The following is a 57671-nucleotide window of genomic DNA, read 5'->3' as shown; positions in this document are numbered from 1 at the left end:
GTGCTCGCCGGGCCCATCGGGCCGTTCACCGGGCCGGAGGAACTCGTCGCCGCACCGAATGCGGATCGTTACGCCGACGTCCGGTACTGGCGCGAGGAGGTCGCTCCCTACGTCGACGGTGACCGGGTGCGGTGGATCGGGAACGTGGAGGGCGTGGAGCGTGATCACCTCGTCGCGACCGCGCGGGCGACGCTGTTCCCGGTCTGCTGGGACGAACCGGGCGGTACCGCAGTCACCGAGTCGCTGGCGCTCGGCACGCCGGTGGTCGGTTACCGCCGTGGCTGTCTGCCCGAACTCGTCGAGCCCGGCACGGGCCTACTCGCCGAGTACGGGGACGAGACCGCGCTGGCACAGCTGGTCGACTGCGTCGACGATCTCGATCCCGCCCAGTGCCGCGCAACGGCCGAACGGCGGTTCGCTCCGGACGTCATGGCCGCGGCCTATCTCGAGCTGTACGAGCGATGCATTGCCGGTTCGACGGCGGGCGCACGCCCGGCATATGCCTGAGCGCTGTCTCAACCCGTCGGCGTCGGAACCTCCAACAGCTCTCTGCGGAGCACGACGGCGGTCACGTCATCGCGTTCGAGATCGACGTTCGCGCCCGCACAGAGCGCGTCGACGAGTGCCTGGGGATCGGCGCCACAATCCTGTGCGCACCGTGCGACGGCGTCGCTGAGTTGCTGGACCGAGCCACCCCACATGTCCAGGACTCCGTCGCTCACCAGCAGGATCGCGTCCCCGGGATTCAGCGCGCCTTGCCTTTCGTGCCAGCCGCTTTCCAGCCCCATCGGAAGGTCGGCAGACGCGACGCGCTCCACGCGGTTGGATCCGCTGCGGACGACGAAGTGCAGTCCGTGGCCGGCGTCGGCGAATCGGAAGTCACCCGTGGCGAGGTCGATCAGCACGTAGGTCAGGGTGACGAACGCGCTGGTGCGTTGCAGGTCGCGGTCGATGACGTCGGCAGCACGGCTCACCGCCGTGGACGGACTGACGTCCAGGTCGTTGGCGCGCAGGGCCGCCCTCGTCGCCGCGGCCAGCATTCCGGCGCCCATGCCCTTGCCCATGACGTCGCCGAGACTGAGGACCGCGTGCGGCGCCTGCACGCGGATGTCGTAGAAATCTCCGCCGACCTGGCGGGCGGGAACCGACACCGCCCCTGAACTCCAGCCGGGCGTGCTCGGGAACTTCCCGGGCAACAGGGCCCGCTGCACCTCGGCTGCGCGCATGAGTTCGGCCTGTTCGAGGCGGCGTGCCCGCACCGCTTCGGTGATGTCGTAGAACTGCAGGGCCACGGTGTGGCCGGCCGACTCGACGCTGATGAGAGACATGCTGACATTGAGGATGCGGTCGGCGGCGGTGGTCAGGGTGAGGCGGGCGTTGCCCTCGGTCAGCGCGTCCATCTCCGCCGAGAGCACGCGGATCGCATCCTCCCCCAACAGGGCCTTCAGTGAGGTGGAGGACTCACCGAGTCCGGGGAGGATGGCCTCCGCGGACGCGTTGGTCTGCGTCACCTGCCATCCCGTCGCCTCGCGGGTGGCAATCACCATGCCGGCGACGGAGGTCTCGAAGATCGTCCTGAACAGTTCCTCCCGTTCGGCCAGCCGCAGAGCGGTGCGCTGCTCGAGCCCCACGGCCAACGAGAGCAGAAGGAACACCACCATGATCGACAGCAGGAAGGTCTGCAGCACGACGACGCCGGTGTCCTCGCCCAGGCGATCGAAGGCGAACGGGCCGCGGTTCACTGCACTGCCGGTGTAGGCGATGATCGCGACGCCCAGCATCAGCCAGATCAGTTGTCGGGTCGACAGCCGCACCGCCGCCCACAGCAGGGGAATGAAGGGGAGGAAGGACAGCGGCATCCCTGGGGTGAAGGTGAAAACGAACGCAGTCACGCCGAGCACCAACGCGATCTCGGCGACGATCTCCGGCAGCCGTGCCTGACGCGCGCGGCCGGGAAGCTTCATGAACAGCGGCGCCAGCAGCAGCATGCCCGCCGCGTGCTTCGGCACCGCCGTCACCAGTCGCGTCCAGGCCTGCGACGAGTCGGCCAGTAGATAGGTGGCGGTGGACCCGACCAGGTCGTAGACGACCGCGGCCGCCAGGATGGCGATCAGCAGGCGGCCCAGGTCTCGCGGGTTGCCCAGCGCGGGCGTGGTGTCCGACCGGCCACGCAGCAATATCGCCCCGATCGCCATCTCGATTCCGCCTGCCATCGACAAGGCGACGGCCAGCTCGAGAGGCCGTCCCGCCCACAGCAGGAGCGGGAACGTGATGGCGGCGACCGCGGTTGCGATCACCCAGGTGTAGCGAAGCGGGATGCGTAGGCCCAGTCCGAGTGCGATACCTGCCGCGGGCCACCATGCCGTCGACACCAGTGCCGTCGGTTGGGTCACCAGCGACAGCCAGCCGGCGATCAGCACTGCGACGAGGGATCCGACGATGAACACCGTGGTCGATGCCTGCCGGCTCAGCCGCGGCCCTGCCTGCGTACTCGGGTGAGCGACCATTCGCTCACTATTCCCGACGGACGCGCAGCAAACTGACGAAAGAGAAAGTTAGACGAGGAGTCGGTGAGCCGTGGAGCCGATGACGGGAATCGAACCCGCGTATTCAGCTTGGGAAGTATCTTCGACGCCCGAACGCGTGAGCGATAAGCGCCGGTCGGAGGAGTGCTATCCGTCGATGTCTGACCTGATCAGCGAAAGTTTCGGTACGGGTCTCGGACGCCTCCGGTACGACCCCCGTTCGCCCTCGGTTCGGCTGCGTCTACGGGACCGATACGGGACCATCGAACACGGCCTCAATCAGACGCCTGGCTTCTTGCCCGTCCGACTGAGGAGCGGCACCCTGTAGGCGCGCATCGCAGTGGCAACGTCCTTCAAACCTTCCGTGCTGCCGGTCTTGAGCACGACGAAAGCCAAGAACACGAGGTACGCGAGGAAACACAGCCCGGCAATGACGGGTACTGCGGCCATCGCCAGCCCCACCCACATGGCGACCTCCACGCGCCTCTCAGCCCCTCAGTCGCCGTCGACAGGCAACGGCGCAGGGGCCTCTTTGGCAGCGGGCTTCAACAGCTGCTCCATTTTCGCTGCCACCTCGGCCATGTCCGCCATTAAGGCGTAGATAGCGGGCGGCATTGCCTTCGGCGTCCTTATGACAAATTCGATCTCGCCACCGTCTATCGGCCATGTCTGGCGTAGCGCGACCGGGATTTCTGGCCCGCGTTCGGCCTCGGCCATCAGGCGACGCTGGATCTGCTGTCCCTCCCACACTTGTTCCAGTGCCGACGGGCTCTCCGAGGACATCGGGGCGGATGGCGATCCGGTAGTGACTGGCTCGTCCTCAGACTGTTCAGCGCCTTTGAATGCTTTGTCGCGTGGCGAGAGCACGAGTCTCGTGCCGTCATAGCGGCCTAGGCCTGCATATACGACGCTATCTGTAAAGGACTCGATGAACTTGTCCGCCTGATCGGTGGAGACGCCGTGACGCATGACGACCACATTGCGGAGCCGTTGCTCTTCGAGCGGAGTTTCCTTTGCGCTGTCGGCATAGAGCATGCCAAAGACGCGGCAGGACTCGAACGCCGCCAAAAGCAGTTGCGACGACGGCGATTCCAAAACCAGCTGCTGTGCTAACTCGCTGAGCGTCACACGGCTGCTGTCACCGCGTGCGATGAGGCCCCAGTCGCGCAACGCGGCCAGCTTTGTACGGAACGCGCCGCTGTTCGCAGTCTGATGACCTAGATAGGCAGCGGCGGCATCGTGGCTGTGATCGGCACCGTGCTGCCCGATAGCGACGATGGCCTCTACCGACTCCCTCAGCGAAAGCTGCGGGAACCCTGTTCCGCGTTTCTTCGGCTGCGCGTTGGAGGAACCTGCGGGTTCACTCATACTGATTCTCCCGTCGATGGACAGGATATCAGTCTACAAACAAACTAATGAACTCGCAATACTTACTCGACTACCGCGCTACGGACACCCGGACACATGCCTTCACCTGCGTTCCGCCGAAGCGGACGGTGTGCGAAAGGCGGAAGCAGGGCTGCCGGTCACGAGGCAGAGGATGGCAGACCCTGCCCCGTGACCGGGCCGATTGAGGGTGCCTCAGCCGACGCGCTCGCCGGGGTAGCCGCGCGGCGGGTCACCCGGACGCCAGCGGGCCTCTCGCACCCGCACACTGAAATCGTCGCTGCGGGCGAGTTCGACCGGTGGGCACTTCGCCCGATACACACCGCCCTCGCGAATCGGCGCGGTCTCCTTGCCGGGAGCGACCGGCCCCGGCCCAAGACCGAACTCAGACTTGTCGCGGTAGTCCTTCTCAGGGTCGCGCGAGAGGCGGTAGTTGTCGAGCATGTCCGGCCCCTACGTCTGGATGGCGGGCGCGGTGTATGAGCCGTTCGTCGTCACCTGCATGACGACGGCTGCGCCTCGGTGCCGAACGCCGACGCCGAACCCGCGCGCATAGAAGCTGTCCGTCAGGGGATACGGGCCACGACCCGGGATATGGCGCAGCCCCTGATACGCCGGATTGATGTGCTCGCGGAAACCGATGGGGTTGCGGTCCGAGTCGAGCCCGCCCGTCGCCGCAACGATTACGTACCCGGACGGCACGTAGTGCGACTCGATGAGCCAGGCGTCGCCGTAGCTGCCGAGTACCTGGAGCCCTTCGAACTCGCTCGGCGCGACCGCGCCAACGAGGTGCTCAGTGGTGAAGTAGGCCGGGGCGGCCTGCGACGGCACGAAGTCGAACTTGGGCACCTTGCCGGCGGCGTACTCGACGCCCGCCCGCCAGAACGTCATGTCCTCAATCTCGTTCGGGTGGGCGAGGATGATCAACTGTCCGCCTTGGTTGCCGAACCGACCGTAGCCGTGTTCGGTGATGTGGCGGATCATATCCTCGATGTCCTGCGAGTCGATATGCGTCGAACCGGACGTCAAGTAGTGAGTGTGGTTGCCGTCAAACGACTTTCCGAGGTGCGCGGGCGGGACCATCGAGTCGCCCGACCACAACCCGTAGCAGGTATGCTGCCACTCGTTGAATCGCGGCGCGGGGTCGAGCAGGCGGCGCAAGATCGTGCCGCTGACGAGACGGTTGTCGGCCTCGAAGATGCGCGTGATTTGCGCCTCGACCTGCTCGGCGGTAGCACTGCGGAGGAACTTCCACGAAGCCGACAGGCGCTTGTCGTAATCCTGGAAATTGTAGCCGAGGCGCAGGTAGTCGGCGGGCTCGCGCAAAGCGGTCGGAATGCCCATTTCCGTTGCAATCTCGAAGGATTCGCCCGCGACGCTCTGTGGATGACGTCAGCGACCGCCGTCGTCGGACACGAAAGCAGCCGCACGATCGTGGAGCGGTGCTCGTTGTAGACGCCCAGGGCCGCTTGGATCTCGTTCCAAATGTCGTTGAGGTTGACGCCATCGCTCGTTTCGTTGACGAGCACGTCGCCCGCGACGCTTACGCCCTTGCGTCGCCCCTCACCGCCCCAGATGTGCAGCGTTTCCACAGTATTTGACATCTTGCAATCCGTTCGTCGAGTAGCCGTTTCGCCCGAGGGTAGCCCCGAGACGAGGGAAGGCGCTCGAATAGCGTTACAGCACAGAGCTATTGGTACGAACTGCAGTCGTCTTAAGTCGGCTTAGGTACGGAATCGAACGTAAACTAGACGTACCGACGAAAAGGCGAAGCGAAATGGCGAGAGTGGAAGTACCCGTGCGTGTGCCGGACCCGCCAGCGCACCTGGACGTGTCCCCAGTCCCGGACAAGACGATCGCTGATGCGGTGGCCTGGTACGCGACTATCGGCGTCCCGGTTACCGAGCGATGGATAAAGACGGTAACCGACCGGCGAGAGCTGTCCTGTCGAATCGTCGCGGGACGGCGCATGTACGCGACCGAGGAACTGTGGCGATTCATCGTCACCCGGCCCACCCGTACAGCCGGGGCGGCTCGCTACAAGAATACGAAAGGCAATCGAACGGCATGAGCATTAACGATTCTGAACTGATCGCGAAGTACGGCATGGACCTACCGCCCGACCCGAACAACCCCATCATGGACGCGATACAGGTGGTCGGGCGAACCCGCACCCTGGTAACCCGCGAGACAGACGACACGGCTTGGCTTTTCGATCCGTCCTGGAGTCCCGCCATGTGGGCACTCGCCGACAGCACGATGCGTGACATGAGGCGACGGTTCGGCGATCGCATCGAGGCGGCGGCGGATAGTGACACGTTCCTGTACTACCCGTGCATCCCGAACCTCTACGTCTACGACGACGCCATGGAGCGCTTCTCGTACATGATCACGACCCGCGTGCCAATGCCTCATGCGGTTGGAGAGCGAGGCTGCGACGTACAGCTTGCGCCCGAGGGGTGCAGCGGGCGCGCCGTGTATCTGCCGCTTGAGCGGGGCCAGTTCATCGTGGTCTTTGGCATTTGTCGGTCCTGCGACGCCTGGGTGCGGGAGACAGCCGAGGTTCGGTTTCGATCGAACGTCATCGGCGCGCAGGTACACCTTCCACCGGGCGCGCGTATCGACCCCGGCTCACCGGTCCCGCCGACGCCGTAGACGGCGGCGCGAGGGCCGCTCATCGCGGCCGAGAGGCGATGCGGGCCGTTCGGCGAGGGATCGGACGGGTAGGGCGAGGCATCCGTCTAAGAGCCGGACGAGACCCACATGAATCCTCAAAGAACAACTCAGACAGCTCTTAAATATCTGCGGTTCCCTGACCGTGGTGTCCGCAGGATCGGCCTGCGACGCGCGTTGGAAAGGGAACACATGACGACGACCGATGACGGCGGTAGTCGCCGCCAATGATGTGGGAACGAGATGGCGACCCTATGCGTAGCCGGTTCACGACAGGCGGGGGTTACCTTGCCTACGAGTTCGTAGATCAGGAGCGACAAGCACAGCTACTCGCGGAGCTTCGACAGATCATCGACCGTGAGCTGACCTACGTGCCCGGAGAATGCTTTGTTCAAATCAACCTGGAGGTCAAGGTGCCGTAGCAATCAAAGCTGTTACGCCGCAGTAATTCTCGATCGTCGCGTACGTCGGCGCGAGCGCGGCGGTTCCGCTACGATAGAACTACGACGCGGCGACGAGCCGCCGGGATAACTGAATAACCCGTCTTTTGTGACGAGCATCTACGAGTGCGGTCTGGAATATGACCCAAAAGGGTAGTAGGGGCTCTGATCTAAGCGAGGTAGATGTAGTCGCAGAGCTTCGGCAGGGCGTCCTCGGAGAGACAAACCCAATCTGTACGAACGACGTGCAGACCGAGTTTGCCTCTCCAAGGGCGCTTTTGGCATCTTCGGAGAGCACCACCCGAAGGAACTGCGAGATGGACGACGACGAGAAGCCGACCCTGAACGAGCAGGAACTGTACGAGTACCTGCACTATGACGAGGGCCTGCCAGTAACCCGGCGCGCGATCAAGTACGCGGTGCTACGCCGCGAGATTCAGCCGACCCGCCTTGGCGGCGGCAACTTCTACAGCAAGCGCGACGGCCTCGAATGGGTCAAGTCGCGTAAGCAGACTGGCGTCTATCGTGCGCCCGAAAACCGGGCGGCGGTGGGTGAGTGAGGGCCGGAACGCCTGTTGCCCGGTCAGCCGATTAGGCCAACCGGGCAACAGAACAACCCACCGAGGAAAGGGACGTGCATGCTGAGGAACGTGAACGACCCGCGACCCGTAGGACGCGACGATGAGTCTACCGAACGACCCGACGCCGAAAGTCGCTACGCAACAACGAGAATGATCGGACCAGCGGCAACAGCGCATCTGAGCTACCGGACGTAACCGATCTGACTAACGCAGAGGCCGCGCAGATGTATGCGAAGGCGGGCTTCCACATCGTGCCGATCAAACCCGGCACGAAGAACCCCGGCAGCTACCTGGGGCAGGGTTGACCGGCCAGGGCGACCGACGACCTTTCGATTGTGCGCGAATGGTGGGAGCGATGGCCCGATGCGGGGATCGCGTCACACGTCGGCGGGTGCGGGCTTGTCGTCGTTGACGTTGATGTGCCCGAGAACGTCCCGGACTGGCTATCGACGTTGCTTCAGTCGGCAGTGTTCCGACGCACCACAACGGACCCCGACAACAAGCGCGGCCACTACTTCTATCGCCTTCGGCCAGGCGAGGTATTCGGCTGCGGGCTTGGCCGACTCAAGCCGCCGAAGGGCGAGCGCTGGGGTGAGGTGAAGTGCTACGGCGGGGCGGTCGTCCTCGGACCCACTCAGCACCCGCGCGACGGCGGGCACTACGCGACCGCGCCGGGCGGCGCGTTGTCGTTCCTCCCCGCTGAGATCGCGCAAGGGTTGAACGCGCCTGACGTGAACCGTGTGGGACCCGTCGATGCTGGCGAGCTAGCGGCGAGGGTGAAGGCGTTCCTCGGGACGCACACCGACAACGACTCGCCGCAGGCCCTGGAGCCGATCTGCAAGTCATTCGACACGACGCCGAGTAATCGACACTCCAGCATGTGGGATGCGCTGTGCTGGGCGATGCGGGAGGCCAAGGCGGGTCGATTCTCCGCGACGGATGCGGTGGATGCCCTACGGGAGCGGTGGACTGACGCGATAGGTGGTCAGTACCGGGGTCGTGATCCTGACGAGTTCGACCGGATGTTGCGGGACGCCGTTGCTGCAGCCGATGCGGACGGCACGTGTGAGGAGCTTGCGGCACGGGCGCACGGGTTCACTGACGCAGAGACCTGTCGCGTAGCGCTGGACGTTATTGACAGCTGGGCGCCAACGATAATGAATGCGCCGAACGACGCGAGCGATCGGAGCCCGTCATGGGCACCGGTGGACGTGCGAGCCGCGCGCGATAGTCGATCAGTCTTGCTACCAACCATTCTGACGCGGGCGGATGGGCCGTGCTTGTTCTACCGAGGCCGCATCCATTCCGTTCACGGCGAGACTGAGTCGGGCAAGTCATGGCTCGTTCAGTGCGCGACGGCGGAATGCCTCCTGATCGGAGAGCCGGTGCTGTACCTGGACTTTGAGGATGAGGCCGGGGCGGTTGCGGAGCGGTTGATTCGGTTGGGCGTGCCTGTCGATGTCGTCGAGAACCCGGCTCTGTTCGTGTACGTCCACCCTGAGACGCCGCCGACGACTGAACGCGAGAGACAGGCGTTCGATGCGTTACTCAATGGCACCTACAGCCTCGCGGTGGTTGACGGCGTGACGGACTCGATGGCTCTGTTCGGCCTATCGGGGATGGACGCTGACGACGTAGCGCGATGGCATCGCGAGCTACCGAAGGCAGTCGCGCACCGCACGGGCGCGGCAGTGGCTTGCGTGGATCATGTCGCCAAGGACTCCCAGACCCGTGGACGGTTCGCGCTCGGCAGCCAGCACAAGATTGCTGGGTTGAGCGGCGCGGCGTACGTCGTGGAGATGGAGCAGCCGTTTGCAGTTGGCCAAGCGGGCCGCGCGAGCGTCCGCGTCGGCAAGGACAGGCCGGGGCGGGTGCGGGGCTTAGGTACTCGGTGGCGGAAGTCTGATCGCACCCAACACGTCGCGGACCTTCTGTTGGATTCGACCGACACTGACCGGACGGTGTGGGCGTTGGACCCGCCCTCGCGTGGTGGCGTGTCGACCGACACGGACGGCAAGCCGAGCAAGGGAGCTTTTCGACCGACGTGGTTCATGGAGCAGGTCAGTCGCTACTGGGAGGAGACCGACGACCCGGCCAAACGCACGAACAGCAAGACAGTCGATGCGATGTGCGCCGAACGCAAGGAGCAGGGCAAGACCCAGCACCGAAACATGTGGCGTGAGGCCATCAAAGTTCTTGAAGCCGAGGGGTTCGCCGGCAGCGAGGATGGCCCGCGCGACAGCTTGGTCTACTCGGTAGTGAAACCGTATCGGCAGCATGATGATCCGCTGAGCGATGAGTATGCCGAGGCGGGTGGACAGGACGTCGACAACTGGAAAGTTCAGCTGAAGAACGACCACGAAGGTGGCGAGGGATGACCGCGCCGACCGCGCCGACGACCGCGCCGAACCGCGCGGACGGCGCGGAGGGAAGCGACTACGCGACGACCGCGCCGACCGCGCCGAGCCCTATAGGGCGCGGAGGCGTAGTCGGCGCGGTCGCGAGGATGACGGCGGGGTCGAACCTACAAAAGAGAACTCGGCGCGGTCGCGCCCCGGCTAGGAAGCCGGTCGCAGGGCCGCCGCAGCGTGGAGCCCAAAAGGCGACCGCAGGAGGTGGCGACCTATGGAGGATGGAAAAGCGCCGATTAGGCAGCCTCACACCCCCGGAACTGCCTCGAAAACCATCGAAGACGCAAAACCGTTGCATAGCAACGACTCTGAAAACCTATGTTAAACAGAGAGATTGGAGGACAAATCGTGCCTAGCGAAGATGTGTACTCGGATGATTGGTGGCTCGATCGCAACGATCAAAACCGTTGCGTAGCAGTACGAAAGAATGGTGAGCGCTGCCTCAAGCCAGCCAACCGCGGCATGACGGTCTGTCGAACACATGGTGGCGCGGCACCCCAGGTCCAGCGCAAAGCCAAGCAACGTCTTGAGCTTGCGGCTGACCGGATGGCCCGCGAACTGCTCGGCATGGCGACGGGTGCTGAATCAGAAGCAGTGAAGCTCAACGCGATTCGCGACGCCTTGGACCGGGCGGGCCTTGGCGCCAAAACCGAGGTCTCAGTGGAACTTAAGCCATACGAACGGCTGATGGGCGATCTATCCGGCGTCGCCTCCATATCCCGTGCCGAGCACCGGGCGATGAACGGTCGCCCATTCGTCGAGCCCGCCGCCCTGGCCCCGCCGATCGACGCAGAGGTAGTCGAACCCGCCGACGAGGACGGCCCCGCCCGCCCCGCCGAGCCGCCCGCGAGCGAGATGCGGGACGCCCGCGAGGGCGAGGACGGCGGCGACGATATGCCGCGCGGTAGCGGGCTGATGACCTTGGAAGAGGCTGCGGAGACCGTACGACATGAGCATGGCTACAGAAGTTAAAATGCCAGTTCAGCGCAAAATAGAAGTTTGCTGCTGGCGTACAGTCGAGGCGTAAGGCGGAACCGAACGGTTACGCCCCAACCCAGGGAGACGAACATGGAATCGAAGCTGTACTTCGGCTACTCGCGCGTTAGTACCGACGAGCAAGCGGACAGCCGCAACGGGCTCGAAGCGCAGCGATCGGCCGTCGACGCCGAGGCCGCGCGGCGTGGCTGGACGGTGGAGCACCTCGCGGACGAGGGCGCAAGCGGCAAGTACATCAACGCCAATCTGCAGGAAGCGTTGCAGTTGCTCGCGTCGGGCCAGGGCGACGGGCTGATCGTGGCGAAGCTCGATCGCTTGGCTCGATCAATCGTCCATGCCGCCAACATTATCGACGCGGCGCAGGCGCAAGGCTGGTCGCTGGTCGTGCTCGATATCAACCTGGACCTGTCGACAGCTGCTGGTCGCATGATGGCGCGGACCGTCGTCAACTTCGCCGAGTACGAGCGCGAGCTCATCAGCGAACGCACCAAGGCGGGCCTCGCCGCCAAGAAGGCACGCGGCGAGCGCATCGGTCGGCCGCGACTCGCGACGGCTGGCGTCGTGCGGCGCATCGTGCTCGACCGCAACGCGGGCCTGAGCTTCGGCCGCATCGCCCGCGCCTTGGAGGCCGAGGCGATCCTGTCGCCCGCTGGCAGGCCGACCTGGCAGCAGTCCACGGTTCGCCGCATCTACCAGAGTGCCACGGCTACAAGCGAATTGGAGGCAGCTTCATGAAGGCGACGTACTACCCGCCACGCAGCCGTGTGGTCGTGTTGCTACCGCGCGACCCGCACACGGGCAAGCGCGGCATGGTCGACAGCACGCGAAACGTCGGCGGCGACATGGAGCACCGCGTGCGGTTCGCGGACGGCGCCACTGCGACCTACTACGCCGAGGAACTGCTTGGCGCTGAAGGCACCCCCGGCCGGAAACAGGGGTAGGGGTGTTTTGGGAGGGCTGCCCTCCCCGCGTAGCGTGCACGAATTTTCCATCAGTATTGAGCAAGGAGCGAGGATCACATGGCCGGGATACAGAAGCGCGTACGCTTGAGCGGCACAACGACTTACGTCGTGCGGTGGTACGCCGCAGACGGCACCGAGCGGAGCAAGGGTGGGTTCCGTACCCGCAAGGACGCCAAGGCGTTCGCGGCGAAGGCCGACGCCGAGACGCTGACGGGCATGGACTTCGACCCCGGCAAAGGCAAGATGCTGTTCCGGGACGCGGCGGCGATCTGGTTGGAGTCGAGAAGGGCCGACACCCGCAACAACGCTGAGAACCACCGCTACGCGCTCGCCCCGGCCGCAACCCGACGCGGCGACGGCAAGACGCTTGGCATTGACGCCGTATTCGGCGGCTACCCGCTCAACAAGATCACCCGCGAGTACATCCAGGCGTGGGTCAACCGGCTCACCGAGGCGGGCAAGAAGCCGTCCACCGTCCGGCATGCGTTCCGGACTGTCCGCATGGTCTTGGAGCAGGCCGTCGTGGATGGCCGGCTGCCCAAGAGCCCCGCCGAGTACATCAAGCTGCCTACCGAGACTGGAACCAACGGGGGCCAGGTCGGCGTAGTCGTGGACCGGGCGCAGTTCCTCACGCCCGCACAGGTTTCCGCCGTCGTCGCGGCGACGCCCTGGCCCTACAACGTCCTGGTTCACGTCGCGGCCTGGGCAGGGTTGCGCGCGGCGGAACTCGGCGGGCTCACCATCGCGAACGTCGAACTGCCAGAACCGCCGTTGAACCCGAACGTCCCGACCAAGCCGGGCACCTTGCGCGTCGAGCAGGCAGCACGCGCAAAGGGTGCGGCCATCGAGTACGGCCCGCTCAAGACCAAGCAGAGCTATCGGCGCGTGCCGCTCACCGCCGAGACGACCGACTTGCTGCGGGACTACCTCGCGGAGCATCCGCGCTCGAACGAGCCGACAGCCCCGCTGTTCCCCGGTACGACGTTGACGCGTCCCCGGACTACCGGAGTACCGACGACGACCGCCGCACCGGGAGCGGCGAATGCGGGCGGTGAAGAGGTGCCGCCGAAGGCCACCGCGAAGGCCCGCGCGCGACGACAGGCGGACGCCTTGGCCGCACTCACCGTGGAGGACGCGGAGAAGCGGTTGGTGCTGGACTGGTCGACGCCGCTGCGCCACGCGACGTTCTATAAGGCCGTCTACCGACCTGCGGTGCTGCGCGCCAACCGGCTGACGCCATCCGCGAAGCTCGACCCCGACCAGTCGTTCCACTCGCTCCGCCACACGTACGCGAGCCTCTGTCTCGCGGCGGGCATCCGGCCCATCGACATCGCCGAACTCATGGGCCATCGAGACGTCAAGACGACGCTGACCGTCTACGCCCACCTGATCAACACCGACGACCACACCGGGAACATGACCGCCCTGGGCGCTCTTGCCGCCCCGGCCCAGGATCCCAGCTACAGCAATGTGATTCCGCTACACGGTTGAGCATTGGGAGGTTAAAGCCGAGGTCGCGGGCGTAGGGTCTGTCGGCATGACCTGGTTTGTCTGCACGATCTCCAAGGGTGAACCCGAGAACTGGGACCTCTGCAAGTCGACCGAGTTGTGGGGCATTCCTGGGAAGTCGAAGTTGGGATTTACTGCAAAGGAAGGGGACCACCTTCTCTTCTGGCTGGGCGGCCGTGGCTACGCAGGGATCGGCACGGTGACGGGTGAAGCTCGGGTTGCTAAGCGAAGCAGTGAAATTCCGTGGGCGGGCGGCCTCGCACGGTGGTCTTACCTCATCCCCATCCGCTTCGATCTAGAGGTCAAACAGCCTCTGTTCATCGGGTTCGTTCGGAGCCACCAGCACGAGACCGATTTCACCTTGGACAAGTTCCAGCGCGGCTTCGCGCCGGTTCCCGACGAGCCAGCCGAGATGATCGCCGAACGCCTTCGGTCACGCAGCGTCGACGAGCGTGCGATTGGGACGTCTCAGTCGTAGCTGCGCCAGGGTTGAATTCGAACACATGTTCGAGTACTCTGACTGCAACTAACTCTGCCGGAAACGGCGAGTCGTACACAGCGCGCGGCCTATCGGCAGCGGTAGGTTCCTAGCACGTGGTGCCAGCGAGTCGGCGTGGCAGACCAACGAGAGGATCGGCATCGGTGGCGAAGGTCGGAGTAAACGGGGCTATTGCAGAGACGCTCTCGCTTATCGAAGTGAAGGCCGCGCCTGCGCGGCCCTCACCGGCAGTATTGCGATATCCGGGATCGAAGTGGTCGCTTGCGGGCGCGATCATTCAGCACTTTGGACCGCACTACCACTACGTTGAGCCGTTCTTCGGGAGTGGTGCGGTGTTCTTCTCGAAGGACCCATCACCGCACGAGGTCATCAACGACACGAATGGCTCAGTCGTCAATTTGTTCCGCGCGCTTCGCGACCATACTGAAGATCTCTGCTGGGCACTGGAAGCAACACCGTGGTCACGTGATGAATACGTCGACTCGGACGTTCCGACCGGCGACCCGGTGGAGGACGCGCGACGATTCGTGGTGCGGTGCTGGCAAGCGCATGCGAGCGACCTCGCGAAGAAAACCGGTTGGAAGAGTCGCGGAGTCAAACAGCGGGCAGGCGGGATGAGCCACCGCTGGCAGAAGGTCCCAGACCAACTACGAGTACTTGCCTGGCGGCTCAGCGACGCGGAGATTGATCACCGCCCAGCAATCGAAGTCATCAAACGGCACGCGGGCGCAGACTGCCTGATCTACGCGGACCCGCCTTACGTCCATAGCTCGCGGACGCAGACGATGTATGGGTTCGAGATGACGGACGACGAGCACGTTGAGTTGCTCGACACTCTTCGCGCGCACCCGGGGCCGGTAGTCCTAAGTGCCTACGCGACAGACCTTTACGCTGGGATGCTGTCCGATTGGACTACTTACGAATTGAAGCCGCCCAAAGTCGAGAAGGGTGCCGCACGCACAGAAGTTTTGTGGGTGAAACCCGCCTAAGTATCGCCGAAGCCTTCGGGCCAGAGCTCTGGGAAGTACTCCTGAGCGCGCTGGGAGGGAGATCCGACAGGCGGCTTCTCCAAGGTGAAAGCCGCTGACATCCAATCCGCCCAGTGAAGTGGTGGGTAGTACTTCAGCTGGCCGCCCGAGTTCATATAGCACTGCCATAAGCGATGGCGTCGGCCATTGTCGTCGATGTAGCCGTTGAGCGACGCGCCTTCAATGAGCCATTCGACCTCGCCCTTGGGATTCGCCACTTTGAGGGTCAGTGGGAAGGAAATCAGCTGGAACTGCGTCCAAGGATTGTTATGCGCGAGAATGACGTATTTGCTTTGCGGTACGTCGATGCCTTCTGACTCGGCGAGGTGCCAGCCGGTCACCTGGTCCACGATTTCGGGGCCGGCCAACATCGGTTCTGTTACCCAATTGATCTGCTTATCGAGTAGGTTCTGCCGAAATTTTGCTGCCGAATTGGCAAGCTCCATGAAGCTGCACTTATTGCGTTCCGGCTGGATCTTCGACATCTTGGCGGACAGCCCGTACGGCAGCGGCGACGCCGGGACGATTACGTCGAAAATGCCCTTGTTCTCCGTTGTGACGCCGTTGGTAACGGCAGCCAGCGCGCGCTCGAAGTCGCGAAAGCCCGGCATGGTTTCCCCGGTGCTCTTCAGCACAACCTGGCCGCTGCCGTCTCTGTAGGTGCTGAGGATGAGTCTCAGCGCCGTCATCTCTTCTGCGTTAAGCCCACGATCACGAAGCGGTAGGCCGTCGTCTGCCATCTGGTAAACCCCCATCCGCGCGGCGTCGGAGAGGCGGCGTCGCGGCATGGCGAGTATGCCAGGCCATTCATAGCTATCGCCACGGTGGCAGGCGCTGCCCTTCGGTCTACGGGACCGATACGGGACCGCGAGCCGATCGCGCCGAGGTCAAACGGACGAACGCCCTGGAAGATGTGGAGCCGATGACGGGAATCGAACCCGCGTATTCAGCTTGGGAAGCTGATGTTCTGCCATTGAACTACATCGGCTTGGGACGTCCGTGGCGCTCCATCCTGCAGTGAGCATACAGTCGCCCGGTCGGACGCTGCTGTCGCGTCGGGAAGGATGAACCTCGGTGTCGACACCTCGCAGCACCCGACGCTGGGAGCTGCTCTTCTGCGCGTTCGCGGGCCACGCCACGTTCGCACCCGACGACCCGACGCTCTCGGACAGGCTGCACGGCACGACCGGCGTCGGCGAGGCGTGGCGGTGCCTGCGCTGCGGCGACTTCGCACTCGGGCCGGCCCTCGCCACGGGCCCGACGAGCGCGGCGCCGAAGATTTTGCGCGGCAAGGCGCTACGGCAGGTGGTGATCGTCCGGGTGCTGGCGGTCGAGCGCCTCATCCGCGCACTGCTGCTCGCACTGGCCGCGTGGGGCGTCTGGAAGTTCCGCGACGAGCAGCTGTCGCTGCAGGCGGTATTCGACCGTGATCTGCCGCTGCTACGACAGTCCGGCTTCCGTGTCGACGAGATGAGCCTCGTCCACACCGTCGAGAAAGCGCTTGCTGCACCACCTTCGACGCTCGCGCTGCTGGTCGCCGCGCTCGGCGCGTACGCCGTTCTCGAGTTGATCGAGGCGGCCGGGCTGTGGCTACTCAAGCGGTGGGGCGAGTACTTCGCCGTCGTCGCCACTTCGGTGTTCCTGCCGCTGGAGGTCTACGACCTAGCCAATGGCGTCACGATCACCCGCGTCCTGACCTTTGCCGTCAACGTCGCCGCCGTGGTCTACCTGCTGGTGTCGAAGCGATTGTTCGGCCTCCGTGGCGGGCGCGCGGCCTACGAAGCCGAACGGCGCGGAGAGCAACTCCTCGACCTCGAGCGCGCCGCTGCGACAAGGCCGACGTAGCGGCTTCCTCCGTTCGGCTGCCGAATGGCGCCCGGCACCGCACCATTGCGTCGGCAAGTAATTCGACGAATGGGTGACGCTTGGTGCTCGAGACGCCCGACGGGTCCGACGCAGGCCCCGACGTGGGCCGGTCCTACCGTTCCCGTCGCGAGCAGTGGCAGGCCGAGTATGTGCGCAACCTGCGCGTAAGCGACGTCGTCGTGCTCGGTGCCGCATTTGCGACCGCCGACGGGATTCGGTTCGGCCTATTTGGCAGCGCCCGCGAACTCGCCTGGTCCGCTCTTTCCGGCATCGACTACTCCGTCGTCGGTGTCGTGCTCGCGGGACTTTGGTTGACACTGCTTGCGGTCGTCGGCAGTCGCTCGCGCCGCATTCTCGGTCACGGCACGGAGGAGTACCGCCGGGTCGTCTCGTCGGCGCTGGTGCTGTTCAGCCTGGTCGCCTTCCTTTCCCTGGTCTTCAACATCGACCCGGCCAACGGCTACATCGCGATCGCGCTGCCCGTCGGCTTGCTCGGCCTGCTCGCCAACCGCGGAATGTGGCGCTCGTATGCCGCCCGGCAACGGGTCAAGGGTCGCTATCAGACGTCATTGCTGGTCGTTGGGCGTGAATCGGCCGCCATCGACATCGCCAACAAGTTCGTCCTCGATGCCCGGCTCGGCTACGAAGTCGTCGGCCTCTGCACGCCCACGGCTCCGTCTGTGGACGCAACGCTGGTCGGCTCTCGTCACGTACCGTTCGTCGGCACCGACCGCGCCGTCCTCGACGCGGTACAGGCCAGTGGGGCCGACACGGTGGCACTCTCGCCCACTGACCACCTGAACCCGTTGGCGATTCGACGGCTCATATGGGACCTGGAGGCCTTTGGCATCGACCTCATCGTCGCCGCGGGACTCATGGACGTCGCGGCAGAACGAATCAGGAGTCAGCCGGTCGCGGGAATGGCCATGCTGCTCATCGACGAGCCGCAGTACGACCAGGCCAACGCGTGGGGAAAGCGCGTCTTCGACGTCGCCTTCGCGGCCACGGCGCTGCTGTGCGCCGCCCCGCTGCTGGCGATTGCCTTTGTCTTGATCAAGGTCACCAGCCGCGGTCCGGCCTTCTACGTGGCTGAGCGAGTCGGCATGGGCGGCAACGTCTTCGGCATGCTCAAGTTCCGCAGCATGGTCGTCGGCGCCGACGCGCAGCTGCCCGGCATGCTGGCGGCGGCCGGGCACGATGGGCTGTACTTCAAGGTCAAGGACGACCCGCGCGTCACCCGGGTCGGGCGAATCCTGCGGAAGTTCAGCATCGACGAGCTACCGCAGTTCCTGAACGTGCTCGCTGGCGACATGAGCGTCGTCGGTCCGCGCCCGCAGTCCCCGGAAGAGGTCACGACCTACGACGACCTGGTCCGGCGTCGGCTGCTGGTCCGCCCGGGTCTGACGGGCCTGTGGCAGGTGAGCGGTCGATCCGACGTCCCTGCGGAGGACGCGACCCGGTTCGATCTGTCCTACGTCGAGAACTGGTCGATGGCCCAAGACCTGGTCATCATCGGCCGCACCGTGGCGGTGGTGCTGCGCGGACGCGGCGCATACTGACAGGGTTAGGCTTCGTCGCGTGCTGCTCTCCGATCGCGACATCCGCGCCGAGATCACCGCCGGCCGGCTGGGCATCGACCCGTTCGACGACGGCATGATCCAGCCCTCCAGCGTCGACGTCCGGTTGGACAACCTGTTCCGCGTCTTCAACAACACGCGCTACACCCACATCGACCCGGCGCTGCGCCAGGACGACCTCACCACGCTCGTCGAGCCCAAGGAAGACGAACCGTTCGTGCTGCACCCGGGGGAGTTCGTCCTGGGATCCACGCTCGAACGGTGCACGCTGCCCGACGATCTCGCGGGCCGCCTCGAGGGCAAGTCGTCGCTGGGGCGTCTCGGCCTGCTCACTCACTCGACGGCGGGGTTCATCGACCCGGGGTTCAGCGGCCACATCACCCTCGAGCTGTCGAACGTCGCCAACCTGCCGATCACGCTCTGGCCGGGCATGAAGATCGGCCAGCTGTGCCTGCTGCGCCTGTCCAGCCCCGCCGAGCACCCGTACGGCAGCTCGAAGGTCGGGTCGAAGTATCAGGGCCAGCGCGGGCCGACGCCGTCGAAGTCCTACCTGAACTTCGTCAAGCACTGACCGACCCGACGAGTCTGGGCCTCGTGCACGTGAAGCGCCCCGTTTGCGTACGTAAGGCCCATACTCGCGGGTGAACCTGCGGTAACACGCCGGAAACACATTCGCCGCGCCGTCGAAACCCGCGGGCGACATTCTCGCCGAATGCAAGAACTCGATCCCGCAGCGACGGCATGGTTGCTGGTCGCCACCGCCATGGTCCTGTTAATGACGCCCGGCCTGGCGATCTTCTACGGCGGCATGGTGCGCACCACCGGCGTGCTGAACATGATCATGATGAGCTTCATCTCGATCCCCCTGGTGACGGTCGCGTGGCTGCTGTTCGGCTACACCCTGGCCTTCACCGGCGACGGAGCCGGCGGATTGATCGGCACGCTCGAGCACATGGGCCTGGCCGGGATCGCCCCCGACGACCTGCACGGCAGCGTGCCGGAGCTGCTGTTCGCGACGTTCCAGCTGACCTTCGCGATCATCACCGCGGCGCTCATCTCCGGTGCGATCGCCGACCGCGCCAAGTTCGCCGCGTGGGTGTTGTTCGTGCCGATCTGGACGGTCGCCGTCTACGCCGTCGTCGCGCACTGGGTCTGGGCGCCGGGCGGCTGGCTGTTCAAGCTCGGCGCACTCGACTACGCCGGCGGGCTGGTCGTCGAAATCGTCTCGGGTGCATCGGCATTGGCGCTAGCCCTGGTCCTCGGGCCGCGCATCGGGTTCAAGAAGGACGCGATGCGACCGCACAACCTGCCGTTCGTGCTGCTGGGCGTCGGGTTGCTGTGGTTCGGTTGGTTCGGCTTCAACGCGGGCTCGGCGCTCGCCGCCAACGGCACCGCGTCGGCGATCTTCCTCAACACCCTCGTAGCCGGATGCCTCGGCATGCTCGGCTGGCTGGGCGTCGAGCAGGTCCGCGACGGGCGACCGACGACGTTCGGCGCCGCGTCCGGCGTGGTGGCCGGGCTCGTCGCGATCACCCCGTCGTGCGGAACGGTCAACACTCTCGGCGCCGTCGTCGTCGGCCTCCTCGCCGGCATCGTCTGCTCGTTCGCGATCGGGCTGAAGTTCCGCTTCGGCTACGACGACTCGCTCGACGTCGTCGGCGTGCACTTCGTCGGCGGCGTGGTCGGTGTGCTGCTGATCGGCTTGCTCGCCACGTCGGTGATGACCGGCGGACCCGAGGGGCTGCTCTACGGCGGAGGGGTCACTCAGCTCGGCAAGCAGGCGCTGGGAGCAGTGGTGGTCGCGGCGTACGCGTTCGGAGTCTCCTACGGCCTCGCGAAGCTGATCGACCGTCTCATCGGCTTCCGTGTCAGCGCCGACGACGAGACCACCGGCGTCGACTTCACCCAGCACGCGGAGACGGCCTACGCCGAGGGTGTGCACGGCCACCTGCCGTCGCGTCGACCCGGCACGCTGGGTGACTTGGGCGCCCCTCGGCGGGAAGCTGCCGACGAGAACTGAGGTGCCGCTCGACGCTCCATCCGAGTAGCCTCGAATGCGGGTCGTCGACGGGTGCGCAGCTAACGGTGTCGTGTGTAACGACGCTGCTGGTCGCGGCGATGAAACATCTAGTCGGCGGCTCGCCGGTGAGGGGTCGTCAGGGCGACTCACGAAGCGCAGCAAACACTTTGGAGGAGTCAGTGGACATCGTACTGGGTGTGTCGTTGACACCTAAGACGGTCCGCATGGTGCTGGTCGAAGGCGAAAAGGGTGACGGTGCCATCGTCGACCACGACACGTTCGACGTGTCGGGTGGCGAGGGCTCAGCAACCGCGAACGTGACCGATGAATTGGTCTCCGCGGTGCTCGGAACCCAGGAGAGCGCGACCGAGGGCGGCCATGTACTGAAGGCGATCGGCGTCACCTGGAGTGACCGCACCGAGGCCGCCGCACTGCGCGACGGGCTGACCGCGCGCGGCATCACCGACGTGATGCTGGTGTCCGAACTGCACGCCGCGGGCGCACTCGCGCAAGCCGCTGGTCGCGCCGTCGGGTACGAGAGCACCGGCCTGCTGTTCATCGACCGCGACACCGCGACGCTGTCGGTGGTGCGCAGCGACGACGGCTCGATCGTCAAGGTCCTCAGCCGCAGCCTGCACAGCACCGACGCACTCGCTGTGCTCGCCGAAATGGTCGCCGCGGTGGAGCGCCAGGACACGTCGCCCCAGGGCATGTTCGTCGTGGGCGCCGGGGTCGACATCGCGTCGGTCAAGGCGCACCTGGCCGATCTCGTCTCCATCCCCGTCAACGCGCCCGATGAATCGGGTCTCGCCCTCGCGCGCGGCGCCGCACTCGCGGCCGCCAACGCGCCCGCCTTCGACGCCACCACCGCCGGTCTGGCCTACGCGCTGGACCCCGACGGCGCCACTGCAGGCAACGAGTCCGTCGGACTGGCGAACGCCAGCACGCAGATGGCCCCGGTCGGCGGGGTTGCCGCCGTCGCCGCCGCGTCCCCGTACCAGGCCTACTCCGACGTCGATCCCGCCTACGACGACCTCGAGGTCGACGCCCCCCGCGTCGAGGAGGGCCGCAAGCCGTTCCTGCTCGTCGGCAGTGCGCTGACGTCGATCTTCGTGCTCGGCGTCGTCGCCCTGGTGATCTCGCTGGCCGTAAGCATCAGGCCGACCGCCGATCAGCGGCCCAGCCCGGGCCAGGCCGCGATTATCCCCAGCGTCGTGCCGCCCGCGGCACCGCCGCCCGCGCCGGAGGCGGCCAAGCCAGCTGCGCCTGCGCCGCCGCCTGCCGAGACGATCAAGGCGCCGGTCCCCGTGGTGCAGCAGGCACCGGCCGCGCCCCCGCGCACGGTGTTCGTCGAACCGCCACAGGCCCCGGCACCTGCGCCTGCCGCACCGCCACCCGCACCCGCAGCACCCCCGCCCGCGCCGCCCGTCGTCGCGCCGGTGGTTCCGCCGGTCGCGGTGCCGCCCGTCTGGCAGCCGCCGGTGTGGCAGCCGCCCGTGCAGCAGCGCCCGATCTGGCAGCCGCCGTGGCAGCAGCAGTGGCCGCAGCGTCCGCCGCGGGACTACGACGACTATCAGCCGCAGCGCCCGCCGTGGCAGCCCCCGTGGCAGCCGCCGCAGCAGACCCAGGATCCCGAGCCGCCGGTGTGGCAGCCGCCCTGGCAGCCGCAGCGACCGTCGCGCGACGAGCCGGAGTTCGAGTGGCCGTCGCAGGACAACGGCAACAACAACCGAAATGGCAACGACAACGGTTCGGGCCGTGGTTCGTCGGAGGGCTCCGGCGGATCGCAGGCGCCCGGGGCGAACTGCTTCCTGATCTTCTGCTCGTAGGCCGCTCCCACCGGGGAGTCCACCTCCATTCGTCACCGAACGTTGGTCTGCCGATCAGTGTCGCGTAGCGGCTAGCTCACGGCGCTGGCATATCCAAGGTGCATGCGATGCACAGTGTTCGGCACGGGCTACCTCGGCGCGACACACGCCGCCGGCATGGCCGAACTCGGTCACGAGGTGATCGGCGTCGACGTCGACCCCGGCAAGATCGCAAAGCTCGCGTCCGGCGACATCCCGTTCTACGAACCCGGGCTGCGCAAGATGCTGCGGGAGAACCTCGAGGCGGGCCGGCTTCGGTTCACCACCGACTACGACGCCGCGGTCGAGTTCGCCGACGTGCACTTCCTCGGTGTCGGCACGCCGCAGAAGAAGGGTGAGTACGGCGCCGACCTGCGGCACGTCCACGCGGTCATCGATACGCTGGTCCCGCGACTGCGCCGCTCGTCGGTGATCGTCGGCAAGTCGACCGTGCCGGTCGGGACGGCCGCCGACCTGACGGTGCGTGCCCGCGCGATCGCGCCCGAGGGCGTCGACGTCGAGATCGCATGGAACCCGGAGTTCCTCCGCGAGGGATACGCCGTGCACGACACACTGCACCCCGACCGCATCGTCTTTGGCGTACAACCAGATTCGCACCGCGCCGAGAAACTGCTGCGCGAGCTGTACGCGCCTATCCTGGCCGACGAGGTGCCGTTCCTGGTCACCGACCTGCAGACCGCGGAACTGGTGAAGGTCTCGGCCAATGCGTTCCTCGCCACCAAGATCTCGTTCATCAACGCGATCTCCGAGGTGTGCGAGGCCGTGGACGCCGACGTCACGCTGCTGGCCGATGCGCTGGGGTACGACCCCCGCATCGGGCGCCGATTTCTCAACGCCGGACTGGGATTTGGCGGGGGCTGCCTACCGAAGGACATCCGGGCGTTCATGGCCCGGGCCGGCGAACTGGGCGCCAACCACGCCCTGACCTTCCTGCGCGAGGTGGACGGCATCAACATGCGCCGCCGCACCCGCATGGTCGAACTCACCACGAAGGCGTGCGGGGGATCGCTGCTCGGCGCCAACGTCGGCGTGCTGGGAGCGGCGTTCAAGCCCGAGTCCGACGACGTCCGCGACTCACCCGCCCTCAACGTGGCGGGCCTGCTGCAGCTCAACGGCGCGACCGTCAACGTGTACGACCCGCAGGCGATGGACAACTCCCGGCGGGTGTTCCCGACGCTGAACTACTCGACCTCGGCGCTCGAGGCTTGCGAGCGCGCCGACGCGGTCCTGGTCCTCACCGAGTGGCAGGAGTTCGTCGACCTCGATCCGCAGGAGCTGGCGGCCACGGTGCGCGCGAAGGTGGTCGTCGACGGCCGCAACTGCCTGGACGTCGCGAAGTGGCAGGCCGCGGGTTGGCGGGTGCACGCGCTCGGGCGGCGGATCGCCGAAGTCGAGGCGCACTAGCGCGACGCCGTCCGGAGGCGCTCGTTGCGGGCGTCGATGGCCTCCGGCGTCGGCGGCGCGAGGAGGTCGCCACCGGGTGCGGCCGTGGCTTGCGCCCGCAGTACGTGCGGCCGTTGCAACCGTTCGTACTGGGCGAAGGCGCGCTCGACGTCGTCGGGGTGCTCGCGCAGCGCCTCGGCCAGGAACCAGGCCCCGGTCAGCGCCAGACTGGTGCCCCGTCCCGAGAGCGGGGAAGCGCAGTACGCGGCGTCGCCGACGAGGACGGCCCTGCCGCGGTGCCACGCGTCCATGTCGATCTGGCTGACCGAATCGAAGTACAGTTCGGCATCGGCGAGCGCGGCCTCGAGCAGCTCGCCGACCCGCCAGTCCCGTTGTCCGGCAAAGACATCGGTCAGGATCCTCTTCTGCGCGTCGAGGTCGCGGTAGTCGTAGTCGATCCACGGTGATCGAAAGAGGAAGACCGCCAACGCCTTGTCCTGGTATCCGGTGATTCCGGACATCAGGCCCGGGAGGTTGAACATCGAATTGCGGCCGTCTCTGCGGGCCCGAGGGGGCAGGGCGGCGATTGCGGTGTAGAAGCCGAGGTGCCGGAGGAATAGGTGCTCCGGGCCGAAGACGAGGCGGCGGGTGGCGGAGTGCATCCCGTCGGCGCCCACCACCAGATCGAAGCGATCGCTCGTCCCGGACGAGAAGCGTACGTCGACACCCGCACCGTCGTCGTGCAGTTCGACGATCGACTCACCGAAGATCAGAGGCGTCGCCGCGGGCAGCGCCGCACGCAGGATGGTGACGAGGTCCTCGCGGGGTATTTCGACGTCGCCCGCGGTGTCGTTGACCTCGTCGGCGGCCAGCTCGGCGAGGATGCGGTCGGACGCGTCGACGAACTCGATGCGTTCACTCATGCCGATGCGGCGCGCCCGAATCTGGCCCAGCACGCCCATCTCCTCGGCCACGCCGATCGACTCACCGCGGATGTCGATCGGAGACCCGTTGACGCGCAGGTGATCCGACCGCTCGACGAGGGTCACATCGTGCCCTCCGGCGACGAGGTCGATGCCGGCGCTCAGCCCGGCAACACCACCTCCTGACACGAGAATCCGCATGACTGCCTCCTTGGCCTAGAAATAAGATACGGTCTGTACCCAAGAACTAGATCTACCACATAGGAGACATTTTGTCCCTTACGGAGTCGAAGGAGCCTCAACGGCGGCGCGGCAAGGCACTCGAAGAGGCGCTGCTGGATGCGGCATGGGCCGAGGTGAACGACGTGGGATACGACGCCTTCACCATCGATGCCGTCGCGGCGCGAGCCGGCACCAGCCGTGCGGTGCTCTACCGCCGCTGGCCCAACAAGCAGGAACTCATGCGTGCCGCAATCGAACACATGGTGGCCACGGACCCCGTGCCCGAACCGGACACCGGCACCCTGCGCGGCGACGTCCTCGCGATCCTTCGGGGGGCCAATCACCGGCGCGTGCACCTGGCGATTCAGTTCGTCGGTCACCTGGGTCCGTACCACCGGGCGACCGGGTCGAGTCTGGGTGACGTGGCCATGGCCACGCAGGCGGAGGGTGAATCGCTGCTGGAGCGCGCGCTCGCCAAGGCCGTCGCTCGCGGTGAGATCGACGAAGGTCGGGTCTCACCCCGCATCGCGCGCCTGCCTGGTGACCTGTTCCGCTACGAGGTCATGTTCACTCTGCAACCGGTGAGCGATGAGGCAATCGTCGAGATCGTCGACACGATCTTTCTGCCGCTCGTCCTGCGTGGCGCCGGGAGCTAGGTCGTACCGTGGCCGTGTGACGGTATACGCACTCAACCTGTTCGACGTCGCCGACCGAGACGAGTACACGGCCTACTCCAAGCGATCGGTCGCCGAGGTCGCGCGCCACGGCGGCCGCGTGGTGGCCCTCGGCAAGTTCCGCGAGTCGATCCTCGACGACGGCGTGGCGCCCAGGCAGGTGATGATCCTGGTCGAGTGGGATGACAAGGACGCCTTCGACGGCTACCGGAACGACGCCACGCTCGCCGACCTGCACGCACACCGCGAGAACGGTTCCTCGTCCTACGTGTGGCACCTGTTCGATCGGTTGGATGATCTCCGCCCCGTACTTAAGCTCGATTCATGACGGGGCTCGATTCATGACGGCGAGGCAGCGGCTGCACTGGTTCGCCCTGCACGGGGTGATCCGCGGACTGGCGTCGTTCGGAGCGCGGCGCGGGGAACCGCAGGGCCGACTCATCGCCGATCCGACCGTGCGCGCCGACCCCGGCGGCTTCGCCGACGAGCTGCGCGCACGCGGGCGGCTGGTCCGCGGGCGCGCCGCCTGGCTGACGCCCGATCACGCACTGGCGCACCAGCTGCTGCGGTCCGACGACTTCGCCGTCACGGCGATCGGCAAGACCCTGCCCGGCCCGCTCGGCTGGGTCGAACAGAAGACCATGGTCAAGGGCAGGCTGCACCCGCTGCTGCCACCGTCCATGCTGTCCGTCGAGCCGCCCGAGCACACCCGCTACCGCAAGACGGTGTCATCGGTGTTCACCACCAGAGCCGTTGCGGCACTTCGCGATCGGGTACAGCAGGCGGCGACGACGCTGATGGACGACATCGATGCCGATGGTGGCGGCACCGTCGACATCGTCGAACGCTACTGCTCACAGCTGCCGGTGACGGTCATCGGCGACATCATCGGAGTGCCCGACCACGACCGGCCGCGCATCCTGGAGTACGGCGAACTCGCGGCGCCCAGCCTCGACATCGGATTGTCGTGGGAGCAGTACCAGCGCGTTGAAGCGGGACTCGACGGATTCAACACCTGGCTCACCGAGCACATCGGGCGGTTGCGCGCGAATCCCGGCGACGACCTGATGAGCCAGCTGATCGACGCCAGCGACGACGGTGCACGGCTCGACGACGAGGAGCTGCTGGCGACGGCGGGACTGGTGCTGGCCGCCGGGTTCGAGACGACGGTCAACCTGCTCGGCAACGGCATCCGGATCCTGCTCGAGCATCCCGATCAGCTCCGGCTGCTGCTGGCCGAACCCGATCGCTGGCCGATGGCGGTGGAGGAGATCCTGCGACTCGAATCCCCGGTGCAGCTCAGCGCGCGCTTGGCCAAGACAGACACCGAGGTTGCGGGCCGCACGGTCAAGGAAGGCGAACTCGTCATCCTCTATCTGGCCGGCGCGAATCGGGACCCCGAGGTGTTCAGCGATCCGCACCGCTTCGACATCACCCGCGAGAACGCGGGCAAGCACCTGTCGTTCTCCGGGGGCAGGCACTTCTGCCTCGGCGCGGCGCTGGCCCGAGCCGAGGGCGAAGTGGGGCTGCGCACGTTCTTCGAGCGCTACCCAGAGGCGTCGCTGGCGGGTGCGGGCAGTCGTCGCGATACGCGCGTGCTTCGGGGGTGGGCGACGTTGCCGATCAGCCTTGGGCAGGCGCGTGCGGCGGTACGTTCCTAGGGTGGACTTTCGAGCAGCCCTGATCGAGGAGACCCAGGCCTTCGGCGACGTGTTGCGCGGTGCCCCCGCGTCCTGGGACGACGTGTCCGTGCCGACCTGCCCCGGCTGGAGTCTCAACCAGCTGTTGAAACACGTCGGCCGCGGCAACCGATGGTGCGCGCAGATCATCGACGAGCGCCGCAACGAGCCGTTGGACCCGCGCGAGGTCCGCGACGGCAAGCCGCCCGAGGATCACGACGGTGCCATCGACTGGCTCAACGCCGGCGCTCAGAAGGTGCTCGACGCCGTCGACCACGTCGGTGGCGGTGCCAGGGTGTGGACGTTCGTCGGGTCGAAGCCGGCGGGATGGTGGGTCCGGCGGCGGGTGCACGAGGTCACGGTGCATCGCGCCGACGCGGAACTGGCCCTGGGACAGGACTTTCGGCTGTCCCCGGAGTTGGCGGCCGACGCCGTGTCCGAGTGGATCGACCTGGCCACCTCCCGAGCCGACCGGCACGCGCCGCCGCTGCGGCGGGGTACGACGCTGCACCTGCACGCCACCGACGACGGTCTGGGCCCGACCGGCGAGTGGACCATCGTGCACGACGAGGACGGCGTCAACTGGTCGCACGACCACGCCAAGGGTGAGGCCGCCGTGCGCGGTCGGGCAGTCGACCTCTTGCTCGGCATCACCAGACGGCGGGACCTGAGCGACGGTGGCCTCGAGGTGTTCGGGGACCAGGCCGTATGGGACGAGTGGTTGGCCCGCACGCCGTTCTAGGCGGCGCTGAGGTCAGGCGCGCTGCGGCGTAGCGAGGATCGCGGCGATGCCCGTGGTCAGTGGCACCGACAGCGCCAGCGCGATGCCGCCGACCGCCGATCGCGCGATCTCGATGGCCACGCTCTCGCTGGTCAGCACGTCGCCCAGCGACCGGTTCGCCACGCTGAACAACAGCAGCAGCGGCAGTGCGCTGCCCGCGTATGCCAGGACCAGGGTGTAGACGGTGCTGGCGATGTGATCGCGGCCGACGCGCATGGCGCCGGTGAAGATGGTGCGCCGGTTGGCGCCCGTCTCGGCGAGTTCGAAGGCCGTCGACGCCTGGGTGACCGTGACGTCGTTCAGCACGCCGAGCGAGCCGATGATGAACCCGGCCAACAGGAGTCCGGTGATCGATACGCCGCCCAGATAGGCGGCCACCTCGTTGTTCTGATCCTCCGAGAGGCCGGTGAGATGCGCGAGTTCGATTGCGCCCCAGGACAGGACCCCCGCGAGGAGCAGCGAGGCGAGGGTTCCGAGCAGCGCGGCGCTGGTGCGCAGGCTCACGCCGTGCGCGAGATAGATGACGGCGTAGAGGATGACCGACGACGCGACCAGTGACACCGGCACCGCGGGTGCACCGTCGCGCAACGCGGGCAGCAGGAAGACGACCAGCACGGCGAAGGCCACGACGATGCCCACCATCGCCCGCAGTCCCCGCCAACGGGCGACGGCCACGACCACCACCGCGAACACCGCGGCCAGTGCGACGAGCGCCCACGACCGTTCGAAGTCGTAGAACGAGTAGGTGGTCGCACCGTTCTGATCGACCTGCCTGCTGAGCCGCAGATCGTCGCCGACGAGCAGCTGCGGCTGCCCCGGCCCGCCGCTGAACTCGAGCACGGTGTTGGCGCCCTTGTTGGGGCCGGAGTCGATCTCGACGAGCGATTGGACGCACTGCCCGCCGCCGGGCGGGGCCATCGTCGGGTCGGACGTGAGCACGGCGCCCGCAGACGGGCTGCCGCAGTCCGCCAGCCCGCTCGAGAGGACGTGGCCCGCCTCGGTGGTGACGGCGCCGCCCGCCGCGTTCTGGAAGGGCAGGGGGATGTCGACCTTCTGCTGGCTGGGCCACAGCAGGGCCGCGCCGACGATGGTGGTCAGTCCGATCGCGATCAGCAGGCCGACGACGATCCTGGCCGCCAGCGGTCCCAGCGGAGCCGGCCCGGATGGAAGCGAGTGCGAGTGCGAATGGGCCACCCGGTCAGGGTAGAGGTGGTGGTTGGGCGCAGGGCGAGAGCCGTCACCGGTCGTCGGGCCTCGGGTGGAGGTCCGAATCGCGGTGGAGGGGGTTGACCTCGGGCGGGGCGCCACCAACCGACCAGGCCAAACGCCCGTCATCGGTCACGGTGGTGGTGGCATGGCCGCGCGTGACCAAAGCGTGGTCGCGTGGGCAGGCGAAGTAGAGGCAATCGGCGTCGGTGCGGCCGTCGGGGTCCCAGTCCGGCGCGTGGTGGACTTCGCAGTAATAGCCAGCGGCGGTGCAGCCGGGCCGGGTGCATCCCTGATCTCGGGCGTGGCACACGATGCGCTGGTCGACGGTGGCGATGCGGGTGCTGCGCGCCAGATATAGCGGCCGGTCGGAGTGACCGTCGAACACGCACAGGTAGTGAATGCTGTTGGCAGCCATGCGGATGAGGTCGCGCATCGGCAGCATCGAACCGCCGCCGGTGCGGGCAGGCCGTGGCATCGGGACGTCGGGGTCGGTCATCGCATGAGCGGCTTGCTCGAGGTCGGCGACCGTGGTGGTCGCGATGACGGTGACCGGGATGCCGCGGTGGGTGCCGAGTGCGCCGGATTTCAGGCCGGCGCGCAGTCCCAGTTTCAGGGCGTCATGCATGCGTTGGGAGTCGGTGCGGCCGTCGGTGGCGGCGTCGACGACGGTGGCGTCGGTGCCGGGCACATGGTGGCCGGGGCGGACCGCAGCCCCCGTTGCTTCGAGCAGGGCACGGGTTTCGGGGTCGACGTTCCCGCTGAGCTTGCTCATACCGTCGGGGCCCTGTCGACCGAGCTTCAGGCAGCGGCGTCTAGCGCGGTCCTGGTCGTTGAAGATGCCGTCGGGATTGATGGTGTCGGCGATGCGCTTGCCGACCTCCGCGACGAAGGCCGAGTCTTGTTGGCGGGCGTGCTCGACGAGGGTGCTTTCGACGGCGGCCATCTCGGCCGCGGCGATCTGGGGTAGTGCGTCGATGGCGTCGCACACCTTGGCGATGTGGTCCTCGCCGACGGCGCCGGCCTCGATGGCCTCGGCCAGTGCGGGTAGTTCTGCGGGAATGGTGTCGCCGGTGAGTGACCGACGCGGGCTCACGCGGGCGGCCACCTTGAACCGGCGAGACACTTCCTTGGGTACGAGGCGCAGTCGACGGGCGAGTGTGTCGCGCAGTCGCACTCCGGGGCTGCCGGGAAGACGGTCGTCGCCGTCGGGTGGGTCGGCCATTTCGGCGAACATGCGATAGGACAGGCCGCGGTTGAGCCGGTTGTGGTACTCGAGGCGTTCGGTGATCTCTACGCGAAAGGCGTTGCCCACCATGTCCGTCGACGTCTCCCGAAGCCGATCCATCGCTGCGTCGATCGCGTCGAGGTCCGCCCGAACCCGATCCCGCGCCGCGTCGGCGAACAAGAACGGGCGAGCTGCGGTCATGCCCCCACTTTACTCGAACACGTGTTCGAATGCCCGGGTGATCGCGAATCCTGTGGATGAATCGGTGACTGTGGATGGATCCGCACCATGGCGTGTGCGCGACATAGCCTTTGGGATGGGCCGCGAGATTCGTGGGCCGCTCGAAAGGAGCCGCGAGTGCGCGATCTCGACGATGAAAACACACCGCTGAGGCCGCAATTCGACCTCCTGCTCTCGGAAGGAGTCGGCCCGTTCCTCGGCTCGATGGGCTTCACCCAGCACGGGACGAAGTTCGTCAGATACCGCGGGCCCATCTACGACGTAATCGGGTTTCAGAACGACTGGCACAACGACGTGTACTCGTGGCACGGGTTCTTCGTCAACGTCGGCGTCGGCTCCCGCGAGGTCGACGAGGTGTGGCCGGGCCCATGCCCGCAGCCCCCGATTGGCTTCCTGTTCGACCGCCGCTGGGAGTCGGTGGTGCCAGACCTGCCCTATGAACCCCGATTCGACCGCGACACCAATATGAAGGAGTTCGCAGCTGCACTTCGAGAAGGCCTCGAAATGGTGGTCGCCGTCATCGAAGGATTCGATTGCACGGCAACGCTCGTGGAGTATGCGACGACGAACAACCTCCTCATCGCCTACGAGAGGACGTGCTGTTATCTCGCCGCCGTAGAGGACGTCGAGGCACTGGCCGGCTACGTCGGTGTACTCCGAGACCACTTCGGCCACCAGGAACGCTGGGCGAACTTCAATCGCGAGATCAGCTGGGTGTCTGGAGCGTGCGCGCAGACGTTGGTCGAAAGGGGTGTCCTGGACCCGGTGGCTCGTTGACTACTGGCGGTAGGACGCCAAGAAGTTGCCGAGCCGCTCGATGGCGTTGGCGAGATCGCGTGCCCATGGCAGCGTCACGATGCGCAGGTGGTCGGGGGCGGGCCAGTTGAACCCGGTGCCCTGCACGACCAGGATCTTCTCCTGCAGCAGGAGGTCGAGGACCAGTTGCTCGTCGTCGTGGATGTCGTGGACTTCGGGGTCCAGGCGAGGGAACGCGTACAGCGCGCCCCCGGGTTTCACGCAGGACACCCCTGGGATCTCGTTGAGCTTGTTCCAGGCGACGTCGCGCTGTTCGAGCAGCCGACCGCCAGGCAACACCAGGTCGTCGATGCTCTGATGACCGCCGAGCGCCACCTGAATGGCGTACTGCGCGGGCACGTTCGGGCACAGCCGCATGTTCGACAGCAGGTTGATGCCCTCGAGGAAGCTCGACGCGTGCTCCTTGGGTCCGGTGATCACCAGCCACCCGGACCGGTAGCCAGCCACCCGGTAGGCCTTCGAGAGACCGTTGAACGTCAGCGTCAGCAGATCGGGGGCGAGCGTGGCCAGGCTGATGTGCTTGGCGTCCTCGTAGAGGATCTTGTCGTAGATCTCGTCGGCGAGCAGCAGGAGCTGGTGCTTGCGGGCGAGTTCCACCATCTGCTCGAGGACTTCGCGGCCGTACACCGCGCCGGTCGGGTTGTTCGGGTTGATCACGACGAGCGCCTTCGTGCGTTCGGTGATCTTCGACTCGAGGTCGGCGATGTCGGGCTGCCACCCCTGGGTCTCGTCGCACAGGTAGTGCACCGGGGTTCCGCCGGCCAGCGAGGTCGACGCCGTCCACAGCGGATAGTCGGGCGCGGGAATGAGCACCTGGTCGCCGTTGTCGAGCAGCGCCTGCAGCGTCATCGTGATCAGCTCGGAGACACCGTTGCCGAGGAACACGTCGTCGATGTCGAAACGCGGGAAGCCGTCGACCAATTCGTAGCGGGTGAACACCGCGCGGCGGGCGCTCACGATGCCCTTCGAGTCCGAGTACCCCTGCGCGTTCGGCAGCGCCTGGATCATGTCGCGCATGATCACGTCCGGCGCCTCGAAGCCGAACGGCGCCGGGTTGCCGATGTTCAGCTTGAGGATCCGGTGCCCTTCGGCCTCCAGTCGTGACGCGTGTTCGTGTACTGGACCGCGGATCTCGTACAGGACATCCTGCAGCTTGGACGACTGCGTGAACGTGCGCTGCCGTGGCTGGTTCCCCGTGTGCCACGGAAGCTGTTGAATACCCACGTCCCTCATCGTCCCATCGCGGTCCAGTGAATTTGCCTGCGCGACTACTTCTTGCCGGGGCGACGTACGCCAGGAGCCAGCCCGAGGCCCTTCACCGGCACCGACGGCTTGGCCGGTTCCGGCTGTGACTCTTCGGCTTTCGGCTCGGGTGCTGACTCCGGCTTAGGCGCAGACTCGGGCTCGGGTGCCGGCGCGGCATCCGAAGCAGGCTCCGGCTCGGGTGCCGAAGCAGGCGCGGGAGCCGACGCCGCGGGAGCGGCAGCCTTCTTCTGGCCCGGCTTCTTGATGCCACCGGCGAGGCCGAGTCCGCCCTTGGCGGCAGCCGGCTTCGGCTCCGCAGGTGCCTCCGGGGCCGCCGCCGCGGCGGGTGCCTCGGCAGGAGCCTCGGCGGGTGCAGCAGGAGCAGCGCTGGCGGCGGGTGCCGGAGCGGCCTTCTTGGCGCCTGGCTTCTTGATCCCACCGGCCAGACCCAGTCCGCCCTTGGCGGCGGCGGGCTTCGGCTCTGCGGTCTCGGTGGCCGGGGCTTGAGGTGCCGCCTCGGCGGGTGTCTCCGCGGGAGCCGACGTCGTCGTGGGTGCGGATGCCGCTGCGGGAGCGGCCTTCTTGGCGCCCGGCTTCTTCACGCCACCGGCGAGGCCGAGTCCGCCCTTGGCGGGTGCCGGCTTCGCGTCGGCCGCCTCGGCGGGAGCCGATGCCTCCGCGGGTGCGGATGCCGCTGCGGGAGCGGCCTTCTTGGCACCGGGCTTCTTGACGCCACCGGCAAGACCGAGTCCGCCCTTTGCGGGCGCGGCGGTCTCGGCAGGAGCAGCAGCGGGAGCAGACGCCTTGGCGCCGGGCTTCTTGATGCCGCCGGCCAGGCCCATGCCGCCCTTCGCGGGCTTGGCGGGTGCGGAGGTGTCGGCCGACGTCCCGACTTCGGACTCGGACACCGGCGTCGCCTCGGCGGCCGGCACGTCACCGGGTTCGTCCTCGATCTCGGACGCCTTGATCTCGGCGGGCGCGGACGCAGCGGCCTTGGCGTTGCGCTCGTCGGCACGCTCGGCGTACCACTTGGCCGCAGCGCCCTTCTCGGGCAGCGTGACCGTGTCCTTGTCGAGTGCGGCGAGCAGCAGCTGCGCCACGTCGAGCACCTCGACCTCTTGCTTGCCGATCGCCTCGGCGCGGTCACCCACGCCGTCGGTCATCATGACGCGGCAGAAGGGGCAGCCCGTCGCGATCTTCGTGGCGTCGGTGTTGAGGGCTTCCTCGACGCGTTCGTGGTTCACGCGCTTGCCGATGTGCTCTTCCATCCACATCCGCGCGCCACCGGCACCGCAGCACAGACCACGGTCGGCGTGCCGCGGCATCTCGGTGAGCGTGGCACCCGAGGCGCCGATCAGCTCGCGAGGTGCGGAGTATTCCTTGTTGTGGCGGCCCAGGTAGCACGGGTCGTGGTAGGTGACGTCCTGGCTGACCGGGCTGACGGGCACGAGCTTCTTGTCGCGCACCAGGCGGTTCAGCAGCTGGGTGTGGTGCAGCACCGTGTAATTGGTGCCGAGCTGCTGGTACTCGCGGCCAATGGTGTTGAAGCAGTGCGGGCAGGTGACGACGATCTTGCGGTCGACGGTCTCGACGCCCTCGAACAGCTCGTCGATGGTCGCAACGTTCTGCTGCGCGAGCTGCTGGAACAGGAACTCGTTGCCGGACCGGCGCGCGGAGTCACCGTTGCAGGACTCCGCGGAGCCCAGCACCAGGAACTTCACGTCGGCGGCGGCGAGCAACTCGGCCACGGCCTTGGTGGTCTTCTTGGCGCGGTCCTCGAAGGCGCCGGCGCAGCCGACGTAGAAGAGGTACTCGAAGCCGTCGAAGGAGTCGACGTCCTCGCCGTAGACCGGGACGTCGAAGTCGACCTCGTTGATCCAGGCGGTCCGCTCGCGGGCGCTCTGGCCCCACGGGTTGCCCTTGGTCTCGAGGTTCTTGAACAGGCCGCTGAGTTCGGCGGGGAACTCCGAGGCGACCATCACCTGGTAGCGACGCATGTCGACGATGTGGTCGATGTGCTCGATGTCGACGGGGCACTGCTCGACGCAGGCGCCGCAGGTGGTGCAGGACCACAGCACGTCGGGGTCGATGACGCCGCCCTCTTCGAGGGTGCCGACCAGCGGGCGGGTCGCCTGCTCGGGGCCGGAGCCCAGGACGCGTTCGAAGCCGGATTCCGGGACGTGAGCGTGCTCGTCGTGCTTCTTCTCGCCCTTGACGTCCTCGCCGAGACCGCCGGAGGGGGTGTTCTCCAGCGGGCTCTCCTGGTCACCGAGGATGTACGGCGCCTTGGCGAACAGGTGGTCGCGCAGGTTCATGATGACGAGCTTGGGCGACAACGGCTTTCCGGTGTTCCACGCCGGGCACTGCGACTGGCAGCGGCCGCACTCGGTACACGTGGTGAAGTCCAGATAGGCCTTCCAGGTGAAGTCCTCTATCTTTCCTCGACCGAACTGCGCGTCCTCGTCGGGATCCTCGAAGTCGATGTACTTGCCGCCGGACTCCATCGGCAGCAGCGGGCCCAGGGCGTTGGGCAGGCGCTTGAACGTGACGTTGATCGGTGCCAGGCCGATGTGCAGGTGCTTGGAGTGCAGCACGATCAGCAGGAAGACCAGCATGACGCCGATGTGCAGCAGCAGCGCGCCGCGCTCGACGTACTCGTTGGTGTGCTCGCCGAGCGGTGACAGCAGCCAGCCCATGGCGTGGGAGAAGAAGGCGCCCTTGCCGTAGGGCAGGTTGCCGGTGGCGACGGCGGCGCCACGGAAGATCGCGTACGTCCAGACGACGTTGAAGATCATGAAGAGGATCAGCCACGCGCCACCGGTGTGCGAGCCGTAGAAGCGCGAATCCCGGCCGTACTCCTTGGGTTCGGACCTCAGGCGGATGACGGCGAAGGTCGCGATGCCGAGGAAGACGGCGACGGCGAAGAAGTCCTGCAGGAAGCCGAGGATCTCCCAGTGCCCGACGATCGGGATGGCGAACTTCGGGTAGAAGAGGACGCCGTAGGCCTCGAGGTAGACGGTGGCGAGGACGAAGAAGCCCCACATCGTGAAGAAGTGGGCGATGCCGGGGATCGACCAGCGCAGCAGTCGGGTCTGGGCGAAGACCTCCTTGAACTGCGTGGTGATGCGCGTCTTCAGGTCGTCCTTGCGGGCGCCCTCGTCAAGCGTCGGCTGGCCGGACCTGATCAGCTTCGTCAGCCACAGCACGCGCTTGACGGCGAGACCCGCCACGACGAGCGTCATGATGACGCCGATGATCATCGTGACGAGGGTGAGCGTGTCCACCGATTGCCTCCCGAGATGAAGCTACCTACCAGTAACTTATTGTGCATTACTGACGGGTAACTTAGGGCTTATGCCTGCTCATAGTTACATCCTGGGAACAATCGACGCTATGAAGGCTGACCTAACTAACTAGGTTCAGACACTGATCGGGGCAGGGATTGCCGTCCGGTTGCTGGTAGTCGCGCCGAGACGCACCCGGCTGCCACCGGAAGAGTGGTCATCGTCACACGCGGGAGATGAGTGAGATCAGCTGGGAGTCCCCAGGATCGCTCGCAACATCGACATCAGCTCCGAACGCGATTCGGCGCCCAACCTGCGCCGGATCCGCGCGACGTGGTGCTCGACGGTCTTCGCCGAGATGAGCAGCTGACTGCCGATGTCGCGGTAGGGCATCCCCTGCAGGACGAGTTCGGCAACCTCGCGCTCGCGATCGGACAGCCTGCTCCAGTTGGGCATCGACGAGTCCGGGGCAGCAGCGGAACCGGCGGGCGCGGTCGCCGACGCAGGCGCCGACGCGGCGGGAGGGGCCGGCTCCGCGCTCGCGGTACTCGTCACCTTCAGGTCGCGCGCCAGCTGGAGCATCGCCGCCGAGATCCGGCCGTCGGGCGTCTGCAGCGCGGCCTGGCTGGCGAGTCGGGTGGCGTCCCACCCCAGTCCGAACTGAGCCAGTGACCTCGCCGCGGCCGTGACCTCGTCGACCTCCACGTGGTTGGCCAGCACCCGCAGCCAGGTGCGGCCGGCGTTGGCGAGCGATCGGGCGAACGTGCTGTGCGCGGCCGCGGCGGTCAGCGCCTGTCCGTGCGGGGCCACGGCGTCCGGCGAGTTCGCGAGGATGCCCGCGTGCACGCCCGCCCAGTGCAGGGGGAGTGACCACGCGATCGGGTTGCCGAGCCGGCCGAGCAGGTCGAAGGCCTCGTCGACGGTGTGGGTTAGCCGATCGACCTGGTGCAGTCGCGCCGCGGCGATCCACAGTTCGCCCAGCGGCAGCAGGGAGTACAGGTCGATGGAGTACTCGGTGAGCACCTCCATGGCCGCGTACCAGTGCTTCTGAACGGCGCCGCTGTCGCCGTTGCGGCGCGCGATCGCGGTCTGCAGCGCCGACGCCCACAACGCGTCGCGGCGATGCAGCGGCGCATTCGTGGCCGTCACGGCGGCGACGTCGGTACCCGCGGCCGCCAACTGACCGTCGAGCATCCGGATCCAGCCCAGCAGCAGCCGGTGCCGGTGGGCGAAGAACGCGGTTGCCTCGTCACCGGGTACGGCCAGCGCCCGTCCGACGACGCTGCGGGCGCGCACCGGGTCGCCGGCGTGCAGCGCGGTCAGCGCGACCACGGCTGCCGCACTGTCCGGAGTGACGCCCGGCGCCGACGGCCTGGCCGAAATCGACTGTGAGAGACGAGCCATCGCGGTTGGGTATGTCGAGTCGAGCGACGCGATCAACCCCTCGGCCAGGTGGCGGGCCGCGCGCGCATCGGAGGTGGGCGGTCCCTGCGCTTCGGCCGCCAGCGCCGCGCGAGCGGCCTGCGGGTCGCCGACGCCGATGGCAACGACGGCGTTCGCCGAGGCGATCACGGCGTCGGGGTGCGGGCCCAGCCACGCGAACAACTCGGCGGCCTGCGCGGCGCTCCCGTCGTGCACCGCCACGCTGGCCGCAATGCGCACCGCGGCGGCCTTCTCGCCGGCATCCTCGGACGTCAGCAGTTCGTCGGCGATCCGGCCCGCCGTGGCGCAGTCACCGCTGGCCGCAAGCGCATCGGCCAGCCGGGAGTCGCGAGCGCCGGGGTCGACCTCGGCAGCCGCCCGGTACAACCGCGCCGTGCGTGCCGGGTGAGCGCGGTTGCGATCGGCCAGCGCGGTCAGCGCGTCGGCCAGCAGCGGGTCGCGCAGGCCGTGATCGGCCATCCGGAGCGCGAGGTCGACGGTCAGCGTCGACGAGTCGAGCTGCGTCCGAAGCAATCTCGTCTCGATCTCGTGGTGCCGGGTGGCGCCGACGATCTGGGCGAGACACCGATGCAGGGTGCGCAAGAAGATCGGGTTGTGCGACGGTGCGATCAGGCCGGTGGCACGCGCCCGGTCGACCAGTCGGTGCACCGGGGCGCTCTCGAGATCGAGGGCGCCCGCCACGTCGTCCGGCCCCAGTTCCGGGCTCAGCGAGCAGATCAGCAGCGTGTCCACGACAGCGTCGTCGGCGCGGCGCAGTCGCTCGATCAGGGCCGCGCGCGTGGCCGCAGAGATCGCGGATCCCGGTGACTCGGCGTCGGGTGCCGCGGCTGCGGTGACGGCGGCTCGGACGAGGAACGGCACGCCCGCGGTCGCCGTCGCCACCGACCGGACCATCTCCAGCGGCGGCGGCGAGCCGATGACTTCGCTTGCGAGACGGGCGATCTCGGGTGGGGTCAGCGGACCCAACGTCACCACCGGCGACTGCCTCGCCGCGGCGGCCGACAGTTCCGTGAGGCCGCGATGCTGGGATTGCGGTTCCGCGGCGACGATGACGGTCGTGGCCGGGTCGGTCATCAGGTCGGCCAGGTGCTGCAGTTCGGCGTCGTCGAGTAGGTGAGCGTCGTCGACCACGATGGCGGCTCCCGGCGGGTCGCCGTCGCGTGGCGCGCGGGCGATGACGGCGATGCCCGCAGCACGCAGGGCCGCTCGAACGCCGCCCAGTACCAACGACTTACCCGACCCGATCCCACCCGACACCAGTGCCTTCGTGGGCTCGGTGGGTGACGCCGTCAGCGTCGCGACGACGTCCTGTGCGGTCATGGGAACAGCGGCAGCACGGGGACTTCGGCGACCGGCGGCGGCGCAGGTGCCACCTCCGGAACGGTTTCGACGACCGGGATGGTCGGTGCCGGCTGCGCGTCGGGCGTATCGGGAACGACCGGGACCGTGGTGGTGGGCGGTGGCGCGACCGTGGTGGTGGGCGGCGGGACGGTGGTGGTCGGCGGCGGTGTGGTGGTCGTCGGCGGCACGGTGGTCGTGGTCGTCGGGGGAGTTGTCGTCGTCGTGGTCGTGGTGGTCGTCGTCGTGGTGGTCGTGGTGGTGGTCGGCGACGTCGTGGTGGTCGTGGTGGTGGGCGGCGCCGACGACGACGACGGGTTCGTGGTTCCCGGGGCCGGGGGAGTCGTCGTCAACGGCCGGTTGCGGTAGGTCTCGGCCTCCGAGGACGGCACGACGGTGGTGGTGACCAGGCCGTCGTCACCGGTGCTGGTGATGGTGACGTTCTCGGTCACCGGCGTCGAGTCGGTCGACGTGCTGGTCAGCGTCACCGCAAGCCCTCCGACGGCCAGCAGCGCGGCTGCCGCGGCAGCCCCGAACAGCAGCGGGGGCCGCTTGTACCAGGGCAGCGGCCCCGGTTCGTCGTCGTCGTAGGGCTCGTCGCGCGCCGCGAAGTCGACCGGCGGCCGGGCGTCGGTCGCGCTGCCGTAGTCGTACTCGCCACCGGCGTAGGGCAGTGGATCGTCGGATTCGACGCCCTGGGACCAGGCCAGTGAGTCGGCGGCCGACGTGTCGGCGGCGCTCGGTGCGGCCTGGGTCGGGAAGGCGGCACCCGCTGCGGCACCGGCCGCAACTCCCGCCGCCCCGGCACCCGCTACCCAGCCCATGGTCGGTGCGAGACCGGTCGCGTCGTCCGCCACGGGCGCGAGCCCGGTGGCATCGTCGCTCAGTCCGCCGCCCAGCCCGCCGGCAGACAGCACGGCCGCACCTGCAGCACCGACCACCTGCGGCTGCGGCGTGGTCACGACGGGCGCGCGCAGCCGTTCCGACAGCCGCTGGGTCACCAGCGGGATCGAGGCGCCGCCGCCGACGGTCGCGACCGCCGTGATGGCCGCCATCGGAATCCTGAACTGCTGCAACGACTGTTCGATCGCACCCATCAGACCGTTGAGCGGCTGATCGATGAGGCGTTCGAGTTCGGGGCGGGTGACCCGTACGTCGGACGAGAAACCGGGCAACGCGACCGGGATGACGGCCGCGGTGTCGGCGGACAACCTCTCCTTGGCCTGCCTGCAGTCGTCGCGCAATTTGGTCAGCGAGCCGACCGCCGCGGTGCCCGCGGGATCCGGGTTGCTCGCGTCGGCGACGCCGGAGATCACGTGGTTGAGCAGTGACTGGTCGACGAGATCGCCGGAGAAGTCCGGGTAGCGGATGGTGTCGCCGATGACGGCCATGCCCGCGCGCGCATCGGCCAGCGTCACGCTGGTGCCGTTCGCGCCGAAGTCGCACAGCACGACGACGCCGTCGGCCGGCAGGCCAGGCGCGACGCGGAGCGCGGACAGCGCCGCCGCCGAGTCGGGGACGAGCGTGGGCGGCACCCCGCCGGGGGACAAATTCGGTTTGTCGCGCAACGCATTCCGCAAGGCGCCGACGACACCGGCGTTCCAGTGCGCGGGCACCGCGATCGTGACGGGCGCGCCGCCGCCGACGGCACGGGCCATCGCGTCCAACGCTTCGACGAGCACGACCTCACCGCGGTGCGACGAGCCGTCGGAGGCAACCATCGGCACCGGGTCGCCGACCCGCTCGACGAACCCGGTGAGGACGAGGTTGGGCTGGGTGGGGCCGAACTGGTCGCCGACCTCCGGTGCGCGATCGTTGAACAGAGCCAGCGCAGCGCGCCGCACCACGGGGGGACGCCCGATGGCGGCCGCGACCAGGTTCGTGGTCCCGACGGACAGTCCGAGTGAGTCGCTCATGTAGGAAGACCTCTGAGTCAGATCGAGGGAGCAGTGTCGACGGTTCCTCGCGCAGGGCTCTTGAAGGCAGGGCAGCGCAGAAGACCAGCCCTCACCATAGCGGGCGGTATGGGGCTGCGTGGGCGATCCCCCTAAGGGTTCGAGAACCCCTAACGTCGAACCCCCTAACGAGGGTCGCCCGGGGTTGGGTTCGGCACCGATTCGGTGAGGCTGCCTGCGCCGATAGCATTTCGGGCAAGGCAGTGCGTGATCTGCCAGCTCACCGAATTACGAGAGAGGGGGACCCGTGGCGAACTCGCTACTCGACTTCGTGATGTCGGTGGTGCGCGACCCCGACGTCGCGGCCCAGTATGCCGCCGACCCGGCCCAGGCCATCTCCGCGGCGAATCTGACCGACGTCACCAGTGCCGACGTCAACAGCTTGATCCCGGTGGTCACCGAGTCGCTCTCGGCGGCGCCGGTGTCCGGATTCGACGCGATCGGCGACGCGGGGAACGTGTGGTCGAGTGGTGCTGCCACCGCAGCATTCGACGCGTTCGACGATCACCTGCCGCTGCAGGGCATCGACGACTCGCCCGTCGTGCACGACCTGATCGCCCAGCCCGACGGCGCCGCACCCGGTGTGGTGGACACGGCGTGGGACGACTGGGATGGCGGGCTGAACGCGGTGGCCACGGCCGACGACCCGGGCCTGGCCTTCGATGCGCCGGTTATCGACGACGGCACGGTGGCCGAGAGCCTCGACGCCCTCGACGACTGGACGCAGCCGGCAGGCGGCGACGGCACCGTCGACACCCCCAACGCCGACCCCCAAGGGTTCGACGCCTTCAACTGAATTCACCCTGCACACCACGACAGCGCGGCCGGAAACGGCCGCGCTGTCGTCGTATTCGGGCAGTTCACGGGGTAGAACAGGCGACCCCCGACCAATCCCCTAATCCCCTAACGCAAACCCCAGGGGCATCCCACCATGGCAGGGTGAGAGCAGGGGTTTCGGCCCCGTTCCCGGTGGCCTCGCGGATCCATAGATTCGTAGTCAGTTCGCCGGACAGCCGGCGACAGGCTCCTCGTCCAAATCCGAGAACCCCAACCGAAAGGCAGTCCGATGACCACTCTGATCGACTACATCCTCGACCTCTTCCGTAGCCCCGACGTCGCCGCGGCCTTCGTGACGGACCCGGATGGCGCCCTGCGTGACGCCGGCTTCCCCAGCGTCAGCCCGGCCCAGCTCCAGGCCGTCGCCGCCAGCGCGGCCCCGGCCGGACTGGCCCTCGGCGGCGGTGGCGACCCGATCGTCGGTCTGCAGCGGGCGGTGTCCGATCACCACAACTTCGCCTCGCCGTTCTCCCCGCAGACGACGTTCGCGCCGCAGACCGCCACGGAGTTCGCCAGCCGGAACAACACCGACCTGGCCAGCAACAACGACCTGTTCAGCCCGGACCAGAGCGCCGGCGCCAACGCCCAGAACGGTGCCTTCAACCTGGGCTTCGGTGACATCACCTTCGGCGACAAGACCAGCAACACCGCCACCAACGGCGGCGTGGTCGTCGGCGGCGACAACGACGGCGACGTCGTGACCGGTGACGGCGCGGTCCTCGGCAACAACAACGACGTCAACAACGGTGACGTCATCGCCGGAACCGGCTCCAACGTCAACATCGGCGAGGGCGACATCGAGGACAACGGCACCACCGCCACCGGCGGCAGCACCGTCATCCAGGACAACGAGGGCCCCGTGCTCAACGACGTCGACGCCAGCGGTGGCAACGGCGGCGGTGCCAGCGGTGGCGGCAGCCTCATCGGCATCGGCGGCGGCGACGCCTCCGGCGGCAACGCAGGTGGCGGCGGCATCGTGATCGTCGACAACGACACCAGCACCGTCGGCGGCAGCCAGACCAACATCGGTGGCGACTCGGGTAGCGACAACACCGTCGACAACTCGGTCAGCTCCCAGGTCCAGACGTCGGTCGAGACCGAGGCGAACACGTCGGTCGAGGACAACTCCTCGAGCTTCGAGTCCAACATCGGGTCGAACAACGACACCGACATCGCGTCGAACAACGACACCGAGATCGACACCGACATCGCCTCGAACAACGACGTCGACACCGATCTGGCGTCGAACAACAACACCAACACCGGTTTCGACGCATTCTGATCGAGACCGACGCATGATCCGCGACTGGCGGGAACCTCGAGGTTCCCGCCAGTTCGTGCGTTTACCGTTGGCCTGACGCAGGCAGGGGAAGAGACACCATGACGCAACCGAACGCACCGGCCAGACCGGTCAAGGTCATCGTCGAGCTGATCGACCACAGCACGAAGATCGCCGCTGCCTACGACCGGGGGGATCTCGTCGAGCGCCTCGGCCGCGCGAAGGTCCGGATCTCCGACCCGCAGATCCGGGTGGTGATCGCCGGCCAGCTCAAGCAGGGCAAGAGCCAGCTGCTCAACTCGCTGCTGAACGTGCCCGTCGCCCGCGTCGGCGACGACGAGACCACCGTCCTGGCGACCGTCGTGTCGTTCGGTGAGCAGGCCACCGCGCAGATCGTCGTGTCCAACGGCGACGGCGACGAGCCCGAGGTGATCCCGATCCCGCCGTCGCGGGTGCAGACCGATCTACGGCGGGCGCCGGAAGCCGGTGGCAGGGAGGTGCTGCGCGTCGAGGTCACCGCCCCCAGCCCGCTGCTGAAGAACGGGCTGGCGTTCGTCGACACCCCGGGCGTCGGCGGTCACGGCCAGCCGCACCTGGCGTCGACGCTGGGTCTGCTTCCGGACGCCGACGCGCTGCTGATGGTCAGCGACACCAGCCAGGAGTTCATCGAACCCGAGATGACCTTCATCAGGCAGGCGCTCGAGATCTGCCCGGTGGCAACGATTCTCGCGACCAAGACCGACCTCTACCCGCACTGGCGCGAGATCGTCGACGCCAACGTCGCACACCTGCGCCGCGCCGGCATCGACACCCCGATCGTGCCGGTGTCGGCGGTGCTGCGCAGCCATGCCATCTCGCTGAACGACAAGGAACTCAACGAGGAGTCGAACTTCCCGGCCATCGTGAAGTTCCTCAGCGAGAAGGTGCTGTCGCGGGAGAACGACCGGGTTCGTGACCAGGTGCTCACCGAAGTGCGTTCGGCCGCCGAACATCTGACGCTCGCCGTCAGCTCCGAGCTGGCGTCGATCAACGATCCGTCCGAGCGGGAACGGCTCACCGCGGACCTCGAGCAACGCAAGCGCGACGCGCAGGAGGCCATGGCGCACACCGCGCTGTGGCAGCAGGTGCTCAACGACGGCATCTCCGACCTGACCGCCGACGTCGAACACGATCTGCGCGGGCGGTTCCGGGCGATCACCCAGTACACCGAGAAGGTCATCGACGACTGCGATCCGACGCAGCACTGGGCCGAGATCGGGTCCGAACTCGAGAACGCCGTCGCCACGGCCGTCGGCGACAACTTCGTCTGGGCGTACCAGCGCGCCGAGGTGCTCGCCGACGAGGTGGCCCGGGTCTTCATGCAGGCAGGCATCGACGCGATCGACACGCCGCGCATCGACGCCCGCGAGATGGGCGAGGGCTTCGGCGAACTCAAGTCGGTGTCGCGGCTCGAAGCCAAGCCCGTGCGCGCAGGCGACCGGGTGGTCTCGGGCATGCGCGGGTCGTTCGGCGGTGTGATGATGTTCGGCATGCTGACGACCTTCGCCGGTCTCGGCATGTTCAACCCGCTGTCGATCGGCGCTGGTGCCCTGCTGGGCCGCAAGGCCTACAAGGACGACATGGACAACCGCATGCTGCGGGTGCGCAGCGAGGCCAAGAACAACATGCGCCGCTTCGTCGACGACGTCTCCTTCGTCGTCACCAAGGAATCCCGCGACCGGCTCAAGGGCATCCAGCGCCAGCTCCGCGACCACTACCGCGAGATCGCGAACCAGGCCAACCGCTCGCTGAGCGAATCGCTGCAGGCCACCCTCGCCGCGGCGAAGCTCGAGGAGAACGAGCGCGGCGCACGCGTGCGCGAACTCGAACGGCAACTCAACATCCTGCGCCAGGTCACCGAACACGCGGAGAAGTTGTCGACCCGGGCGACCGGGCCGAGTCCCGCACCCGTCGGCACCTAGGCTGGTGAACCGGCAACGTCACAGGGGAGAACTTCGGGGTAGCGCGATATGAGCACGAGCGATCGGGTGCGCGCGATCCTGGCCGGAACCGTGCAGGCGTACCGGTCGGACCCGGCATACCAACACCGCCCCGACATCCACGACGAACTCGACTGGATCGGCCGCCGGCTCAACCAGCCGATCCGCATCGCGCTCGCGGGCACGCTCAAGGCCGGCAAGTCCACGCTGGTGAACGCACTCGTCGGCGAGGAGATCGCCCCGACGGACGCCACCGAGGCCACCCGCATCGTCACCTGGTTCCGCAACGGCCCCACCCCGAGGGTCACGGCGAACCACCGCGGCGGGCGCCGGACGAACGTGCCGATCACGCGTGATCCCCGCGACCGCGGCCTGACGTTCGACCTCACCCGGCTCGACCCGGCCGAGGTGTTCGACCTCGACGTGGAGTGGCCGGCCGCCGAACTGATCGACGCCACGATCATCGACACCCCCGGCACGTCGTCGCTGAACCGCGACGTCTCCGAGCGGACACTGCGCCTGCTGGTGCCCGAGGACGGCGTCCCGCGCGTCGACGCCGTGGTGTTCCTGCTGCGCACCCTCAACGCCGCGGACATCGCACTGCTCAAGCAGATCGGCACGCTGGTCGGCGGCGCCTCGGGCGCACTCGGCGTCATCGGCGTGGCGTCGCGCGCCGACGAGATTGGGGCGGGCCGCATCGACGCGATGCTGTCGGCCAAGGACGTCGCCACCCGCTTCACCGCCGAGATGGACAAGACCGGCATCTGCCAGGCCGTGGTGCCCGTGTCGGGGCTGCTGGCGCTGACCGCGCGCACACTGCGCCAGAGCGAGTTCGTGGCGCTCGAGAAGCTCGCCGGGGTCGACGCGGCCGAGCTGAACAAGGCGATGCTGTCGGCCGACCGCTTCGTCCGTGAGGACAGCCAGCTGCCGGTGGACGCCGCGACGCGATCGGCGCTGCTCGAACGGTTCGGCATGTTCGGCATCCGCATCTCGATCGCCGTGCTGCGGGCCGGGATCGGCGACTCGGTGGCGCTGGCCGACGAACTGCTCGAGCGCAGCGGCCTGGTCGCGCTGCGCGACGTCATCGACCAGCAGTTCGCGCAGCGGTCCGATCTGCTCAAGGCGCACACCGCGCTGGTGTCACTGCGCCGCTTCGTCGAGGCCCACCCGATTTACGCGACGCCGTACATCGTGGCCGACATCGACCCGCTGCTGGCCGACACGCATGCCTTCGAGGAGCTGCGTCTGCTCAGCGCGCTGCGGTCGCGGCCGACGACGCTCAACGACGAGGAGATGGCCTCGCTGCGGCGCATCATCGGCGGATCGGGCACCGACCCGGCCAGCCGGCTCGGACTACAGCCCGACACGCCCTATGACGGCCCACGCGCCGCGTTCGCCGCCGCGCAACGCTGGCGGCGTCGCGCCGACCACCCGCTCAACGACCCGTTCACCACCAGGGCGTGCCGAGCCGCGGTGCGCAGTGCCGAGGCGCTGGTCGCGGAGTACGCAGCCCAGCGCCGCTGACCCGACTCAGGGCTGACTGGCGGGCGTGGGCGCCGACTCGGTGACCGTCTGGGTCGCGGTGCTGGTCTCCGTGACGGTGCTGGTGCTCGTACTGGTACTCGTGCTGGTGCTCGTGGTGGGCGGCGGGGTCGTGGTGGTCGTCGTGGATGGCGCAGTGGTCGTCGTCGTGGTCGACGGTGCCTCGCTGGAGGTCTCGGCCGAGGTCGACGGCGACTGCGTCACGGTCTCGGTGCCGGACGGTTCCGGAGCGACGCCCTCGGACGACGTCTCCGACGTACTCGTCGTCGTGGTGACGTCGGTGGTCGTGGAGTCGTCATCGGCGAGGTTGATCGCCAGGTAGACGATCGCGGCGACCAGCAGCGCGGCCACGGCGCCGAGGGCGACGAGCGGACCGGGCTTGCGGTACCACGGCGTCTCCGGCTCCGGCACGGGCTCGTACTGGGCGCCGGTCTGATACTGCTCGTAGGGTCCCGTCGGCTCGCCACCCTGGTAGTCGGCGTAGGCCTGGTCGCCGTAACCCTGGTTGCCGTAGCTCGCGTACTGGGTCGGGTCGTCGCCGGAGGCTTGATTCGGATCGTCGGGAGGTCCGCTACGCGTCATGACCACCGATGGTAGGGCGCGGCGCGACCGTCACGGGCGCGGGTACAGCGTCCTGGTCTCGTTGAGTCGAGGACGTGACCGGGTAGTGGTCGGATCGTCATCATCGGTCGCGCGCGGAGTCCGCGTCGTCGTGCTGGGCTCACCCGGCGACGTCTCGGTGCCCGATGTCTCGGTGCCCGACGTCTCCGTGCCCGACGTGGGGGGCGGCGGCGGCGCGTTCGGAGCGTCGATGTCGGTCGTCATCGGCGGGCTGGTGCTGGTCACCGTGCCGGTGGTGGTCGTCGCCGACCCCGACGAGGGGGTGCGGCTACCCGAGGTGGTGGTGTCGGTGAAGTACTGCTGTGCGGGCCCCGGCGCGTCGGAGTCCCGGACCAGCGCGGAGACGAGGAAGTACACGACGGCGATGACGGCGACGGCCCCGACACTCGCGGCGAGGAGCGTCGAGGTGCGCTCGTGCCACGCGGGTTCGGTCACGGGCACCGATAGTAGCCGCGACCTCGCCGTACGTGACGGGTCAGACCAACTGGCGGACGACCTCGGAGGCGAAGAACTCGAGGTGGTCGAGATCGGACATGTCGAGGGTCTGCAGGTACACCCGCTGAACGCCCCCGTCAATGAACGAGCCGAGACGGTCCACGATCTCACCCGCGGTGCCCGCCAGCGGCGAGTTCTCGCGCAGCTCGTCGACCTCGCGGCCGATCGCGTCGGCGCGGCGCGAGACGTCCTGCTCGTCGCGACCCGCGCACAGCACGAATGCGGCGGAGTAGGTCAGCGAGTCCTTGGCCCGGCCGGCATCGGCGACTGCCGCCGCGACGCGCTCGTACTGCGCGGTCAGGTCGTCCAGCGACGCGAACGGCATGTTGAACTCGGCGGCGTACTTGGCCGTCAGCGCAGGCGTGCGCTTGGGCCCGCCGCCGCCGATGATGATCGGCGGCGTGGGCGACTGCGCGGGTTTCGGCAGCGCAGGCGACTCACTGACCTGGTAGTGGGTGCCGAAGAAGTCGTACGTCTCGCCGACCGGGGTGCCCCACATGCCGGTGAGGATGTCGAGTTGCTCGCCGAGTCGGTCGAACCGCTCGCCGAGCGGCGGGAACGGGATCGCGTAGGCCTGGTGCTCGGCTTCGAACCACCCCGCGCCGAGGCCGAGTTCTACACGGCCACCGCTCATCTCGTCGACCTGCGCCACCGAGATCGCCAGCACGCCTGGGTGGCGGAACGTGGCCGAGGTGACCATCGTGCCAAGGCGAATCGTCGACGTCTCGCGGGCGATGCCGCCGAGCGTGACCCACGAGTCCGTCGGCCCGGGCAGGCCGTCGCCGCTCATCGCGAGGTAGTGGTCGGACCGGAAGAACGCGGAGTAACCGAGTGACTCGGCGGCCTGGGCCAGGGCGAGTTGATCGCCGTACGTGGCGCCCTGCTGTGGTTCGACGAATACGCGGAAGTCCATGTGCTGAGCCTATCCCCGAGTCGCTTCGCTCCTGCCCGCCGAACCCTAATCCCCTCAGGGCCCTAGAGCCCGCCGCGGTTCTCGCGGACCGCAGCCACCGCGTCGTCGTCGCCGGAGAACGTCAGACGGACCTCGTCGCGGCCGGAGACGAACAGCAGCAACTCCAGCGGTTCACCGGTGATCACGACCGTCGGTCCCTTGCCCATGTTGGCCAGCGTCTTGCCGTCGGTCGTGCGCAGCGTCACGTGCGCAGGCGCCTTGGCCAGCAGCAGGCGCGACATCAACGACACGTTGCGAGCCAACCCCGCCGAGACCGACTCGTCCAGGCGACGGGGCTCCCAGCCACTCGCCGCACGCCGCACGTCCTCGTGGTGGATGAACATCTCGGTCACGTTGATCAGCGGATCGAGCAGCTTGAACGGCGACAGCGTCGGAGGACCGGACCCGACGAGCGTCAGCAACTCGTCCCAATCGGTCTCTGCGGCGACCTGCGTCTGCACCCGCTCCGTATAGCCCGCGAACTTCGGGATCAGGATGCCGGGCGCGGCGTCCACGCGTCGCTCGCGAATCACCAAGTGGGCGGCCAGATCCCGGGTGGTCCAGTCCCCACACAGGGTCGGGTGGTCCGGGCCGGCGCCGCGCATGGTGTCGACGAGTGCGGCGCGTTCGCGTTGAGCGGTACTGGTCATCGAGTCGTCCCCTTGTCGAGTGCGCGGTCGAGGTTGATCGCCGCGCTGATGAGTGAGAAGTGCGTGAACGCCTGTGGGAAGTTGCCAACCTGGTCGCCGGTCGCGCTGACCTGTTCGGCGTAGAGGCCGACGTGGTTGGCGTAGGTGAACATCTTCTCCAACGCCAGTTGCGCGTCATCGAGTCTGCCCGCCCGGGTGAGCGCCTCGACGTACCAGAACGAGCACAGCGAGAACGTGCCCTCCTCGCCGTCGAGGCCGTCGCTCTCCGGGGTGTACCGGAACACCAGGCTGTCGGTGACGAGTCCGTTCTCCACCGCCTCGAGCGTAGATAGGAACTTCGGGTCCGCGGGCGAGAGAAACTTGACCATCGGCATCAGCAACACCCCCGCGTCGAGTTCGGTGCCGCCCTCGACCTGCGTGAACGTCTGCAGGTCGGCGTTCCAGCACTTCGACATGATACGCTCGTAGATCTCGTCGCGAACCCGCGACCACCCCAGGATGTCACCTGGCAGCCCGCGCTGGCGGGCGATGCGGATGGTGCGTTCCAACGCCACCCAGCACATCAGCCGGGAGACGGTGTACGGCCGGATCTCGCCGCGTGCCTCCCACATGCTGGCATCGTCGCGGTCCCAGTTCTGCATCACCCAGTCCACGACCTGGACGACGTCGTGCCAGGCGTCGTCGCTGATGCCGGGACCGTACTTGTTGAACAGGTACACCGAGTCGATGAGTTCGCCGTAGATGTCGAGCTGCAGCTGATCGACCGCGGCATTGCCGACCCGCACGGGCTTCGAATCACGGTATCCGCGTAGGTGTTCGAGTTCTATTTCCGCACCGGGAACGTTGCCGTCGATGTCGTACAGCACGCGCAGCGGGCCGAGGTCGTCCTCGTCGTTCGGCGGGCGGTGTTCCCTGCCGATGCGCTTGGACAGCCAGCTGGTGAACGCGCGCGCCTCGCCGGTGAAGCCGAGCCGCAGCAGCGCATAGAGCACGAAACCCGCGTCCCGGACCCACACGTAGCGGTAGTCCCAATTGCGGCCGCCACCAATTAGTTCCGGAAGGCTGGTGGTCGGCGCTGCGATGATCGCGCCCGTCGGTTCGTGGGTCAGCAGCTTGAGCGTGATGGCCGAACGGTGCACCATCTCACGCCACCGGCCGCTGTAGCGCGACTGCGACAGCCACTTCCGCCAGAACGTCGTGGTGGCACCGAGCAGCGCGTCGGTCATGTCCATGGTGTTCGAGGACGGATCGTCGTCGTCGCCGAGCATCTCCAGCACGAACAACGCCGTGTCGCCCCTGCTCAATTCGACCTCGGCGGTGACGCGGGTGTTGTCGTCGCCCTCGTCGATCGTCAGCGCCGTCGACGAGACCAGCCCGAGGCGTACGCCGTCACCGGTGACGAGCACGCCGTCGCCGGCCTCCTCGGCGCGGCAGCGCTGCCTGCCGTAGTCGGGACGGGCGTCGAGCGTCATGTGCATCCGGATGGTGCCGCGCACGCCGCTGACCCTGCGGACCAGCCGCTGCCGGTGCTCGGGGTCGCCTTCGCCGAGCACCGGCATGAAGTCGTGGATTTCGGCGACGCCGTCGTCGGTGAGGAACCGCGTGATCAGCACTGCGGTGTCGGGGAAGTAGAACTGCTGGGTGCGAGAGACGTCGCACGTCGGTGCCAGGCGCCAGCTGCCGCCCTGATCGGGGTCGAGGATGGCGCCGAACACGCTCGGGGAGTCGAATCGCGGCGCGCAGAACCAGTCGATGGTGCCCTCGGTGCCGACGAGCGCGCAGGTCCGGAGATCGCCGATCAGGCCGTGCTGCGAGATGGCCAGCCAGTCACGATCCATCTGGTAGCCACCACCCGGTCCCGCCGGGCAGCTCCAGCGCCTCGGTCGGCCCCCACGAACCACGTTCGTACGGAAGCGGATTGGGCGGTGCGTCGAGCACCGGTTGGCACACCTCCCACAGCCGGTCCACCTCGTCGGCACGCGTGAACAGCGTCTGGTCGCCGCGCATGACGTCGAGGAGCAGCCGCTCGTAGGCCTCTAGTGGCGTGTCCTCGGTGTCCTCGTCGGCAATCGCGACGTGGAAGTCGAGCGGCATCATCTCGAGATCGGGACCGGGCCGCTTGGTCCGCAGGTGCACGCCGAACTCCGGGTCGTCGGTCAGCTCGAGCACCAGCCGGTTGGGGGCCTGCTCGCCGAACCTGCCCGCGGGCGGCGTGCGGAAGGTGAGCGTGACGGTGCGGCGCGTGGCCGCGAGCGCCTTGCCGGTGCGCAGGTAGAACGGAACCCCCTGCCAGCGTTCGGTGTCCACGAACGCCTCCAGCGCGACGTACGTCTCGACCTTCGAGTCGTCGTCGACGCCCTCCTCGTCGCGGTACCCCTCGTACTGGCCGAACACGACGCGCTCGGGGTCCAGCGGGCGCATCGCGGCGAAGACCTTCGACTTCTCGTTGCGGACCGACGCCTCGTCGAGGTGCACCGGCGCCTCCATCGCGACGAACCCGAGCACCTGGCACAGGTGGGTGGAGATCATGTCGCGGAAGCACCCGGTCGACTCGTAGAAGCTGCCGCGGCCCTCGATGGTCAACTCCTCGGGCACGTCGATCTGAACGGACTCGAGATGTGAACGGTTCCAGGCGGGTTCGATGAGGCCGTTGGCGAAGCGGATCGCCAGGATGTTCTGCACGGCCTCCTTCCCCAGGAAGTGGTCTATGCGGTACACCTGCGACTCGTCGACGACGTCCTTGAGTGCCGCGTCGAGTTCGCGGGACGACTCGAGGTCGGTGCCGAACGGCTTCTCGACCACTACGCGGGCATCGTCGGCGAGGTGTTCGCGGCCGAGCATGCCGATCATCGACTGCATCGCCTTCGGGGGTAGCGACAGGTAGATCAGGGTCTTCGTCTCCGAGCCCAGCTTCTCGCGGGCCTGCTTCACGGCACCGGCGAGGTCGGTGCCGTCGTCGGCATCGGAGGTCTGGAAGGTCAATCGACTGAGCAGGTCTCGCAGCACGGCGTCGTCGGCGTCGTCCACCGCGTCCCGAAGCACCTCGCCGATGTGGTCGCGGAACTCGTCGTCGGTCCCGGGCGAGTGCCTGCCGGAACCGATGATGGCGTACTCGTCGGGCATGCGGCCTGCGGCGGCCAGCTTGTACAGGCCCGGGAACAGCTTGCGCTTCGCCAGATCGCCGGTGGCGCCGAACAGGACGAACACGTGGGGATCGAGTTGGTTTGTCATGCAGCAGCCTCCACATCGCGCAACGCGTTTTCGACGACTTCGGTCAGTGCGGGGTGAATCCAGAACGGGCGGTGCGCCAAGTCGTCGGCACGGATGCCGAATTCCATTGCCACGGCGAAGATCTGGATCAGCGTGGCGGCCTGGGGCCCCATGACGTGCGCGCCGAGGATCAGATGGGTCTCGCGGTCGACCAGCACCTTGCAGAAGCCGGTGTCGTCCTGCAGCGCCCAGCCGTAGGCGACGTCGGCGTAGGGCGTGCGGCCCACCAGGTAGTCGGGATGCTGCTCGCGACACACCTCCTCGGTGATGCCGACCGAGGCCATCTGCGGGTTCGCGAACACCGCCGACGGCACCCGCTCCCGGTCGATGGCGCGCAGCGAATCCGGATGGCGCAGGTTGTACGAGACGACCTCGGCCTCGCGGTTTGCGACGTGCTTGAGCGGTATCGGCGTGGACACGTCGCCGAGCGCGAACACGCCCTCGGCGGTGGTGCGGAGGAACTCGTCGACCACGATCCGGCCGTCGTCGGAGACCTCGACGCCCGACACGTCGAGGTTGAGGCGGTCGCTGTTCGGGGTGCGGCCGGAGGCGACGAGCAGCACGTCGGCCTCGACGGTGCTGCCGTCGTCGAGTTGCAGCACTAGCGCGCCGGGCCTGCCGGTCAGGCCGCTCAGTTCGGTGCCGAGGCGAAGGTCGTAGTCCGCGTGCCGCAGTGCGGTGAACGCGTCGCGAAGTTCGCCGTCCTGCGGTCCGCCGAGCAGGCGATCGGACTTCTCGACGATCGTGATGTGGCTGCCTGCCGCGGCGAAGACGTGCGCCAATTCAGCCGCGATGTAACCGCCGCCGAGGATCGCGAGTCGCTTGGGCGCGGCGTCGATGCGCATCACCGTGTCCGAGGTCTCGTACGGCAGGCCGGACTCCTCTACCAGGGGCGGGATCACCGGTCGGCCGCCGTTGGCGATGACGATCTGCCCGGCGGTGATGTCCACGCTGGTGCCGTCCTCACCGGTGACGCGCAGCTGGCGCGGGCCGGTGAACTCCGCGTGCCCCTGGTGGAACGTGATGTTGTCGCTGTCCTCGCGGCCCTTGCGCCCCTCGTCGGAGCGGGCGTCGGTGACGCCGAACACCCGGTCGCGTAGTGCGGTCCACCGCAGTCCGTAGGACTCCGCGTCCACGTTGAACCGTCCCGAGGTGGCGACGGTGTCGGTGACGTCGGCGGAGAAGACGAGCATCTTCGACGGGATGCATCCGTAGTTGAGGCAGGTGCCGCCTGCGCGGCGTTCTTCGATCAGGCCGACGTCGAGGTCGGCGAACGTGTCGTCGATGACGGCGTTTCCGGAACCCGTTCCAATGATGACGACGTCATGATGCACCCGGGGAAGCTTCCCGTTGGCCGGGGTCGCCTAAACCGCCGCAGGCATTACGTTCAGAAGACGTCGACGTTCTCGATCGCGACGAACATGCCGCGCCCGGTGGCCTCGTTGACGAACTTCGTGCCCGCCTCGCTGGCGTCGATGGTCCAGCCGACCGCGGTGTAGGGGCGGTAGTCGAGCGTGACGGCCGGGATGTCGCCGAGGTTGCCGACGATCCACGTCTCGTCACCGTCGGCGGTGAGCCGGACGCCGTTGGCCGGCGAACCGCCGACCTGCGGAGGGTTGGTGAACGGCGCCTCGCAACCGACCTCGTCGATGCTGATCTGGCAGCGCGTCTTGCCCGACTTCGTCTGGATGAAGACGTAGCCGTTGGACGCGGGGAGCGCCTCGGCCGCCGTGGGAGGAGCGGCGGGCGGAGGTGGCGGCGGCAGGGGTGGCAGCACCGGCGCGCTGGGCGTGGACCGCGTCGGCCTGGTTGTCGGGAAGGCGGGTTCGGTGGGGTTCTGCGCGCCGTTGCTGGGGTTGCCCTCGACGAGGTCGCTGCAGCCGGCGAGTGCGGCGCCGAGGACGATCGCCGTGCACGCCAGCGCCGTCGTCACCCGTTGTGTCACGTGCACGATGTCTCCCTAGGCCTCGCTCGCAACGGTACCCAGGCTGTGACGGGAGTTAACGCCGTGACTCGCGTCGTTATGAAGCCGTGTCGTGGTGCTTCGATGGCCGGGTGGAGTTCACTCGGCGGTCGTTCCTCGCGGCGGCGGGCGGATGCGCCGCCGTGGTCGCCGGGTGCGGGCCGGAACGGGCCGAGCCGCGCGGGCAGGATGGCGCCGTGCGCTACTCCTACGGCGATCACCCCAGCCAGTACGCAGAGCTGACCCTGCCCACCGGATCGACGCCCGCTCCGGTGGTGGTCGTGGTGCACGGCGGGTACTGGACCGCGCGGTACGGCGCCGAGCTGGGCCGCCCGCTCGCCACGGACCTGGCCGCGCGAGGTTTCGCCGCGCTGAACGTCGAGTATCGCCGGGTTGGCGACGGCGGCGGGTGGCCGCAGACGGGCGAGGACGTGGCTGCCGCGGTGGACGCGCTGCGCGAGCGACCCGATCGACTGGACCTCGATCACGTTGTCGGACTGGGGCATTCGGCCGGTGGCCAGCTCGTCGGCTGGCTGGCGGCACGTCGTGGCGCCGCCGTCGCGCTGACCGGTGCGGTGCTGCAGGCCGGCGTGCTCGACCTGGCGCGCGGGTCGGAACTGGGCCTGGGCGACGGCGCGGTCGACGCGTTCCTCGGCGGCACGCCACGGCAGGTCCCGCAGGCGTACGCCCAGGCCTCGCCGATGGCCCTGGTACCACTGGGCGTGCGGACCGTGGCGGTGCACGGGACGCGCGACGGCCGGGTGCCGATCGAGCAGTCGCGTGACTTCGTGGCCGCGGCCGTCGCCGCGGGGGATCGCGCCGAGATCCGTACCTTCGACGGCGACCACTTCGACCCGATCACGGTCGGCACGGAGGCGTGGGACCTCTGCGTGGCGGCGCTGACCCGGTTGACCGGGCTGGGGTAGTCGCGAGATCTACACCAGCGTCGTGGTCGCGGGCCCCAGAGCAGCGCTGCGGTAGATCTCGCGAGAACGGAAGACGGCGCCGGGAACAAATCCGGAACGGCCCCCGTTGAGCCATTCGACACCAACTTGAGTGATCCAGGCTCAACTCTCGGTTGACAAGACACCGTCGAACCGGGAAGGCTTGAGTGTGGTCCACTCAGACCCACATACGTTCCTTGATCGGAATATCTAGGAGGCACAACCATGGCTCGTGCGGTCGGCATCGACCTCGGGACCACCAACTCCGTCGTCTCGGTTCTCGAAGGCGGCGACCCCGTCGTCGTCGCGAACTCGGAGGGTTCACGCACCACCCCGTCTGTCGTCGCGTTCGCGCGCAACGGCGAGGTGCTCGTCGGACAGCCCGCCAAGAACCAGGCGGTGACCAACGTCGACCGGACCATCCGTTCGGTGAAGCGCGAGATCGGCACTGACTGGTCCGTGGAGATCGACGGCAAGAAGTACACGCCGCAGGAGATCAGCGCGCGCGTGCTCATGAAGCTCAAGCGTGACGCGGAGGCCTACCTCGGTGAGGACATCACCGACGCGGTCATCACGGTTCCCGCCTACTTCAACGACGCCCAGCGTCAGGCGACCAAGGAAGCCGGCCAGATCGCCGGCCTCGAGGTCCAGCGCATCGTCAACGAGCCCACGGCCGCCGCTCTGGCGTACGGCCTGGACAAGGGCGACAAGGACCAGACCATCCTGGTCTTCGACCTCGGTGGCGGCACGTTCGACGTCTCGCTGCTCGACATCGGCGGCGGCGTCGTCGAGGTCCGCGCGACCTCCGGTGACAACCACCTCGGTGGCGACGACTGGGATCAGCGCATCGTCGACTGGCTGGTCGAGAAGTTCAAGGCCACCAGCGGCATCGACCTGACCAAGGACAAGATGGCCATGCAGCGGCTCCGCGAAGCCGCCGAGAAGGCCAAGATCGAACTGAGCTCGGGTCAGAGCACGTCGATCAACCTGCCCTACATCACCGTCGACGCGGACAAGAACCCGCTGTTCCTCGACGAGCAGCTCACGCGCGCCGAGTTCCAGCGCATCACCCAGGATCTGCTGGACCGCACCCGCAAGCCGTTCCAGTCGGTCATCGCCGACGCAGGCATCTCCGTCAGCCAGATCGACCACGTGGTCCTCGTGGGTGGTTCCACCCGCATGCCCGCGGTCACCGAGCTGGTGAAGGAACTGACCGGCGGCAAGGAGCCCAACAAGGGCGTCAACCCCGACGAGGTCGTCGCCGTCGGCGCCGCACTTCAGGCGGGCGTGCTGGCCGGTGAGGTCAAGGACGTGCTGCTGCTCGACGTGACTCCCCTGAGCCTCGGCATCGAGACCAAGGGCGGCGTCATGACCAAGCTGATCGAGCGCAACACCACGATCCCGACCAAGCGGTCGGAGACCTTCACCACGGCCGACGACAATCAGCCGTCGGTGCAGATCCAGGTCTTCCAGGGTGAGCGCGAGATCGCGTCGGCCAACAAGCTGCTCGGCAGCTTCGAGCTGACCGGCATCCCGCCGGCGCCGCGCGGCGTCCCGCAGATCGAGGTCACGTTCGACATCGACGTCAACGGCATCGTGCACGTCACGGCCAAGGACAAGGGCACCGGCAAGGAGAACACGATCAAGATCCAGGAGGGCTCCGGCCTCTCTCAGGAGGACATCGATCGGATGATCAAGGACGCCGAGGCGCACGCCGAGGAGGACCGCAAGCGTCGCGAAGAGGCCGACGTCCGCAACCAGGCCGAGTCGCTGGTCTACCAGACGGAGAAGTTCGTCAAGGAGCAGCGCGAAGCCGAAGGTGGCAGCAAGGTCCCCGAGGAGACGCTGAGCAAGGTGGATTCGGCTGTCGCCGAGGCCAAGTCGGCACTCGCCGGCTCCGACATCGCGGCGATCAAGTCCGCGATGGAGAAGCTGGGCGTCGAGAGCCAGGCCCTCGGCCAGGCGATCTACGAGGCCACCCAGGCCGAGCAGGGCAGCGGTGACGGTGCCGGCTCCAGCCAGGCCGACGACAACGTCGTCGACGCCGAGGTCGTCGACGAGGATGACAACCGGGAGAACAAGTGACCCGCAGCTCCTCTGATGAAGGGCGCGATCCGCAGGACGAGCCGGTGACCATCACCGACAAGCGGCGAATCGATCCCGACACCGGCGAAGTACGCGACCCGGCCTCCGGCCCGGCCCCCAGTGGGTCGGAGCCGGGGGCGGGCACCCCGGCCCCTACCGAGACCGATGAGGCCGCCGAACTGAAGGCGATGCTGCAGCGGGTCAAGGCGGAGTACGACAACTACCGCAAGCGCTCGGACCGGGAGAAGCAGGTCGCGGCAGAACGCGGCAAGGCGACTGCCATCGTGGCGCTGCTG

Annotated in this window: 49 protein-coding genes, 1 tRNA gene and 1 pseudogene (2 of these 51 running past the window's edge); 29 read left to right on the top strand and 22 right to left on the bottom strand. The window is 67.6% G+C overall.

From position 1 onward, the window contains the following. On the top strand, positions 1-507 hold the 3' portion of the coding sequence (locus G6N61_RS16325) for a glycosyltransferase (RefSeq protein ID WP_163919454.1). 654 nt of this gene lie to the left of the window's left edge; only the last 507 of its 1161 coding nucleotides appear in the window; its start codon lies off the left edge, out of view; its stop codon occupies positions 505-507. Positions 508-515: 8 nt separating this feature from the next. On the opposite strand, the gene G6N61_RS16320 is transcribed toward G6N61_RS16325, so the two are convergent. From G6N61_RS16320 to G6N61_RS16300, 5 genes are all read right to left on the bottom strand, one after another. Then, entirely contained in the window at positions 516-2507 is a 1992-nt protein-coding gene (locus tag G6N61_RS16320) for a SpoIIE family protein phosphatase (protein ID WP_163919453.1), read from the bottom strand. A gap of 297 nt (positions 2508-2804) precedes the next feature. Then, positions 2805-3005, bottom strand: a complete 201-nt coding sequence (locus tag G6N61_RS16315) for a hypothetical protein (protein WP_163919452.1) — start codon at positions 3003-3005, stop codon at positions 2805-2807. A 15-nt stretch (positions 3006-3020) separates the two neighbouring features. After that, the gene (locus tag G6N61_RS16310) at positions 3021-3893 is read right to left on the bottom strand and encodes a hypothetical protein (protein WP_163919451.1); all 873 of its coding nucleotides are present in this window, start codon (positions 3891-3893) and stop codon (positions 3021-3023) included. 213 nt (positions 3894-4106) lie between these two features. Further along, positions 4107-4355 carry a hypothetical protein gene (locus G6N61_RS16305; protein ID WP_163919450.1) on the bottom strand — a complete coding sequence of 83 codons (249 nt, stop codon included), beginning with the start codon at positions 4353-4355 and terminating at the stop codon, positions 4107-4109. Positions 4356-4364: 9 nt separating this feature from the next. After that, entirely contained in the window at positions 4365-5255 is an 891-nt protein-coding gene (locus tag G6N61_RS16300; protein ID WP_235887140.1) for a hypothetical protein, read from the bottom strand. 723 nt (positions 5256-5978) lie between these two features. Here G6N61_RS16300 and G6N61_RS16295 point away from each other — a divergent pair. The 10 genes and pseudogenes from G6N61_RS16295 (at position 5979) to G6N61_RS16255 (ending at position 14971) form a co-directional block, all read left to right on the top strand. Next, the gene (locus tag G6N61_RS16295) at positions 5979-6566 is read left to right on the top strand and encodes a hypothetical protein (protein ID WP_163919449.1); all 588 of its coding nucleotides are present in this window, start codon (positions 5979-5981) and stop codon (positions 6564-6566) included. Between the two features lie 775 nt (positions 6567-7341). Then, positions 7342-7584: a hypothetical protein gene (locus tag G6N61_RS16290; protein ID WP_163919448.1), complete on the top strand. Its 243-nt coding sequence runs from the start codon at positions 7342-7344 to the stop codon at positions 7582-7584. 344 nt (positions 7585-7928) lie between these two features. Continuing rightward, positions 7929-8279, top strand: a pseudogene (locus G6N61_RS31140) (bifunctional DNA primase/polymerase); the annotation flags it as partial. 204 nt (positions 8280-8483) lie between these two features. Beyond that, positions 8484-9983, top strand: a complete 1500-nt coding sequence (locus G6N61_RS31135) for an AAA family ATPase (protein WP_308215001.1) — start codon at positions 8484-8486, stop codon at positions 9981-9983. Positions 9984-10364: 381 nt separating this feature from the next. Then, a complete protein-coding gene (locus G6N61_RS16280; RefSeq protein WP_163919446.1) occupies positions 10365-10988 on the top strand; it encodes a hypothetical protein in 624 nt (207 codons plus the stop codon). Between the two features lie 96 nt (positions 10989-11084). Next, positions 11085-11747, top strand: coding sequence for a recombinase family protein (locus G6N61_RS16275; protein ID WP_163919445.1), 663 nt, complete (start codon positions 11085-11087; stop codon positions 11745-11747). Continuing rightward, positions 11744-11953, top strand: a complete 210-nt coding sequence (locus G6N61_RS16270) for a hypothetical protein (RefSeq protein WP_163919444.1) — start codon at positions 11744-11746, stop codon at positions 11951-11953. Before G6N61_RS16275 ends, G6N61_RS16270 begins: the two co-directional genes overlap by 4 nt. A 78-nt stretch (positions 11954-12031) precedes the next feature. After that, positions 12032-13465, top strand: a complete 1434-nt coding sequence (locus G6N61_RS16265; RefSeq protein ID WP_163919443.1) for a tyrosine-type recombinase/integrase — start codon at positions 12032-12034, stop codon at positions 13463-13465. A gap of 46 nt (positions 13466-13511) precedes the next feature. Next, complete coding sequence (locus G6N61_RS16260) at positions 13512-13961, top strand: EVE domain-containing protein (protein ID WP_163919442.1); 450 nt, start codon at positions 13512-13514, stop codon at positions 13959-13961. A gap of 164 nt (positions 13962-14125) precedes the next feature. Beyond that, complete coding sequence (locus G6N61_RS16255) at positions 14126-14971, top strand: DNA adenine methylase (protein ID WP_163919441.1); 846 nt, start codon at positions 14126-14128, stop codon at positions 14969-14971. On the opposite strand, the gene G6N61_RS16250 is transcribed toward G6N61_RS16255, so the two are convergent. Then, positions 14968-15750: a hypothetical protein gene (locus tag G6N61_RS16250; protein ID WP_163919440.1), complete on the bottom strand. Its 783-nt coding sequence runs from the start codon at positions 15748-15750 to the stop codon at positions 14968-14970. The genes G6N61_RS16255 and G6N61_RS16250 overlap by 4 nt on opposite strands. A gap of 174 nt (positions 15751-15924) precedes the next feature. Continuing rightward, a tRNA-Gly gene (locus G6N61_RS16245) sits at positions 15925-15998 on the bottom strand. 86 nt (positions 15999-16084) lie between these two features. Here G6N61_RS16245 and G6N61_RS16240 point away from each other — a divergent pair. The 6 genes from G6N61_RS16240 to G6N61_RS16215 all read left to right on the top strand — a co-directional run bounded on the left by G6N61_RS16240 (position 16085) and on the right by G6N61_RS16215 (position 23745). After that, on the top strand, positions 16085-16855 hold the full coding sequence (locus tag G6N61_RS16240; RefSeq protein ID WP_163919439.1) for a DUF2127 domain-containing protein: 771 nt from the start codon (positions 16085-16087) through the stop codon (positions 16853-16855). Between the two features lie 83 nt (positions 16856-16938). Beyond that, a complete protein-coding gene (locus G6N61_RS16235; RefSeq protein ID WP_235887139.1) occupies positions 16939-18435 on the top strand; it encodes a sugar transferase in 1497 nt (498 codons plus the stop codon). A 19-nt stretch (positions 18436-18454) separates the two neighbouring features. After that, positions 18455-19024 carry a dCTP deaminase gene (gene dcd, locus G6N61_RS16230; protein WP_163919438.1) on the top strand — a complete coding sequence of 190 codons (570 nt, stop codon included), beginning with the start codon at positions 18455-18457 and terminating at the stop codon, positions 19022-19024. A gap of 141 nt (positions 19025-19165) precedes the next feature. Continuing rightward, on the top strand, positions 19166-20473 hold the full coding sequence (locus G6N61_RS16225; protein WP_163919437.1) for an ammonium transporter: 1308 nt from the start codon (positions 19166-19168) through the stop codon (positions 20471-20473). A 179-nt stretch (positions 20474-20652) separates the two neighbouring features. Next, positions 20653-22302, top strand: coding sequence for a DUF7159 family protein (locus G6N61_RS16220; RefSeq protein WP_163919436.1), 1650 nt, complete (start codon positions 20653-20655; stop codon positions 22300-22302). Between the two features lie 102 nt (positions 22303-22404). After that, the gene (locus G6N61_RS16215; protein WP_163919435.1) at positions 22405-23745 is read left to right on the top strand and encodes a UDP-glucose dehydrogenase family protein; all 1341 of its coding nucleotides are present in this window, start codon (positions 22405-22407) and stop codon (positions 23743-23745) included. Here G6N61_RS16215 and G6N61_RS16210 read toward each other — a convergent pair. Next, positions 23742-24848 carry an FAD-dependent monooxygenase gene (locus G6N61_RS16210; protein WP_163919434.1) on the bottom strand — a complete coding sequence of 369 codons (1107 nt, stop codon included), beginning with the start codon at positions 24846-24848 and terminating at the stop codon, positions 23742-23744. The genes G6N61_RS16215 and G6N61_RS16210 overlap by 4 nt on opposite strands. A 71-nt stretch (positions 24849-24919) precedes the next feature. Between G6N61_RS16210 and G6N61_RS16205 the strand changes: the two genes are divergently transcribed. The 4 genes from G6N61_RS16205 to G6N61_RS16190 are packed head-to-tail and all read left to right on the top strand — an operon-like array spanning position 24920 to position 27964. Next, positions 24920-25525 (top strand): TetR/AcrR family transcriptional regulator, encoded by a 606-nt coding sequence (locus G6N61_RS16205; RefSeq protein WP_163919433.1) that lies wholly within the window; start codon positions 24920-24922, stop codon positions 25523-25525. Positions 25526-25541: 16 nt separating this feature from the next. Continuing rightward, positions 25542-25871, top strand: coding sequence for a DUF1330 domain-containing protein (locus tag G6N61_RS16200; RefSeq protein ID WP_179973467.1), 330 nt, complete (start codon positions 25542-25544; stop codon positions 25869-25871). Between the two features lie 13 nt (positions 25872-25884). Then, positions 25885-27204 carry a cytochrome P450 gene (locus G6N61_RS16195; RefSeq protein WP_163919431.1) on the top strand — a complete coding sequence of 440 codons (1320 nt, stop codon included), beginning with the start codon at positions 25885-25887 and terminating at the stop codon, positions 27202-27204. 1 nt (position 27205) lies between these two features. Continuing rightward, positions 27206-27964, top strand: a complete 759-nt coding sequence (locus G6N61_RS16190) for a maleylpyruvate isomerase family mycothiol-dependent enzyme (RefSeq protein ID WP_163919430.1) — start codon at positions 27206-27208, stop codon at positions 27962-27964. Between the two features lie 12 nt (positions 27965-27976). Here G6N61_RS16190 and G6N61_RS16185 read toward each other — a convergent pair whose 3' ends face one another. Together G6N61_RS16185 and G6N61_RS16180 are read right to left on the bottom strand one after the other, a co-directional pair. Then, positions 27977-29197: a YibE/F family protein gene (locus tag G6N61_RS16185; RefSeq protein WP_163919429.1), complete on the bottom strand. Its 1221-nt coding sequence runs from the start codon at positions 29195-29197 to the stop codon at positions 27977-27979. A gap of 43 nt (positions 29198-29240) precedes the next feature. Further along, a complete protein-coding gene (locus G6N61_RS16180; protein WP_163919428.1) occupies positions 29241-30638 on the bottom strand; it encodes an HNH endonuclease signature motif containing protein in 1398 nt (465 codons plus the stop codon). Between the two features lie 156 nt (positions 30639-30794). Here G6N61_RS16180 and G6N61_RS16175 point away from each other — a divergent pair, with 156 nt between their 5' ends. Further along, the gene (locus tag G6N61_RS16175) at positions 30795-31454 is read left to right on the top strand and encodes a DUF4304 domain-containing protein (protein WP_163919427.1); all 660 of its coding nucleotides are present in this window, start codon (positions 30795-30797) and stop codon (positions 31452-31454) included. On the opposite strand, the gene G6N61_RS16170 is transcribed toward G6N61_RS16175, so the two are convergent. The 4 genes from G6N61_RS16170 to G6N61_RS16155 all read right to left on the bottom strand — a co-directional run bounded on the left by G6N61_RS16170 (position 31455) and on the right by G6N61_RS16155 (position 40719). Continuing rightward, complete coding sequence (locus tag G6N61_RS16170) at positions 31455-32744, bottom strand: pyridoxal phosphate-dependent aminotransferase (RefSeq protein WP_163924874.1); 1290 nt, start codon at positions 32742-32744, stop codon at positions 31455-31457. A gap of 17 nt (positions 32745-32761) precedes the next feature. Continuing rightward, positions 32762-36022: a heterodisulfide reductase-related iron-sulfur binding cluster gene (locus G6N61_RS16165; RefSeq protein WP_163919426.1), complete on the bottom strand. Its 3261-nt coding sequence runs from the start codon at positions 36020-36022 to the stop codon at positions 32762-32764. A gap of 246 nt (positions 36023-36268) precedes the next feature. Continuing rightward, a complete protein-coding gene (gene iniR / locus G6N61_RS16160) occupies positions 36269-38785 on the bottom strand; it encodes an isoniazid response ATPase/transcriptional regulator IniR (protein WP_163919425.1) in 2517 nt (838 codons plus the stop codon). Next, positions 38782-40719: an Hsp70 family protein gene (locus G6N61_RS16155; protein ID WP_163919424.1), complete on the bottom strand. Its 1938-nt coding sequence runs from the start codon at positions 40717-40719 to the stop codon at positions 38782-38784. The genes iniR and G6N61_RS16155 overlap by 4 nt, the downstream gene beginning before the upstream one ends. Positions 40720-41005: 286 nt before the next feature. On the opposite strand from G6N61_RS16155, the gene G6N61_RS16150 reads away from it, so the two are divergent. The 4 genes from G6N61_RS16150 to G6N61_RS16135 all read left to right on the top strand — a co-directional run bounded on the left by G6N61_RS16150 (position 41006) and on the right by G6N61_RS16135 (position 46377). Next, a complete protein-coding gene (locus G6N61_RS16150) occupies positions 41006-41554 on the top strand; it encodes an Rv0340 family IniB-related protein (protein WP_198339344.1) in 549 nt (182 codons plus the stop codon). A gap of 270 nt (positions 41555-41824) precedes the next feature. Continuing rightward, entirely contained in the window at positions 41825-42877 is a 1053-nt protein-coding gene (locus G6N61_RS16145; RefSeq protein ID WP_163919423.1) for an IniB N-terminal domain-containing protein, read from the top strand. Between the two features lie 98 nt (positions 42878-42975). Then, positions 42976-44835 (top strand): dynamin family protein, encoded by a 1860-nt coding sequence (locus tag G6N61_RS16140; protein WP_163919422.1) that lies wholly within the window; start codon positions 42976-42978, stop codon positions 44833-44835. A gap of 48 nt (positions 44836-44883) precedes the next feature. Next, positions 44884-46377 (top strand): dynamin family protein, encoded by a 1494-nt coding sequence (locus tag G6N61_RS16135; protein WP_163919421.1) that lies wholly within the window; start codon positions 44884-44886, stop codon positions 46375-46377. Positions 46378-46383: 6 nt separating this feature from the next. Here G6N61_RS16135 and G6N61_RS16130 read toward each other — a convergent pair whose 3' ends face one another. The 8 genes from G6N61_RS16130 to G6N61_RS16095 all read right to left on the bottom strand — a co-directional run bounded on the left by G6N61_RS16130 (position 46384) and on the right by G6N61_RS16095 (position 54334). Beyond that, positions 46384-46977 carry a hypothetical protein gene (locus G6N61_RS16130; RefSeq protein WP_163919420.1) on the bottom strand — a complete coding sequence of 198 codons (594 nt, stop codon included), beginning with the start codon at positions 46975-46977 and terminating at the stop codon, positions 46384-46386. A 30-nt stretch (positions 46978-47007) separates the two neighbouring features. After that, positions 47008-47451, bottom strand: coding sequence for a hypothetical protein (locus G6N61_RS16125; protein ID WP_235887565.1), 444 nt, complete (start codon positions 47449-47451; stop codon positions 47008-47010). Positions 47452-47491: 40 nt separating this feature from the next. Continuing rightward, complete coding sequence (locus G6N61_RS16120) at positions 47492-48424, bottom strand: LLM class F420-dependent oxidoreductase (protein WP_163919418.1); 933 nt, start codon at positions 48422-48424, stop codon at positions 47492-47494. 62 nt (positions 48425-48486) lie between these two features. Then, a complete protein-coding gene (locus G6N61_RS16115; protein WP_163919417.1) occupies positions 48487-49113 on the bottom strand; it encodes a TIGR03085 family metal-binding protein in 627 nt (208 codons plus the stop codon). Then, a complete protein-coding gene (locus tag G6N61_RS16110; RefSeq protein ID WP_163919416.1) occupies positions 49110-50951 on the bottom strand; it encodes a glycoside hydrolase family 15 protein in 1842 nt (613 codons plus the stop codon). The genes G6N61_RS16115 and G6N61_RS16110 overlap by 4 nt, the downstream gene beginning before the upstream one ends. Beyond that, positions 50941-52344, bottom strand: coding sequence for a glucose-6-phosphate dehydrogenase (gene zwf / locus G6N61_RS16105; RefSeq protein ID WP_163919415.1), 1404 nt, complete (start codon positions 52342-52344; stop codon positions 50941-50943). Before zwf ends, G6N61_RS16110 begins: the two co-directional genes overlap by 11 nt. Continuing rightward, positions 52341-53717, bottom strand: a complete 1377-nt coding sequence (locus tag G6N61_RS16100; protein WP_163919414.1) for a mycothione reductase — start codon at positions 53715-53717, stop codon at positions 52341-52343. The genes zwf and G6N61_RS16100 overlap by 4 nt, the downstream gene beginning before the upstream one ends. Positions 53718-53770: 53 nt before the next feature. Further along, positions 53771-54334, bottom strand: coding sequence for a hypothetical protein (locus G6N61_RS16095; RefSeq protein ID WP_235887564.1), 564 nt, complete (start codon positions 54332-54334; stop codon positions 53771-53773). 104 nt (positions 54335-54438) lie between these two features. Here G6N61_RS16095 and G6N61_RS16090 point away from each other — a divergent pair, with 104 nt between their 5' ends. The 3 genes from G6N61_RS16090 to grpE all read left to right on the top strand — a co-directional run. Next, positions 54439-55272 carry an alpha/beta hydrolase family protein gene (locus G6N61_RS16090; protein WP_163919413.1) on the top strand — a complete coding sequence of 278 codons (834 nt, stop codon included), beginning with the start codon at positions 54439-54441 and terminating at the stop codon, positions 55270-55272. A 243-nt stretch (positions 55273-55515) separates the two neighbouring features. After that, complete coding sequence (dnaK, locus tag G6N61_RS16085) at positions 55516-57375, top strand: molecular chaperone DnaK (RefSeq protein ID WP_163919412.1); 1860 nt, start codon at positions 55516-55518, stop codon at positions 57373-57375. Beyond that, positions 57372-57671, top strand: the beginning of a protein-coding gene (gene grpE, locus G6N61_RS16080; protein ID WP_163919411.1) for a nucleotide exchange factor GrpE. Its footprint extends 339 nt past the window's final position; the window shows 300 of its 639 coding nt (coding positions 1-300); the start codon lies at positions 57372-57374; its stop codon lies off the right edge, out of view. Before dnaK ends, grpE begins: the two co-directional genes overlap by 4 nt.

Origin of the sequence: Mycolicibacterium arabiense, from assembly GCF_010731815.2 — a bacterium.
GTDB lineage: Bacteria > Actinomycetota > Actinomycetes > Mycobacteriales > Mycobacteriaceae > Mycobacterium > Mycobacterium arabiense.
This window is presented reverse-complemented; position numbering and strand designations above follow the sequence as displayed.

Coding starts and splice junctions, on each gene's coding strand:
- G6N61_RS16320 (WP_163919453.1), bottom strand. CDS start 2,507: ATGGTCGCTCACCCGAGTACGCAGGCAGGGCCGCGGCTGAGCCGGCAG.
- G6N61_RS16310 (WP_163919451.1), bottom strand. CDS start 3,893: ATGAGTGAACCCGCAGGTTCCTCCAACGCGCAGCCGAAGAAACGCGGA.
- G6N61_RS16305 (WP_163919450.1), bottom strand. CDS start 4,355: ATGCTCGACAACTACCGCCTCTCGCGCGACCCTGAGAAGGACTACCGC.
- G6N61_RS16300 (WP_235887140.1), bottom strand. CDS start 5,255: ATGGGCATTCCGACCGCTTTGCGCGAGCCCGCCGACTACCTGCGCCTC.
- G6N61_RS16295 (WP_163919449.1), top strand. CDS start 5,979: ATGAGCATTAACGATTCTGAACTGATCGCGAAGTACGGCATGGACCTA.
- G6N61_RS16290 (WP_163919448.1), top strand. CDS start 7,342: ATGGACGACGACGAGAAGCCGACCCTGAACGAGCAGGAACTGTACGAG.
- G6N61_RS31135 (WP_308215001.1), top strand. CDS start 8,484: ATGTGGGATGCGCTGTGCTGGGCGATGCGGGAGGCCAAGGCGGGTCGA.
- G6N61_RS16275 (WP_163919445.1), top strand. CDS start 11,085: ATGGAATCGAAGCTGTACTTCGGCTACTCGCGCGTTAGTACCGACGAG.
- G6N61_RS16270 (WP_163919444.1), top strand. CDS start 11,744: ATGAAGGCGACGTACTACCCGCCACGCAGCCGTGTGGTCGTGTTGCTA.
- G6N61_RS16265 (WP_163919443.1), top strand. CDS start 12,032: ATGGCCGGGATACAGAAGCGCGTACGCTTGAGCGGCACAACGACTTAC.
- G6N61_RS16260 (WP_163919442.1), top strand. CDS start 13,512: ATGACCTGGTTTGTCTGCACGATCTCCAAGGGTGAACCCGAGAACTGG.
- G6N61_RS16250 (WP_163919440.1), bottom strand. CDS start 15,750: ATGGCAGACGACGGCCTACCGCTTCGTGATCGTGGGCTTAACGCAGAA.
- G6N61_RS16225 (WP_163919437.1), top strand. CDS start 19,166: ATGCAAGAACTCGATCCCGCAGCGACGGCATGGTTGCTGGTCGCCACC.
- G6N61_RS16215 (WP_163919435.1), top strand. CDS start 22,405: ATGCGATGCACAGTGTTCGGCACGGGCTACCTCGGCGCGACACACGCC.
- G6N61_RS16210 (WP_163919434.1), bottom strand. CDS start 24,848: ATGCGGATTCTCGTGTCAGGAGGTGGTGTTGCCGGGCTGAGCGCCGGC.
- G6N61_RS16195 (WP_163919431.1), top strand. CDS start 25,885: ATGACGGCGAGGCAGCGGCTGCACTGGTTCGCCCTGCACGGGGTGATC.
- G6N61_RS16180 (WP_163919428.1), bottom strand. CDS start 30,638: ATGACCGCAGCTCGCCCGTTCTTGTTCGCCGACGCGGCGCGGGATCGG.
- iniR (WP_163919425.1), bottom strand. CDS start 38,785: ATGACCGCACAGGACGTCGTCGCGACGCTGACGGCGTCACCCACCGAG.
- G6N61_RS16155 (WP_163919424.1), bottom strand. CDS start 40,719: ATGAGCGACTCACTCGGACTGTCCGTCGGGACCACGAACCTGGTCGCG.
- G6N61_RS16145 (WP_163919423.1), top strand. CDS start 41,825: ATGACCACTCTGATCGACTACATCCTCGACCTCTTCCGTAGCCCCGAC.
- G6N61_RS16140 (WP_163919422.1), top strand. CDS start 42,976: ATGACGCAACCGAACGCACCGGCCAGACCGGTCAAGGTCATCGTCGAG.
- G6N61_RS16135 (WP_163919421.1), top strand. CDS start 44,884: ATGAGCACGAGCGATCGGGTGCGCGCGATCCTGGCCGGAACCGTGCAG.
- G6N61_RS16130 (WP_163919420.1), bottom strand. CDS start 46,977: ATGACGCGTAGCGGACCTCCCGACGATCCGAATCAAGCCTCCGGCGAC.
- G6N61_RS16120 (WP_163919418.1), bottom strand. CDS start 48,424: ATGGACTTCCGCGTATTCGTCGAACCACAGCAGGGCGCCACGTACGGC.
- G6N61_RS16115 (WP_163919417.1), bottom strand. CDS start 49,113: ATGACCAGTACCGCTCAACGCGAACGCGCCGCACTCGTCGACACCATG.
- G6N61_RS16110 (WP_163919416.1), bottom strand. CDS start 50,951: ATGGATCGTGACTGGCTGGCCATCTCGCAGCACGGCCTGATCGGCGAT.
- zwf (WP_163919415.1), bottom strand. CDS start 52,344: ATGACAAACCAACTCGATCCCCACGTGTTCGTCCTGTTCGGCGCCACC.
- dnaK (WP_163919412.1), top strand. CDS start 55,516: ATGGCTCGTGCGGTCGGCATCGACCTCGGGACCACCAACTCCGTCGTC.